This window comes from Desulfonatronovibrio magnus, from assembly GCF_000934755.1.
Taxonomy (GTDB): domain Bacteria; phylum Desulfobacterota; class Desulfovibrionia; order Desulfovibrionales; family Desulfonatronovibrionaceae; genus Desulfonatronovibrio; species Desulfonatronovibrio magnus.
The window spans coordinates 33,524-91,194 of the sequence record NZ_KN882181.1 but is presented as its reverse complement, the minus strand read 5'-3'; the positions used below and the strand labels follow the sequence as shown (position 1 = coordinate 91,194).

Below are 57,671 nucleotides of genomic sequence, written 5' to 3'. Positions count from 1 at the left end.
TCCTCCTTACATCTTGCTGACTCAGATTCCAACTCTACTGATAATTGATTAAAATTTTATGTCAATTACTTTAGTAAGTAACCCAAAATCATGGGGTTTGACTGCAAAACATGATAAGTAATGAATGAGAATTATTGCCGGCAGCCTTAAAGGCAGACAGCTTAAAACCGGATCTGGTCCTGGTTATAGACCGGCTACAGGCAAGGTCAGGGAAGCTCTTTTTTCCATGCTTGAGGCACCTGGCCTGGTCTGGGAAACAACAAGAGTGCTGGACTTGTTCGCGGGTAGCGGTTCTCTGGGTTTTGAAACATTAAGCCGTGGAGGGAGCCAAGCGTTGTTTGTTGAAAACAGTGCTTCTGCCTGCGCATTGATCAGGCAAAATATTGCCTCCTTAAGCCTTGCAGACGGTAAGGCTCAGGTAATTAAAAATAATGTTTTGAGCTTCTTGAAAAAGTCAGATCATGGAGAGTTTGATCTGATTTTTGTTGATCCTCCTTATGGAAAAAATATACTTGAACCAGTAATGCAGTCTTTAATTACAGGATCACATGTCAAGCATAATGGCTTGATTTGTGCGGAAATAGAAAATGATCCAAACATTAATGTACACTTTTCAGACCATCTTTTATTACTTAAAGATAAAAGTTATGGACAGACAAGGATTCTTATATGGAAAAAACAGTAAAGTCTGCGGTTTATCCGGGTACTTTTGACCCCATGACCAATGGTCATGTAAGTTTAATACTGCGCGGACTGGATATATTTGATGAAATTCTGGTAGCTGTGGCGTTGCATTCTCCCAAAAATCCTCTGTTTACTCTGGATGAAAGAGTGGAGATGGCAAGGGAAATATTTGATGGCAAGGACAGGATAAAAGTTGAGCCATTTGAAGGACTGCTGGTGGAATATGTAAAAGAAAGAAAGGCTGTTGCCATTTTGCGCGGCATGCGGGCTGTAGCGGACTTTGAGTACGAGTTTCAGATGGCATTGATGAACAGACGTCTTGATCGGAATATCCACACAGTTTTTCTTATGACTGAATATAAATGGCTTTATATCAGTTCTACCATTATTAAGGATGTTGCCCGTCTTGGGGGGGAAATAAAAGGACTTGTCCCGCCTAATGTTGAAAAGAGGCTTTATGCCCGATACGGTCATCAGCCCAAAGATAAGATATCTTGAATATGAATGATCAGACGAGTTTGAAGGGTGGTGCCCTTGCACAACTTCTGGAAGAAAAATTTGAGATAGTATGTATACTTGGACCAACCGGCAGCGGCAAGAATGATCTGGCCTTGGAAATGGCCGGTAAAATTCCGTTAGAGATTATTAACTTTGATTCCAGACAGGTATATGCCGACCTGCCTGTTGTTACTGCTCAACCCTCACCGGAAGAACAGCTGATTTGTCCTCATCACTTATATGGTTTTCTTAACCTGTTTGACCGGGTCAGTGCCGGAAAATTTGTAGATATGGCCACTCAGACCATTGCCACTGTTCATGAGCGTGGCAATCTTCCAGTTCTTGTTGGGGGAACTGGTCTTTATCTACGTTCATTAATATACGGTCTGGCTGATATTCCTCAAATATCTCCAACTGTGGCTGAAGAGCTTAAGAATCAGCTTGAAAAATATGGAGTTGAACCCTTAAGAGATGAGCTGGAAAGAGTAGACCCTGAATACTCCGCCACAATAAGCTCTAAGGATAAACAGAAAATATCCAGAGCACTGGCTGTTTTTAAAACTACTGGGGTTACTTTTTCCCAATGGCATAGAGATCAGAACAAGACTCCGCGTTTTCAAGCCCTCAAAATCGGCATAACAAAAGGCTTGACTGAACTTGCCCCCTGGCTCAGGTTGCGCATTGATAAAATGATGGATAAAGGTGCTTTGGACGAGGTTGGCAGGGCTTGGAAAAAATCCGGATATAATGAAAATTGTCCTGCTTTTTCAGGTATTGGCTGTCGTGAAATAATCAGTTTTTTGAAGGGAGATGCAAGCCTGGAACAGGCCATGGACAACTGGTATAAAAGTACCAGGGCCTATGCAAAAAGACAGCTTACCTGGTTTAGAAAAGATCACAATGTTCACTGGCTTGACCATGAAGAAATTCAAAATATATACAAGCTGTTCAACAACGAGGCTTAACGGACTGGAAACGTTGCACGTTACCGGCGGTCCGGGTTAAGGGTGTAAGGAAATGGCGATGAAATTCTTTTTTCTGTTTTTTTTCTTTTTTGGCTGTGTAAGCACCTTATCAGCTCAACAGGGGGTTGTGGATGATAGTTTTATACAACGTTATGAAGCTACCAGGGTGGATTGGACACAAAGCAGGATCTTATCAACAGGAGTATCCTCTTTCACAAATTCAGGAGAAGATGTGGCCCAGAAATCTATTCTGGCAGAGCGGCAGGCAAGGATCAGGGCAACCAGAAACCTTTATGATGATTTAAACCGGATATACTTAGATTCTTCCAGTACTGTCGGCGAAATCGCAGACAATGATCAGAGAGTCAAATCTTCCCTGTCCCATTTGACCCGTCAGATTGTTGTTGCTCATCGAACAAGGGTTCCAGGTTCCAGGTTTCTCAAGGAAGTTTATGTAGTTCTTGACTTGCAGGACCGTGAAACAAGACATTTCATACCTGAATTGTTTTTTGTCTCGCCTGAATCAGGGGTCAAGAGTACTTCTGAATCAGTGTTAGCCGGACAATGCAGAGTTTTTATAGACACGGCTGATGTAGATATTTTCCCAGCTATAGTGCCTGCAATAGTTGACGGTCAGGGCAGCATGCTTTTCAGAGCATCCACTCTGGGGCCGGACAGGGCAAACACCAAAGCTTTGATTAACTATATTCGCAACACAGATTCAGCAAGATTTTTCAGGCCGGCACTGCCTGACGGACAGACTTTGTGGCTGAGGGCAATGGGAGCACATGGCGATAATAATACAGATATTATGCTAAGCGATGAAAGCTCTGAAAGGTTTGTTGAGGCCTTGAGCAGGAGTGCGGATGGTTGTAATGTTACTATTTTGATGCCCTGATATGAGGCGGCTGGAAACGTAATTCACTGTTGTTTCTCAAGTTCCTTGTTAACTCTCAAGTTATTTATTTCTTTGATATAAAAATCAGGTGGTTGTTTATGATAATTACTTTGCCCAGGGCAAGTGTTTTAATGATGTCTTTTTTACTAATTCTGTTAACCGCTCCAGCTTATGCATGGCAGGCAGTGACGGTTGAACTGAGAGTTGATGAGGAAGCCTTGCTACAAACCTCAGCATCACAGTTGCGGGATAGAGCCTTATCCATGGGTTTCCAGAAAGCTGTGCGTCAGGAAGTAGTCAGGATTATGCCTGAACCTGTGGGTGAAGACAGGCTCTCATCTCTGATGAAACATATTGATGATGTGGAAGCGCTTGTTCAGGCTTATCGTGGTGTTGTCTGGAATGAACATGATGCTGGAATGGACTTGCAAATGCAGGTTCTGCTGGAAACTGAAACACTGAGAAATATTTTGCAGCGAATCGGGATCTATTATACTGGTTCAACACAATGGCCGTATGACCTGAGCACAAGGGGGGCTTCTCCGGATGACTTTGCCAGGCTGATGGAACTCCAGATGGTAACAGGAGTGGTGGTTGATTCTGAAGCAGGGACAAGCCTGTCCCTGAACCGATCTTTAGAGACAGGCTGGACTGGAACAATAGCATACGGCTCGCATAAGATGAGCGCTTCAGGCTATGACCTTTCTAATGTATGGTTTGACCTCTGGGAATTTATTTTTTCCCTTTCTGACTTTGAAGCCTTTTTTGTGGATACTGTTGTGCTGAATACAAACGGGTGGACAACTATGGACAGCATTCATAGTTTTGATACTTTGCTCAAGGCATGGGAAAGAGAAATCGAGTATGGAAAGATTATTTCTGTTACTGCCGGTATTCCTGACCTGGAAGCAGTCTGGATAGTTCAAACCTTGAGTATTGACTCTCTTCAAGCCAGGCTTGAGGGCTACTTTTCCGGCAGGGATATTAAATTTGAAATTTCTTTACCATAACAGCACTACAGCGACATTTTGTGTAGATTATTGCCTGGCCACCGGGACAGGCACTTTTGCCGACCTCAAATCGTAAAAAACAGTCGGAAAATCCGGCGGCAAATGATCCAGTCCCCTTACAAGTAACTAGAATAGTTTTGATAATAAAATCAAACGGTTAAAATTTTCATTTTTTTCGATTTTTGCTTATGATTGATGCACATTTGCCTGAAAAATTCCGTCAAAGATGGGAACTTTGCGCCTGGCACAGCTTCCTGCCCGGAGGCTTACAGCCCGGAGGGGGACTGTCCCTCGCTGTGTAGTTTTTTTCATCAAAGCAAATTTCTTTCAGGAACCAATGCAGCATCAATCTTTTTTATAGTACCTCGCGGGGACTGTCCCAATTTCCAACCGGGTGTTTGCAGGATGCAGGCTCCACTTTAAAGACAGTTACTCGCAGGTTCGCTCTCGGTCCGCCCGGGTGAGGAGCTTCTAACCTTGAATAAAGTCTCGCTGTAGTAATATAGTGTTTACGCTGAGCTTTGAAAGTTTGCGAGGATATTTAAATTGCGATATAAAATGAATGCCTTTTATGATTCCAACTGGACTATCCCCAATGTGCTTACAGTTTTGAGGATATTTATTACACCGGCATTTGTAGTTGCTTTTTTTGGAGAAAATTATGTTCTGGCGTTGGTCCTGTTTATAACAGCAGGAATTACTGATGGTCTGGATGGATTTCTGGCCAGGGTGCTGAATCAGAGATCGCGTCTCGGTGCAATGATTGACCCTCTGGCAGACAAATTTTTACTGCTTACTGCTTTTGTCTGTCTAGGAGTCCAGGGCTGGGTGCCTTTCTGGCTTATTGTCGTGGTGTTTACCAGAGATCTAATAGTTATTGGCGGGCTTTTTGTCCTTCATCTCTATGGTGTGAATGTTAAGAATAAAATCAGCCCCACCATGGACAGCAAGTTAAACACCTTTTTTCAAATAACCCTGCTCCTTGTAGCAATGGTGGCCCATACATACGCCATATCCGGGCTGCTTACTCTAACCGCTTTTCTGGTCTATATTGTAGGCTTTTTGACAATTTTTTCTGGCATCAGATATGTTTTGATCGGGTTCAGCTTTTTATAGACAAGGCAACAGGCAATTCAGAGTGCAAAAAAATGTGAGTAATAACGGTAAAAACTAAAAAACCGGGGATAACCCCGGTTTTTTAGTTTGCTTGTATCAGCTGTCTTCTTTTTTCTGAGTCTTGTTGCTGGCCTCTTTTTTGTCTTCAGGAGTCACATCAATTTCTTCAGGCTCAGTAGTTGCTTTTTTGAAGTTCTTGATGGCCTTGCCCATGCCAGATCCAATTTCAGGTAGTTTGTTAGCCCCAAATATAACCAGGATTATTACCAGGATGATGATTAACTCGGTCATTCCTATACCAAACATATTATTGCCTCCCTCGTGTTGCAGATTGTTTGGCTATACACTTAGGAAAAAATACGGTCAAGAAACATCTTCAGGGCGGAGTAAATTTCAGGTTGTGTTTTTGGGGTCAACTGATATTGTCAATAGTCGGGGGCATTCTTGTGTCTCAGGAGAACATTGTGACGGGATGCCTTTGCTGGTACTTACATTTAAATCATTTATCGGTGGAGAATAATGAAAAGGATTGTAGTTGTTGGAGAAGGATACCGTGCTTCCAAGGTTGCGGCTCTGGCTGCCAGAAAGTACCCCAAGGCAGATTTACTCTGGGTTTCTGATACGTCAATGGATAAATATCCCTGGGAACTCCTCAGTTTGCTCGTCAGGTCTAAAACATTGCCTGATGAATGGTCAAAGCTGAGGGCTGCCCTGAAGGTTGACTTTGAGAATCACCAGAAAAGTATTGGGCTGATACCCAAAAAAATTAAAAGAGTTCGAATTGACCCTGCAGAAAGGGAGATATCCTTTTTATCTACTATTGGACACATGTCTTATGTTATTGATAAAGCCCTGGTGTTGATCCCCTGGACTGTCAGGTCTAAAATGCCTGTGCCCGATAATGCGCACATCTGGCCTTCAGACTCTTGTATTGATTACCTCGTGCATAACTGGGAGTCTCTAACCGACCCTGTGGTTTTTTCTCAGGATCTAAGCCTTGTTCAGGTGCTGGTGCGGGGTGGAAAAAAATTCTGCTGGATAAGATCTGAAGATGTTTTGAGCCCCCAAATGCAGTTTTTCTTAGATCAGAGATTGAATGGTATCGGGATCAAAACTGTTAAAGCCAAGTCTCCAGATCACTGGCAGGAAGCACTGGAAACAAGCGGTTATAGTTACAGGGACAAACAGATTTTTTTGCCAGGTGAATATGATTGCGATACCACTAAGCTTGCTGCCTACGGACTGAATGCTGAATCTTCAAACCTGCAAAACCCTTCAATCATTCAATGTAATCCTGCATCAGTAGCTCTTAATCCATTATATGGCCAGGATGATATACATTTTGGCGAAGGGCCTGAATCAGCTGTTTCTCAGACTTTAAAAATGGCTGAGGCCGCACTCAGGGATGAAAGTTTCAGTTGTTCATTTGAAAGAACAAAATTCTGGAATATGGGAGACTTGTCGGTTGCAACTTCTAATGCTGGTACTCAGGAGCTTAGAACTGAAAAACAAAAGACTGAATTTGCCCTGGCATGTGACAGGGATAATATCAGTAAAAATGCCAAACATGCTTTAAACCTGGTAATAAATAAAGACAGTAAGTTGATTCTCGGCTTGGAAGCAATAGGTCCTGAGGCGTCGAAACTGGCGGGCCATGCTTCCTGTCTCATCAGTTGCCAGGCATCTTTAGAAAAAATGCAGGAAGTCCAACTGCCCTGGGATGATTTGGGTGTTAATCCTCTTTTCAGGTGCGCCAGGATTCTGGAAAACAAGTTGAGTCCTGGTATTTTCGGCATCACTCCTGACGAGTTAAAAGAGTCAGCAGATAATGGTGTTGAGTTTTTTCTGTTAGATGTAAGGGGCAGTGAACAGTTTTCTCTGAACAGGATTCCTGGAGCTACCAATATTCCAGTGGAGCAGTTGAGCAAAAGGATGATGGAAATCCCCAGATTTACCCCACTGGTGCTTTACTCGCAGACTTCTGCCAAAGCCTACTCAGCTGCAAGGCTTCTAAAATCCAAGGGGGCGAAGCAGCTTTATGTGCTGGATGGTGGTTTGGACATGTATACCCTGGAAATAGATTACTCCTTTGTTTCAGAGGACAGTTGTATCGATGTATGTACTACCTGTTGAGGACAGGAGGCAGAGGTCAGAGGTCAGAAGTCAGAGGTCAGAAGTCAGAGGTCAGGGGGCAGAGATTTATGGCTTACAAGTAACTACAGTTGTTTTGCTAACAAAATCAGACGGTTACAATTTTCATATTTTTACGATTTTTGCTTATGAATGATGCACATTTGCCTGAAAAATTCCGTCAAAGATGGGAACTTTGCGCCTGGCACAGGGACTGTCCCTCGCTGTGTAAATTTTTTCATTTAAGCAAATTTTTTCCAGGAACCAATGCAGTATCAATCTTTTTAAAATACCTCGCGGGGACTGTCCCAATTTTCAGAAAAGTGACAGATTCGTAAAGTTACTCGCAGGTTCGGTCCCGGGCCGCTCGGGTGAAGAGCTTACAAGTAACTACAATCGGATACCCAATAAATTCAGAATATTATGGTTTTACCATACAGATTACTTCGGTCGCTTAGGCTTCCTCGTGGGTGACAGGTTTTGCGCAACAACATCCCTGACAGCTCAGCTGTCATTGCGAGCGAGTCTTTTTACCTCGTTGAATACACGCAGTGTAGGCGCAGCCATTCAACTGGGGCGAGCGCGGCAATCTCAAACACGCTAAGGCTGTTTTTATTGTTCCCAGGCTCCAGCCTGGGAATACCTCTTTTTTTGTGGCTCCAACCACATTTTGAAGAAGCGGCTGGAGCCGCAAGAGTAAGACGTCCCCAGGCTGGAACCTGGGAACGAGTGGTATATATTACTCGCAGGCTCGGTCTCGGGCCGCCCAAGTGGGGCGCTAACAAATAACAAGTAATTGATTAAGTTGAATGGGAAAAGTAACAACACTTCCAGCCCAGAATTGCATTTATTATAGATTCGGGTTTTGTGTTTATGAGGAAACCCTTAATCCGGGGTTTGATGTTGAATCCAGATGTCTGGTTCTCATGGAGCTTGAGGAAAAGTATGATCACCTGTTGTCCCAGGCAGACAATTTTGATCTCAACCAGGATCAGGTGCATAAAATCTGGGTTTCACGATTTGGAGAAAATGTGATGTGGGAGGATTTTTGCAGGGCGTATATGCCAAGAAGCAGAGATGATGACCGCTGTTCTTCATTGTTTGGCAATGCATGCATCAAATTATTTCCAGAGTGCGGCGGGAGGTGTCCGCATTATATGCCTGAAAGATGTTGAAGGCTCACTCTTAATCACATTCAATCATGAACTATTAACTGTCTGATATGTAAGTTAATTATATAAGAGGTTATGATGAATAAAAAGTATCCGGTGATTGTTCATTTTCCCTATATGCTGCAAGCCATGGTGCCGGAACCTGTCAGGCATCTGGCCAAATTTCTAAATCCAGGCATTGATGAGTCCTTGTCAGGTACTTATACTCCTGACAATCTTTTTTTAGATCAGAAGGAAGCAAAGTCTTTTTTGACTCAATGTTCTGAATTTGGTGAACAGTTTAAAAAACCTTCGGACATGGCCTGGCACGGAGTAAAAAAAACAGATGATTTTTATTCAGATACTTCCCTTGCACTTCGTTGGGAAATATCAACCTATGGCCAGGATAACAAGATGTCTCAGGAAGACCATGATCTTTTGAAAGCTCAGCAGTTGATGCTTTTGGAATATGTCTATGAACAAAGAGTGACTGAGTTGCAGGATATCAATTCCAGTCTTGGACAATCCTGGCAGGAGTTTGATCAGGCTCTCGGTATAGAGCGTGATGATGAACTATTTAAAGATCTTGAAAGGGGTGCTGTACTTACCAGTTCCTATCACAATTTCAGGAAATTTATCTGGGCTTTTACCCGACTTGTTCAGGATGATGCCTGTTTTCTTATCTCAGGAGATGAAATTCAGGCAGAACTTGAAGATATGGGGGTTGACTGGATCACAGCCAGTCCTGAGAAATATTTTTCTGTTTTTCCAGAAGGCATGAACCTGGTGTCAGGTACATTGAAGCCCTGGACCAGAAATGCCTTTCCTGACCATTACAAAGAATTTGTTTGTTTTTTGAGTGTATCACAGGCTTCTAAGTAACTATAATCGTATTGGTAATAAAATCAGATGTTTACAGTTTTCATATTTTGACGATTTTTGCTTATGATTCATGCACATTTGCCAGAAAAGTTCCGTCAAAGATGGGAACTTTGCACTTCGCACAGGGACTGTCCCTCGCTGTGTAAATTTTATCATTAAAGCAAATTTCTTACAGGAACCAATGCAGCGTCAATCTTTTTTATAGTACCTCGCGGGGACTGTCCCAATTTCCAGAATAGTGACAGACTCCTAAAGTTATTCACAGGTTCAGTCCCGGGCCGCCCGGGTGAGGCGCTTAAAAGAGGCTAAGCTGTTACAAAGAGTGCAATAAATCCAAGATATTGCACGATAAATTTTGACTATTTGGACAGGTTAAATTTATTGGGAAATTTAAGGGAGGACGAATGATCAAGGAAAAAATTGGGCATAAGATCAAAAAGTTCAGAGAACTGGAAGAGATAACTCTGGACGAACTTGTTGCAAGAAGTGGATTGGATAAAGATTACATAGCAGCTATTGAAGATGATGATATGTATCCCTCTCTCGGGCCGCTGCTGAAAATTGCCAGAGCTCTTGGTACCAGACTGGGAACTTTTCTGGATGATACCATCAGCCAGGATCCCTTGATAGTAAGGCTGTCTGAAAGGCAAGAGGAAGAGTCTTTGCTCAAGGGCAAGGAAAGACCGGCTGCGCTGCGTTTCTTTTCTCTTGGCAAAGGAAAGAGCGATCGGCATATGGAGCCTTTTTACATAGAAATTTTTCCTGTATCTGATGAGGAAAAGAAGCTTTCATCTCACGAAGGTGAAGAGTTCATTGTAGTTATTTCCGGTGAGCTTGAGATAGTCTATGGGCAGGAAACCCATGTACTCAAGACCGGAGACAGTGTTTACTATAATTCCATTGTTCCGCACCATGTATCTGCCAGAAACAATGAAAAAGCGGAAATATATGCTGTTTTGTATTTCCCTGACCAATAATCCAATAATCCGGAGTTTAAAGAATGTGGGATAAACCTTTACGCGAAATCACACTTGGCCAGCTGCTGGACGAAACAGTGGAAAAGCATCCTGATAATGATGCTGTAATATATGTGGACCGCGACTACAGGCTTACATATAGTGAGTTTGCCGATGTGGTAGACAAGCTGGCCAAGGGTCTAATGTCTATTGGGGTGGAGAAAGGCGAAAAAGTGGCTATATGGGCAACCAACGTACCTTACTGGGTTGCTTTGCAATTTGCTACAGCCAAAATCGGTGCTGTGCTGCTTACTGTCAATACTTATTACAAGAAGCATGAAATAGCTTATCTTCTCAGACAGTCTGAATGTGAAAATATTGTTATAATAGACGGATTCAGAGATACAGACTATGTACAAACTGTTTACGATTTATTACCTGAACTGAAAACCCAGCAACGAGGATATCTTAAAAGCAAAGAATTTCCCAATCTGAAGCGTGTCTTTTTTCTTGGACAGGAAAAGCACAGGGGGATGTACTCCATTCCTGAAATCGTAGCTCTTGGAGGAATGATTAATGATTCCCAGTATTTAGTCAGGCAGAAAAGCCTTGATCCTCATGATGTGGTTAATATGCAGTATACTTCAGGAACCACAGGCTTTCCCAAGGGGGTGATGCTTACTCACTACAATATTCTTAATAATGGCTACTGGATTGGTGAGAACCAGCAATTAACTCATAAGGACAGAATTTGCCTGCCTGTTCCTCTTTTTCACTGTTTCGGGTGCGTTCTGGGTGTGCTTGCTGCTGTGAGTCATGGCTCGACTCTGGTCATTCTTGAAGGTTTTAACCCAATTTTGATTATGACCTCAGTGGAAACCGAGAGATGTACGGCTTTGTACGGAGTGCCTACGATGTTTATTGCTGTCCTGGAGCATCGACTTTTTCACAAGTTTGACTTCAGTTCACTTCGTACCGGAATAATGGCCGGCTCACCCTGTCCCATCAAGGTGATGCGTCAGGTAATGGATCAGATGAACATGAAAGATATTACCATATGCTATGGACTGACTGAATCATCTCCAGTAATGACCCAGACCAGAGTGGACGACAATATTCACAAGAGGGTTGAGACAGTGGGCAGGCCCATGCCTGAGGTTGAGGTCAAGGTTGTTGATCCTGAAACTGGCGAAGAAATGGCAGCCAACGAACAGGGTGAGGTTTGCTGTCGTGGGTACAATGTTATGAAAGGTTATTACAATATGCCGGAAGAAACCACTAAAACCATTGATCAAAATGGATGGCTTCACTCAGGAGACCTGGGGGTAATGGATGATGACGGGTATCTAAGCATTACCGGACGCCTCAAGGATATGATCATTAGGGGAGGTGAAAATATTTATCCGAGAGAAGTTGAAGAATTTCTCTACACCATGGAAGGTGTTCAGGATGTTCAGGTGGTGGGTGTGCCCAGTCAGAAATACGGAGAAGAGGTGGGTGCTTTTATTATCCTTAAAGAAGGCTATTCTTTTGCTCCAGAGGATGTTCGTGATTTTTGCAGAGGCAAAATCGCCAGATATAAAACACCCAAGTATGTTGCATTTGTTAAAGAATATCCCATGACCGCCAGTGGAAAAGTTCAGAAATACAGGTTGCGCGAGATGGCGTTAGAGCATTTTCCACAGGCAATGAAGCAGTAGTGGTATGGATAGTAAGTTCTGGTCCCTGCGCCGCCAGGGTTAGACAATTATAAAAACTATTGAATTAATCTGGAGGTGATTTTGTATAAATGCAATCCTTTTCTCAAGGATCATGGGCTGAAAAAAATTAAGGGAATTATTTTTGACTGTGATGGAGTTCTTTTTGACTCTAAAGATGTTAATATAATATTCTACAACGAAGTAAGGGCATATTTTGATCTGGGGCCCATGTCTGATGAGCAGATTGATTTTGTTCATATGCATTCAGTAGGAGAATCCTTTCGACATATTCTGCCTGCCGGATTTGAAAGTGAGCTTCCCAAAATTAGAGATAGACTGAATTATGCCAAGCTTTTACCATACATGCGCATGGAGGACGGGCTTGTGCAGCTGCTTCAGTTTATTGCTCAGCGAAAACTGCCCATGGCCATAAACACCAACCGAACAACCACAATGAACCTGCTTCTTTCCACGTTTGGACTCGAGCAGTTTTTTCATCCTGTGGTCACAGCAGATGACGTTAGTCGCCCCAAGCCGCATCCTGAGAGCCTGTTCAAGATTCTGCATTACTGGTCAGTGCTTCCTGAGCAGGTTGTATTTATCGGTGATTCCGTTGTTGACGAAGAGGCTGCCATGAGGGCGGATATTCCTTTCTGGGCTTATAAAAACCAGGAACTTAGTTCCAGAATGTTCATACCCAGTTTTTGGGCGTTGCGTGAATTTTTGAGTCGAAACCTTTCTTAGTTTCAACGGTTAAAGACTACACATCAAGGGAGGGAAAATGTTTGTCTTCGGTAATTTTTTTACTGCCATAGTGAGTGTTGCAGACACTCTGCTTACGCTATATTTCTGGATAGTGATCATATCTGCACTTCTGTCCTGGGTTCAGCCTGATCCCTACAATCCTATAGTCAGAATACTGCGCAACCTTACAGAACCTGTGTTTAACAGGGTGCGGTACTGGTTGCCTTTTACCAATCTGGGCGGCATAGATCTTTCTCCAGTAATTGTTCTGGTATCTATTCAATTTATCAAATTATTTGTTATCCAGAGTCTTTATCAGATGGCCAGAGGTTTTGGTTAATCACTTTACAACTGTGTCCCGGACCGCCCGGCTGAGACGCTTACGATTCCATCACGACCACAAAGGGAGGTTCTTATGGAGATATCCAAGATTGATATTCTCAACAAAAAATTCTCATCAACTCTTATTGGCTACAGTAAGCATGACGTAGAGATTTTTCTTCAGGATCTCGCGGACTATGTTGGTTTTTTGTCTGAGCATAATATGAATCTGGAAAAAAGCGTAAAAGTGCTTGAAGAAAAACTGGATGAGTATAAAAGTAGAGAGGAAATACTAAAGGACACGCTTCTAAGTACTCAAAAGATGACTGATGATATAAAATCCAATGCTCAGAAGCAGGGCAAGCTTATTATCAGGGAGTCACAGGCAAAGGCAGAAGATATTCTGCGTCACGCTCACAAACGGCTGGCTCAGATACATGAGGATATATCAGAGCTTAAGAAGCAGCGCGCTCACTTTGAGATCAAACTGAGATCTATGATTGAATCGCACCTTAAACTGCTTGATTCTCAGGATGAGGCAAATGACCGTTTGGAGGAAGCAGAATCCAAGCTCAAATTTTTGAGTAAAGCTTGAGAGTAATAGCTGTTAAAGTGGTTATTGCCCACTGGGGACAGAGCCCGAGAGGAACCATAAAAAATTTTTATGGATTTTTTGAAAAAAATAGATAATTTTCAATGGAGGCTTAAGGTCTGGGTTCAGCCAGGATCAAAAAAAGACGCTGTCACGGGCATTCATGATGGTTGTTTAAAGGTTAAACTGCAGGCGCCTCCAGTTGACGGCAAGGCCAACCAGTCGTTATGCAGATATCTTGCAAACCTGATACAGGTTCCGGCCAAAAATGTCAGTATTGTAAATGGCTTGAGCAGCAGACGCAAAACTTTACTTATCAAGGGAGTGGCCGAGAGTTCATGGGATTTGTTTTTTAAAAAATATAATCATTTCAACTAAGGAGGGCGTAATGGAGCAGTACGAGCTGGAATTGATTGCAAAGTATGGGGAGAAGGACGAAGAGTTGCAGAGTCTTTGGGATAATCACATTGCGTATGAAAAAATTCTTGAGAAGTATGAATCCAAACCTTATCTGACACCTTCAGAAGACCAGGAGGTCAAAGAGCTTAAGAAGAAAAAACTCGCAGGAAAAACAAAGATTCATGCCATCTTAGATAAATACAAAAAAATGGAGGGTTAAGATGGAGCTCACCGGGGCTCAGATATTACTGGAAAGCCTTAAAAGAGAAGATGTCAAGCACATCTTCGGTTTTCCTGGCGGAGCGGTTATTGATATTTACGATGAAATACCTAAATATCCTATACAACATTTTCTGGTCAGACATGAACAGGGGGCGGTGCACGCAGCTGACGGCTATGCCCGGTCTACAGGCAAGGTTGGTGTATGCTTAGTGACATCAGGTCCTGGCGCTACCAATACCGTTACAGGTATAGCCACTGCCTATATGGATTCCATACCTCTGGTCATTTTTACCGGGCAGGTTCCAACGCCGCTTATCGGCAATGATGCTTTTCAGGAAGTTGACATTGTCGGCATTACCAGACCATGTACCAAGCATAACTATCTGGTCAAGGACATTAATCAGCTGTCCAAAACCATTAAGGAGGCCTTTTATATCGCCTCCACCGGCAGGCCGGGGCCTGTTCTTATTGACCTGCCTAAAGATGTCATGCAGGCGAAAACTAAATATGAGTATCCAGATGCCATAAGCATCAGAAGCTACAACCCCACATATGCCCCAAATAGAAAGCAGGTCCGCAAGGCTGCCAGGATGATAGCCAAGGCAGAAAGGCCTCTGATCTATGCCGGAGGTGGAGTTATTTCTTCTCATGCCTCAGAGGTTTTGACCAGACTGTCGAGACGCTATCTTATTCCTGTTACAGCCACTCTGATGGGTTTAGGCTCATTTCCTGGAAATGATGATTTGTGGCTGGGAATGCTGGGTATGCATGGAACTTACGCAGCCAATATGGCTGTAAACAATTCTGATGTGTTAATCTCAGTTGGAGCCAGGTTTGATGACCGTGTTACAGGAAAAGTGAACACTTTTGCTCCAAGGGCCAAAATTATTCATGTAGATATTGACCCTACTTCCATTCGTAAAAATGTGTCTGTGCATATTCCTATTGTTTCAGATTGCCAGAACGCTTTGCAGGCCATGGAAGAAGAACTTGAAGAAATTGAAGGCATTGCATGGGAGCAAAAGCATGAGGAATGGCTCAAAACTACTAACGGATGGTCCAAAGAGCATCCTTTAAGATATGATAGTAAGGAAGGATTTATTAAGCCTCAGTTTGTTATGGAGAAAATATACGAACTGACCAGAGGTCAGGCTATAATTTCCACAGAGGTTGGTCAGAATCAGATGTGGGCTGCTCAGTTTTTCAAATATCATAACCCCAGAACCCTGCTTACTTCAGGCGGACTGGGAACCATGGGTTACGGGCTGCCTGCCGCTATTGGGGCTCAGGTTGCCCATCCTGACAAACTGGTTATTGACATTGCAGGTGATGGCTCCATTCAGATGAATATTCAGGAGATGGCCACTGCCATGAGTTATAAATTGCCTGTTAAAGTAGTAATTCTCAATAATGGATATCTTGGCATGGTCAGGCAGTGGCAGGAACTGTTTTATGATAAAAATTATTGTGCGACCTGCCTGCACCTTAATCCTGATTTTGTTAAACTGGCACAGGCTTTTGGGGCTGAAGGCTATTTGATTGAAAAAAATGAAGACGTGGTTCCTGTACTTAAGCAGGCCTTTGCTTCTCCTTTGCCCTGCATAGTTGACGTTCGGGTCGAGCCTGAGGAAAATGTTTATCCAATGGTTCCAGCAGGGGCCTCACTAACTGAAATGCTTTTGGTTTAGGAGGCAGTCAATGAGACATGTATTATCAGTACTTGTAGAAAATGAACCCGGGGTCCTGTCCAGAGTTGCCGGTTTGTTCAGTGGCAGAGGATTTAATATTGACACTCTGAATGTTGGGCCAACCCTTGAAAAAGGGGTGTCCCTCATGACTATAACCACCTTTGGTGATGAACAGATAATTGAACAGATTGTCAAGCAGTTGCGCAAAGTAGTAACTGTTATTAAAGTTGTTGATCTGACCGATCTTAAATCAGTTGAAAGGGAAATGGTCCTTATAAAAGTTAATGCCGAGGACTCCAAAAGAGCGGAGATACTCAGAGTGGCTGATATCTTCAGGTGCAAAGTTGTTGACGTCAGCACTGACGAACTGACCATTGAAGTTACTGGAGATCAGGGCAAAATCAAAGCCATTGTTAATTTGCTGCAGCGTTTCGGAATTAAGGAGTTTGCCAGAACAGGAACTGTGGCCATGCGTAGAAGTATGCAGTTTTAGTTTTAAAGATAAGGAGAAAAGATGAAAGTATACTATGAAAATGATGCTGATCTGTCCATTCTCAAGGACAAGACCATAGCAATAATTGGATATGGGAGCCAGGGGCATGCCCATGCTCAGAATCTAAGGGACTCCGGGCTTAATGTCATTGTTGGACAAAGACCCGGAGGAGATAACTGGAAACAGGCCAGAAATGACGGCTTTCATCCTGAGTCTGCCTCTGATGCGGCCATGAAAGCGGATATGATTCAGATTCTTGTGCAGGATCAATATCAGCCTCAAGTTTATGAACAAGAAGTGTTGCCCAACCTGACTGCTGGTAAAGTTCTTGTTTTCAGTCATGGTTTTAATATTCATTTCAGCCAGATAGTACCTCCGGCAGATGTGGATGTAGTAATGGTTGCTCCCAAGGGACCTGGTCATCTTGTTAGAAGGGAGTATGCTCAGGGTGGTGCAGTACCAGCTCTTGTAGCAGTACATCAGGACCATTCCGGCAAGGCTATGGAGTATGCTCTGGCTTATGCCAAGGGAATCGGATCCACAAGATCAGGAGTGATTGAAACCACTTTTGAGGAAGAGACTGAAACCGATCTTTTTGGTGAACAGGCAGTTTTGTGTGGCGGCGTGAGTGAACTCATCCGTTCCGGTTTTGAAACCCTGGTAGAAGCCGGATATCAGCCTGAGGTGGCATACTTTGAATGCATGCATGAACTTAAACTGATTGTCGATCTTCTATATGAAGGCGGATTATCTAAAATGCACTACTCCATAAGCGACACAGCTGAGTACGGAGACTATACCAGAGGCAAAAGGGTAGTTTCTCCAAAAGTCAAACAGGAAATGAAGAAAATTCTGGATGAGATTCAGGATGGAACGTTTGCCAGGGAATGGATACTTGAAAACAAAGCTGGGGCTCCCGGTTTCAAGGCATTACGCAGGCAGGCTCATAAACACCAGATTGAAGAGGTGGGAGCAAATCTTCGTAGTATGATGGCCTGGCTTAACAAATAGTACTTAACACAAGAATTAAAGCCCCGTTATACTCGGGGCTTTTTTCATATACTGTCAGAAAATATATGACTGCCCTTCCGGTAAAGGAACAAAAAAAGCCTGCCAACAGGTATTCATACCTCATGGAGAAAGGCCTGTTAAGTAAAGTCGATCTTGACAAGGCCTTGACTGCAGCCAAGACAAGAGGGGTAACTGTTGACGAGGCGCTTCTGGATATTTTCAAGATTAATAAAAGCGATCTTGGGAAATCCTTAGAAAAATTTTATGATACTAAGTTTGTACCCTTTGATAATGACTATGAGCCTCCATTTGACCTTTTTGAAAAGAAAAATCTTGATCCGGATTTTTTAAAAAAGTTTGGCTGGGTTCCGCTAAAAAGGGAAGGAAACAATATTGTTGTTCTGGTCAGCAATCCTTTTGATCTGGGTCGTTTAGATGAAATAAGGTTTATCTTCGGAACCAGTCGCATTGTCCCCCATGTATCTCTTTCCAAGGATATTGAATCCTTTATTGATTATTTTTATAATCAGCTGAATTCTGACAGCAGTATGGCTTCTCTTGCTGATGATCTTGATCTGGATGATGATCAGGATGATGATGTCATAGAAGACGGTGAAATAACGGAGCATGACAGTGAGGTTGTACGGCTTGTTAATGCCCTTATGGTTGAGGCCTGGCGGAAAAATGCTTCAGATATTCATATAGAGCCCAATGTAAGGGCAAGATACTGTATGATTCGGCTGCGTATTGACGGAACCTGTCATGAGTTTAGAAAAATGCGCCTTGCCCTGGCACGTCCACTTGTTTCTCGTATAAAAATTATGTCCCATTTGGATATTGCTGAAAGGCGTCTGCCTCAGGACGGGAAAGTCAAAATAAAATTATCTGAGATCAATCGTCTTCTAGAGTTCAGAATAGCCACCATACCCACCATGGAGGGCCAGGAAGATGTTGTCATGCGTCTTCTTGCTTCGGGCAAACCCATGCCTTTGGAAAAACTCGGCCTGACACAGGAAAATCAGACCAATTTTGAACGTCTTATTCATAAACCTTACGGACTGATTCTTGTTGTAGGCCCAACCGGATCAGGAAAAACCACCACACTGCATTCTGCTGTGAGTTATATTAATACTCCTGAACGAAAAATATGGACAGCTGAGGATCCTGTGGAAATAAGTCAGGATGGTTTGCGCCAGGTCCAGGTTAATCCAAAAATCGGCCTGACCTTTGCCTCCATCCTGCGCTCTTTTCTCAGGGCTGACCCTGATATCATCATGATTGGTGAAATGAGAGACAGAGAAACAGCTCACATCGGGGTGGAAGCATCTCTGACAGGGCATGTGGTATTCAGCACCCTGCACACCAATACCGCCCCTGAAACAGTAACCCGCCTTCTGGATATGGAACTGGACCCATTCAATTTTGCTGATTCCTTGTTGGGTGTTCTCGGCCAGAGGCTGGTTAAAACTCTTTGCCCCAAGTGCAAGGAAGCCTACTCACCTTCCAGCAAAGAGATGCAGGAACTTGCCCTTGAGTATGGTCAGGGCTTTGAAGAACAGGTTGGAAAGATTTTTGATAAGGAACCTGTCCTTCATAAAGCCAAGGGCTGCAGGCAATGCATTGGCGGTTATAAGGGACGTATCGGCATTCATGAGCTTATGGTCAATACAGAAGGGATAAAGAAGATGATAAAATACAAAAAGCCCACAGAAGAAATAAGGGATATGGCCCTGTCAGAAGGTATGCTTTCTTTAAAGCAGGATGGTCTGATCAAATTATTGCGGGGGATAACAGATATTACTCAGGTCAGGGCTGCTGCGGGTTCCGGGTAGTTTTGCTGTGTTTTAAGGGGATTGAAAATGAAAAAACCGAGCCTTCTCCCACCTTACTGTCCACCCATATCTTGCCAGAATGCCCGAGAATGATTTTATGCACTATGGCCAGCCCAAGCCCTGTACTTTTTTCGCCTGCAGGAACCTGAACGCTTGTTCGTGAGAAAGGCTTGTATAGCTTGTCTAAATCTTCCCTGGGAATTCCAGGACCTTCATCCTTTACCGAAACAGTAACATGATCATCACTTAAAAAAGCGCTAACATAGACCCTGGTCCCAGGCTGAGAAAATTTTATTGCATTGGATAAAAGATTGTGCATAACCTGTTCAATCTTCATGGCATCAAGCTTTATTTCAGGGAATGCTTCATAGTGATGAAACTGAATCTTTATGCCCTTTTTGTCAGCCAGTACTCTGTTCAGTTCAACGCAGGTCTTTATCAGGTTAAGCAGATCTGTTGGCTGTATGTCCAAATCCAGCTTGCCAGCCTCAATTCTTGCAATATCCAGAAGCTGGTCAAGCAGTGAAAGCATGAAACGGCTGGAAGTGTTAATGACGCTTATAAATTTAAGGTGTTCCGAAGTAAGGTTTGAAGCTGCCTCTTCCAGCAGAAATTCACTTAAATTCTGAATAGCTCCTATGGGATTGCGCAGGTCATGTGCTGCCATGCCCAGAAAGTGATTTTTCAGATCATTCAGCTTGACCAGTTCGGCGTTTTTCTTATGCAATTCCCTGTTGAGATTGCTGAATTCATTATTGAGGCTCATAAGGTTTTTGCGCAGACTTTCCACCTCAACATGATTGAGTTCACCTATGGCGAGTATATTTTCATCGTGTTGGAGAAATTTGAAATAAAAGGTCTGGGGCAGGCCTGACGACGAGGTTACATTCAGCATATGAGCATCATCATTCTGGTCAATCAAGTCACTTAGTGCAATTGAATTGGAGAAATCCACCAGAAAGTCAGTGATATTTTTACCCAGTATATCGTGATTGATAATTTCTCTGGCATATCTGTTGGCTTCAATAATTGTACCCTTTGAATCCATCAGAATCAAAATGACGGAGGCATCCTGGTACAGGTAGCGGCTCAGAGAATGGCTGCAGGTCTTAATGGCTTTGAAGTCAGTCATTTTTCACCAGCATTTTTTCGAGGTCATTAATTGTAGGGACATAACGCACATTTTTGAATTTGCTTCCAATATCCTGCCCACCCCAGCGAAAGGCCTGACCTCCAACTATAACTTTAAGTTCAGGGTAAACCTCTTTGATCTTGCCTATTACATCATGTAAAGACTGCATATTGAAATATATGCTCAGGGATAAGGCCAGCATGTCAGGCTGCTTGTCTTTGACCATTTCCATAAGTTCATTTAACGGAGTATTGGCACCAAGAAAATAGCCATCCCACCCGTTCAGCTCAAATATATCCGCCACCATTTTCCCGCCAATCTGGTGATATTCATTGGCAATGCAGGAGATGACAGCCTTTTTTCCTTTATGATCAGCTGAAAATATTTTGGGGTAGGTCAGAGATAAAAGACCTTCAGTGATGGAGGTAGCCATATGTTCTGTTGCTACAGAAATCTTGTTAGTTTCCCAGAGATGACCCACGTGGTAGAGAGAACTTTGAAAGAGATGAATGTAGAGATCATAAATGGATATATCCTTATCCAGCAGATCCTTGACAAGCTCAAAGCAGTACTGCCTGTCTCCTTTGAGCAGAGCTTGAATATAATCATCGTAAAGTTCTTTATTTATCATGATTTTGTGGTTGTAAGCAGGGTTTACGAGGAAGTGCTGCCTGTCTTAAAACATTGTGAATTAAATCATTACATTATATTTGCAGATAAAAATCAAGCTTTATTAGCAATATTTTTGTATCTGTTTAGCCCTCTGTTCCCTTAAAACAGTACTGTTACATATTTTTTAAATCTTAATTATGCCATCACCTGGCCCGGTTCTGGATAATAAGCCCGGCCATGATCAGCACCAGCCCCACTATGGTGGAAATCCTGATGGTCTCACCCACAAAAAAATAGATAAAGATCAGAGACAGAAAAGGGGAGAGATAGATGAGATTGCTGACCTGGGCCGTGGTTCTGGAAAACCGCAAAGCCATGAGCCAGAAAACAAAAGTAATGCCCATTTCAAAAACACCCACATAAATAGCACCGTACAGGCCTCGGATATCTGTAAAGGCAAAGGTAGTTACAAAGGGCAGAAAAATGGAAATATAAATCAGCCCGGCCAGAAAGTTCAAAAACAGTTTAAGCACAGGGTCAAGGGTGTCTTTGGTGTTGTAAATCCAGTACAGGGCCCAGATAATGGTGCTCCCAAGGGCCAGACCAACTCCGAGAGGGTTGGAAAATTCAAGGCCCAGAATATTGCCTCTGGTGGAAATGATTAGAGTACCTGAATAACTGATAACTATGGCCAGAATCTGGGTTCTGGTAATTTTTTGTTTAAGCAGGGGAATGGACAACAGGGCCAGAGTGATGCCCCATGTATAATTTAAAGGCTGGGCCTCCTGGGCCGGAAGCAGATCGTAAGCCTTGAACAGAACAAGATAATACAGAAAAGGGTTGAGAAAACCCAGCATAAGGGAAGATTTTATATTGTCCCTGGATATCAGCTTCCAGAATCCTGGTCCGAAAAAGTAGATGCACAGCATGCCCAGCACCAGTGTTGAAGTCAGGCAGGAGTAGAACAGGAGCTGAATATGATCCAGATAGCGCAGGGAAATCTTAAAGGCCGAGGCTACTGTGGACCAGATGCCCACAGTGAGCAGGGCGTACATGTATGCTTTTTTCTGGTCGGGCATTTTTGATAAAACTTGAAACTCCCTTGTTTTTTACTTGAAAATATAAGCGTCTGGATTTATCTAAACCGTTTGTCTTTATTATTCAATAATTTTTATCCTGGCACAACAATGAATAATCTCCTTTCCCTCATTGGCAGCACCCCTCTGGTAGAAATCAGAAATATTTCCGTCAATCCCAGGGTCAGCATCATGGCCAAGTTAGAAATGAAGAATCCTGGAGGATCGGTTAAGGACCGGGTTGCTCTGGCCATGATTGAGCGCGCTGAGAAGTCCGGTGAGCTAACTAAGGGTAAAACCGTCATTGAAGCCACTTCCGGCAATACCGGAATTGGACTGGCCATGGTCTGTGCTGTCAAGGGATATCCCATAAAGCTGATCATGTCTGCAGCAGCTTCAGAGGAAAGAAAGAAAATAATGCGGGCTTATGGTGCTGAGATTGTTCTCACTCCCGGTCATTTGAGCACAGACGGGGCCATTGAAGAGGCATACCGTATGGCCAGGGAAGAACCGGATAAGTACGTGCTCATGGATCAGTTCAACAATCCAGCCAGCATTGAAGCCCACTATCAGACAACCGGCCCGGAGATCTGGGAGCAAACTGAAGGTCAGGTGACTCACATTACTGCCTGTCTGGGAACTACCGGAACCATAATGGGCATTACCCGCAGGATGCGCGAGTTAGCCCCTCATGTGCGCTGCATTGGAATTGAGCCTTATCCGGGGCACAAGATTCAGGGCCTGAAAAACATGCAGGAATCTTACCCTCCAGGCATTTATGATAAAAAATTTTTAGATGTAGTGGCTAACGTAAATGATGAAGATGCCTTTGCCATGTGTCGGGAACTGGCCCGCAAGGAAGGGCTTTTTGTGGGCATGAGTTCCGGAGCGGCCATGGCAGGGAGCCTCAAGCTTGCACGGGAAATGGAATCCGGCCTCATAGTGACTATTTTTCCTGACAGCGGGGAAAGATATCTGAGCACTCCTCTTTTCAAAATGCCTGAACAGGACGGAATCAAGTTTTTTGATCTAAAGACCAGAAAAAAGGTGTCCTTTCAGGCAGCATCAGGCAGGCCTGTACTGTTCACCATCGGCCCCAGGACCAGCTTTACAGATGACCCTGACTTCTGGAGAAGGGCGGTCTTTCTGGACACAGCCTGCAGATATCTGATTCATAAGGGGCTCAAACCTGTGCCTTTGGCTGCAGTGGCTGATTTTGACGATACAACCCTGGAAGCGGTCAGGGCAGGGCAGTCAACACTCAAAGACTTCAAGCATACTGTTATTTCTGAGCTTGAGGCTATTTCCAGGGATATTAACCTTTGTTCCGGTTTTCAGTTTGTTCCGGCTTCAGACAAGCTTGAACAGGGCCAGGAACTCTGCTCAAAGCTGCTTTCCAGAGGCCTGGCCTATGAAAAGCTCAGATCTGTGTATTTTGATGTTGGCCGGGACCAGGAATACGGCAAGTTAGCCGGGATTGATCCTGCAACAATTATTTCCGGCAAGACCGTTGATCTTGAGGATTATGTCAAGGACAGTCCCAGGGATTTTACCCTGTACAAGAGAGCCAGTCTTAAGGATCTCAAGGAGGACAATGTTCTGAAAACCAGATGGGGCAATGTCCGGCCTTCGTGGTATCTTCAGATGGCTGCTTCCCTTGATCATGACCGGCTGGACCTTGTACTGGCAGGCGAAACTCATTTTTTCCCCCATTTAGACAACCTGAGAAGTATCTGGAAAGGGGCCAGGGCATTGATTCCGCAATGCTGGGCTGTAGCTCAGAGCGTGCGCGGCGAAGCTGATGGCCTTGACCTGCCTGGAATTAAAACCATGGCTGCTGAAGCTGGTTATTCTGCCTTGCGTGTCTGGCTGCTTTCAGGATCTTATCATAAAACCCTTTCCTATTCAGAAAAAAATCTGGCCATGTGGGTTAAAAACTGGCATAGGATTCAGGATTTATGCGCTACACTTATTGTGGAAAAATTTCCGACCACTGATATTTCTAAGGATAATGTAAACGCATTGTGCAAAGAACTGGAACAGAATCTTTTCAAATCTGTTGAAGACGACCTGTCTGTTTATAAGTTCTGGCCTGATCTTTTTTCTTTTTGCAAAAAAGTACGCAACCTTGTTGAAGAAGGTAAAATTGGTAAGGATCAGGCCAGTGAAAGTCTGACAGTCCTGAAAAAAATGGACTCCATTCTGGGCATTCTGGATTGGAATAATATGCCCTTGGCAGAGGCTGAATACCCTCGAGAGCTTAAAGATTTGCTTGTACAGAGAAACAAGGCCAGAGACGAGAAAGACTACGCTTCAGCTGACAAACTCAGACAAACCATGATCAAAATGGGGTACAGGATAGAAGATACCCATGGCGGGATAAGGGTTTATAAGATTTTAAACTTTTCTCTTCATACTTACAGGAGTTTTTGAAAATGGCGGAGAAATTCTGGATAGCTTTTGGAGATGTGCATGAGAATTTGCGCAATATCCACAAAGTTAAAGATATCAGAGAAGCAGCGGGCGTTCTTGTATCCGGAGATTTGACCAATGTGGGCAACAGGTCCAGAGCCGGTTCCATTATTGATGAAATCAAGGCCTTTAATTCTAATGTGTATGCCCAAATCGGCAACATGGATACTAAGGAAGTGGAAAAGTATCTGAACGAGACAGGAGCCAACATCCATAAAAAGCTGGTTGCTCTGTCAGAAGACGTACATGTGCTGGGGCTTGGATATTCAACTCCCACCCCTTTTTCCACACCTTCTGAAGTCAGTGAGGAACAGGTCAAGTCCTGGTTAGACAGTATTCTTAAGCAGGCCATGGAAGTCAGGCATTTGATTTTCATTACTCACACCCCCCCACAAAACACAAAAGCGGATCGTCTTGGTGCCGGGGCCAATGTGGGCAGTCCGGCAGTCCGGGCGTTTATTGAAAAGGTTCAGCCCGAGGTCTGTGTGACCGGGCATATTCATGAAGCCAGGTCTGTTGATCATGTGGGCAGGACCATTGTTATCAATCCGGGAACTTTTGGATCAGGCGGATATGTGCGCATAACCTTTGACGGCACAAAGCTGGATGCTGAGCTGCGAGCAGTATAAATGATTATTCATTCATGGAATGTAAACGGGTTTCGTGCGGTAGTGGGCAAAGGCTTCTGGGACTGGTTTCAGCAGGCTGACTCTGATGTGGTCTGCCTGCAGGAAATTAAAGCCCTTCCAGAGCAGATTGCTGAAAAAGACAGAACTATATCCGGATATGATGCCTTCTGGAATCCTGCAACAGTAAAAAAAGGATATTCCGGTGTGGCCTCATTCTACAGAGTTGCACCCCTTTCTGTCTCCAAAAGCCTGCCTGATGAGCGTTATCATGGCGAGGGCAGGGTAATTCTAATGGAGTATGAAAAGTTTTATCTCTTCAATATTTACTTTCCCAATGGCCAGATGAGTGATGAGCGCCTGCAGTTCAAGCTTGATTTTTATGACTGCTTTCTGGACTACGCTCAGGAGCTTAGAAAAAACAAGCCCATTGTAGTCTGCGGAGATCTCAACACCGCTCACAAGGAGATTGACCTGAAAAACCCCAAGGCCAATGAAGACAGGTCTGGTTTTCTGCCCATAGAAAGGCAGTGGGTGGATAAGTTTGTGGAGCACGGATTTATTGATACCTTTCGAATGTTTAATCAGGAACCTGATCAGTATACCTGGTGGACATACAGGTTTGGGGCAAGGTCAAGGAATGCGGGCTGGCGTATCGACTATTTTTTTGTGTCTGAGGAGTTAAGGAATAATGTGGTCAGGTCATGGATAGAGCCCCAGGTCATGGGCTCAGACCATTGTCCCATTGGCTTGGAACTTAAAGTATAAAGCCATTGTATCTATTCACCACATTTGCTATAAGACTATTAATATACCCTGGATTCCGGCTTTCGCCGGAATGACGAAAATGGGCAACTAGTTGCTCTAACCGTCACCCCGGTCCCGGATCGAGTCCGGGATGACGGATCCGGGGTCCAGGTCTTCTTATTCGATCTTGCTGAACCGTTACAAGGCATTGATCTTTTTTTTTCAATATAACAGGAGGAAGTATGCGTATTGACAGTACAGTGTATGTGCCCGCCGTATCAAGGCAGGCCGCTTATCTGGACTGGCTGCAGATGCTGACAGGTATATGCCTGATATCATTCATGTATCTGCATGCCCTTTTTGTGGCCAGTATTATCTTTGGAACCGGGGTTTTTAATGCTCTGGCCAATTTCTTTGAGGATTACTATCTGGCCCAGGTGGGCGGTCCATTGATTGCTCTGATCTTTCTGACCCACTTTGCTCTGGCTGCCAGAAAGATTCCTTTCCGGGCCGAGCAGCAGAAAAAAGTCTGGTTTCAAAGCAAAATGCTGGCCCATCGTGATACCTGGCTATGGATGGTGCAGGTGCTTTCAGCCATGATTATTCTTATCATGGGAGCTATCCATATGTGGGTGGTTCTGACTGACCTGCCTATTACTGCTGATAAAAGTGCCGCAAGAATTCAAAGCGGATTCTGGCTGACGTTTTACCTCATTCTGCTGCCCATGGTGGAACTGCATGTGGGTATCGGGTGGTATCGTCTTGGCGTAAAATGGGGCTTTATCAAGAGTGAGGCCAGAAAAAAGGTAAAGAAATTTGAATATTATTTTACCGGCTTTTTCATTCTTCTCGGTCTGGTGACTCTAATTCGTTTTCTGTTTGTAAAAATATAAATCTGGAGCGCATTCATGCAGATAATTTATACTGATTTTCTATCCATAGGCTCTGGACTGGCAGGGGAAAGGGTGGCCATTGAAGCGGCCCAGGCCGGTTTTGAAGCCATTTGTTTAAGTCTTGTTCCTCCAAGGCGTTCTCATTCATCTGCTGCCCAGGGCGGCATGCAGGCATCCCTTGGCAACTGCATCAAGGGCGAAGGGGACTGTCCTGATGTTCACTTTCTGGATACTGTTAAGGGTTCAGACTGGGGATGCGATCAGGAAGTAGCCAGAATGTTTGTGGATACCGCACCCCTGGCCATCCGGCAGATGGCTTACTGGGGCGTGCCCTGGAACAGGGTCGTGGCTGGAAAGTCCTTTTATTTCAAGGGCGGCGAAAAGCTGGAAAAGGAAGAGAAAAAAGAATGTGAAGGTCTGATTACAGCCAGGGATTTCGGCGGAACCGCCAAGTGGAGGGCCTGCTATTGTTCTGACGGTGCTGGCCATGCCATGCTCTATACACTGGACAATGTGGCCATTCAGAGCGGAGTCAAGGCCCATGACCGGGTTGAGGCCTTGAGTCTTATCCATGACGGTGAGAGATGTATGGGTGCTGTTGTTCGCTGCCTGAAAACAGGGGAACTCAGGGCCTATCTGGCCAAGGCCACCCTGATTGCAACCGGCGGATTTGGCCGTATCTACAGGGCTTCCACCAATGCCATTATCAATGAAGGCGGGGGGCTGATTATTGCCTTAGATACCGGCGTTGTACCCCTTGGCAATATGGAAGCTGTGCAGTTTCACCCAACCGGCATAGTGCCTACAGATATTCTGGTTACTGAGGGCTGCCGGGGAGACGGCGGAACTCTGCTTGATGTCAATCAGGAAAGATTCATGCACGTTTACGAACCGGAAAAGGCCGAGCTTGCCTCCAGAGATGTTGTTTCCAGACGCATGACTGAGCATATCCGCAAGGGGCTCGGTGTAAAAAGCCCTTATGGCGAGCATTTATGGTTAGATATCAGGCATCTCGGTGAAAAACACATTACCACCAAGCTGCGTGAAGTATATGAAATATGCAAAAATTTTCTGGGAATTGATCCCATCACTCAGCTTATACCTGTTCGTCCCACCCAGCACTACAGTATGGGCGGTGTAAGAACTAATAAAGACGGCGCTGCATATGGACTGCAAGGGCTTTTTTCTGCTGGTGAAGCCTGCTGCTGGGATATGCACGGGTTCAACCGTCTGGGCGGCAATTCCCTGGCTGAGACTGTTGTGGCCGGAATGATAGTAGGAGGTAAGGTGGTTGAGTTTCTTAAAGGTTATGAAACCAGTTTTGACACCTCAGCAATCAGCTCTGCAGTGAAGAAACAGCAGGAAAAAATAGACAATCTTATCTCCGGGGACGGCACTGAACAGGTCTATGCTGTCCGGGATGCCATGCAGGATGTGCTTATGGACTATGTGGGCATCTTCCGCAATGAAAAAGATTTGACCCTGGCTGTGGACAAGCTCAAAGAGATCCACGAACGGGCCAATAATATCAAGCTGCAGTCCAATGGCCTGGGTGCCAATCCTGAAATGGCCCTGGCTCTGCGTTTGCCCGGAATGGTCAGGCTGGCCCTTTGTGTTGCATACGGCGCTTTAGAGCGTAAAGAAAGCAGGGGATCACATGCCAGAGAAGATTATCCTGAAAGAAATGACCGGGACTGGCTGGTAAGAACCCTGGCCTACTGGAAAGAAGGCAGTGAACTGCCCGAGCTTAAGTATGAGCCGGCAACACAGGTTGTGGAGCTCCCTCCGGGAGACCGCGGATATGGCGGAGGAAAGATCATCAGCGCTGAAACCAGAGAGGCATAATCATGGCAAGAAAACTGACATTCAGTATATTCAGATATAACCCGGCTGACCCTGACTCCAAGCCGGAAATGAAGAAGTATTATCTTACGGAAACCGAAAATCTCAACCTGTTTGTGGCATTGAACAAAATCCGCGAAGAACAGGATCCATCCATTCAGTTTGATTTCTGCTGCAGGGCAGGTATTTGCGGGGCCTGCGCCATGGTCATTAATGGCAGACCAGGACTGGCCTGCCATACCAAGGTCAAAGATCTGCCTGACCAGATTAGCCTGATGCCTCTGCCTGGCTTTAAGCTGGTGGGTGATCTGTCAGTGGATACAGGCACCTGGTTCAGGTCCATGAATCAAAAGATTGAATCCTGGGTGCATACTGATAAGAAGTTTGATCCTGAAGCTGAAGAAGAGCGCATGGACAATGACCTGGCTGAAAAAATATATGAACTGGACAGGTGCATAGAGTGCGGGTGCTGCATTGGAGCCTGCGCCACAGCCCAGATGCGTGAGGATTTCCTGGGAGCTGTGGCATTGAACCGCATATCCAGATTCATCATTGACCCCAGGGACAAACGTCAGGAAAAGGATTATTTTGAAGTGGTGGGCACTGATCAGGGCATATTTGGCTGCATGGGCCTTCTTGGATGTGAAGATGTATGTCCCAAGGATATTCCTCTGCAGGATCAGCTGGCATTTGTCCGCAGAAAAATGGGATTTTACGCTCTGAAAAAAATTATTCCCTGGAAAAATTAGACAGGAAAAAATAGTTTAGCTTTGAATGTGGCATGAGGACTGGCTCTTCAGGGACCCACTTGCCTCAAAAATGAGACGTTTAAAATATAGTTTGATGCTCAAGTGGGGCTCGGAGTGCCTGTCCCCTGCTTTCCTAACACTACAGCGATACTTTGCGTTAATTATTACTTAGGCCACCGGGGACAGGCACTTTTGCCGACCTAAAACCGTTAAAAGGCCATACTATCCGGCGGCAAAAGAGCCAGTCCCCTTACATCTTTAAATAAAGTGTCGCTGTTGTGTTAAAAAGGTCTAAACTATTACGACAGGAAAAAATATGCGAATCATTGAAACAAAAGAGATAATAGAAGTTGTAGCCGCAACCGTTGTTGAGGCCAATATCAAGGCTCCGGACGATGTGCTTGAGACTTTCAACAAGGCTTACGCTGAAGAATCCAGTCCAGCAGGCAAAGAAATCCTTGGCCAGCTTCTGGAAAACGTAAAGCTGGCCGGTGAAACCGGACTGCCTTTATGTCAGGATACAGGTCTGGCTGTATTTTTTGTTGAACTGGGCACGGAATGCAAAGTGCAGGGCGATCTTTATGCAGCCATAAATGAGGGGGTGCGGCAGGGTTATGAAAAGGGATTCCTGCGTAAATCCTGCTGTCATCCACTGACCAGAAAAAACACTGGAGACAATACTCCGGCAATAATTCACTTAGACCTGGTGCCTGGAGATAAACTCAAGTTCAAGTTCATGGCCAAAGGCGGAGGCAGTGAAAACATGTCTCGGGCCACTATGCTTACTCCGGCTCAGGGCTGGGAAGGGATAAAGAAGTTTGTGGTCAACAGGGTGGCTGAAGCCGGTCCCAATCCATGCCCGCCTACAATAGTGGGAGTAGGCATTGGAGGCACTTTTGACCATGCCCCCATTCTGGCCAAAAAAGCCCTTTTCCGGCCTTTGAATCAAAAAAACTCTGATCCGGAAATTGCTGCCATGGAAGATGAACTGTTTGCCGCCATAAATAAGCTGGGCATCGGTCCCATGGGTATGGGCGGAAATACTACAACACTGGGAGTAAAGATAGAAATGGCTCCATGTCATATTGCAAGTCTGCCCCTGGCCGTAAATATCCAGTGTCACAGCGCAAGGGTTAAGGAGGTAATAATCTGATGTCTCAGACTGTAAAACTGACCACACCCCTTAAGGACGAGGATATCCTGAAGCTCAAGACCGGGGACAAGGTTCTGCTTTCAGGAAAGATCTATACAGCAAGAGATGCAGCCCATAAAAGGCTGCTTGCTGATCTTGAGGCTGGAAAAGATTCTCCTTTTGAGCTCAAGGGCTCAGTAATATATTATGTTGGCCCTTCTCCTGCTCCTCCGGGAAGGCCCATTGGCTCAGCCGGTCCAACCACCAGTTACCGCATGGATACCTACGCCCCGACTCTGCATTCCATGGGGGTCAAAGCCAGTATCGGCAAGGGTAAAAGGGGTGATGCGGTCAAAGATGCCCTGAAGGAACATAAAGGGGTCTATTTTGGAGCAACAGGCGGGGCAGGGGCATTGCTTTCCCAGAGAATTGTCTCTGCCAGGGTTCTGGCGTATGAGGACCTGGGGCCGGAAGCCATCCGCGAACTGGAAGTAAAGGATTTTCCCTTGCTGGTGGTCAACGACTCGTTTGGGGGCGAGCTGTACGCCAAACTAAATGTTTAATGGTTATTGACTGAAACAAGAAACCAGAATTATGATATAAAAAAGCCCGCTGGCATGATGCCAGCGGGCTTTTTTGTCTTTTTCGTAACTGTTCTGCACCGCTACATGACTATTAAAATAACCTGGATTCCGGCTTTCGCCGGAGTGACGAAAAAGGGCAACTGTCTGATTTAACCGTCACCCCGGACTTGATCCGTGGTCAATATCTTCATGTTCGTACAGACTGTTAAAAATAATCACTCTGGACAGATTGTCCTGACTGCAGGAAAATATGTTCCATACCTGCCTCTGTCTCTGGTTATTAAGTCCAGGTCGAGTACAGCAGCCTGAGCGCCAATATAAAAATCGGGAAGAGGAGATTTTCTGGAGCCCTTTCTTTTTTTGTATTGCAGGTAAGCTTTGCCAGCCAGGAACAGGGCTTCTCTGGGAATTTCCAGCATTCGGAATCCGCCTTTATTAAGGGCTGATTCCAGCTCCTCAATTTTTTTAAATCCTATTGACACTTCTGAATAAATGACAGAGTTAATATAAAGATTTGTTTGCCCGCCATATCTGGTTAGAGTAGATTCAGACCAGTCAGCCCAGTTAGGGTCATCAAGAAAAATGTCCAGAATGATATTTGAGTCAACAAGAATCCCCTTCATCCATCTGACCTTGTAAGGGACATTATTTCATCAGTTGTCATTTTGACAGTGGCAATACCTCTCAGCTTTGAAAATTTTGGGGTGGGAGTTTTTATTGTCTGCTGCTTGACTAAGAAAACTCGGTCGCCTTCTTCAACAAAATTAACCTCTGATGCAGAGGTTATGCCCAGTTTTTCGCGAATTTGATGGGGAATAGTGACTTGGTCTTCGGTGGTAACCCGCATTGTGCTCCTCCAGCATGGAATTTTTATAATTGTTCAGCATAATTGTCAGCCTCTGTCCAATCTGGTTTTCTTTTATTGCAAACTTCCGGCGTGAGCCCGTAAGCCAAAATCATTAATTTTTCCTGTAGCCGTTACGTGGTGTTTCAGCCATGATTTTGGCTAACCGGCTCAAGGCCGGTCAAACAAGCAACAATGCAAAAAGCCAAACAGTAAAGAGACTTTATCCAGTGAAAAAACTATGCTGAAAAGTTACGATTTTTTTAAGTATAGGTAATGCCAGCAAGATATTCTGTCAATTTCAAGGCTTTGTTATAGAAGCATCAAAGCACTTTTTGTCATTCCAGCGAAACTTATCCTGGGCTGAATCCAGGAATCGAATCAAGGATTCTATAACAAGAATTGCCACGCTCGCCCCAGTTGAATGGCTGCGCCTCAACTGCGTGTATTCAACGAGTTAAAAATACTCGCTCGCAATGACACCTGATCTGTCAGGAAAGTAGTTGCTCAAAACCTGTCACCCACGAGGGAGATTATGCGATCGAAGCAATTTGAATGACAAAACCACAATACTTTAACATTATTATAAACACGCTTCAATTATTTTTAAAGCTAAACTATTAGTAAAATGCAATACTCAATCACAAAGCCTGCAGGATTTTCAGGGCCTTTGAAAAATCCAGGTTGTTCAAGGCGTTGCCGATTTCCTGAACTTCCTGCATATTTTCAGGAGTAGTGAATTCTTTCCTGTTTACTTCAAAGTACTTTCTGGCTCTAAAATTGCTGGACTGCACAAGGGTCTTAAGTTCTTGCAGATATTTTTGAGCCTGTTCATGATCTATTGGCTGGTCTTGATTGACAATTGTCTTTTCCAATTCAACCTTATTACTCTGGACAACAGATCTTGCTGCGTTCACTGCAGGTAAGAGTTCTTTTGTTAAAGTATCAAGCAGACTTTCCAAATTTTCCATCTTATTATCTGCAAGGGCGTTTTCCAGATTTTGGGCAGCTGAAGTAAGTTCTTCAGCTTCCAGAGTAGCAGCCATGCCTTTGAGTGTGTGCACCACGATGCCTGCTTCTTTGTATTTTTCTGCCTGGAAAAGTTCTTTCATCTGTTCAGAAGTATTTTCATAATCACGGACAAAATTCGCCAGCATCCTGATGAGCAGGTCAGTTTTGTCATTTGTGCGTTTAAGCGCTGATTGAATGTTAAGAGGGGGAACCATGGATGGCAATGAAATCTGGTCTTGACTGCCTGATTTTTGAGTTTGCCATTGACCAGAACACTCCATACTTAGTTGATTATAATCATCCACGCCAAGGTGCTTGAACAGCATACGGTAAAACTTTTGCGGATCAATAGGCTTGGTCAGATGATCATCCATACCCGCTGCCAGGCTTCTTTCCCTGTCTTCAGCCATGGCATGGGAGGTCATGGCAATGATGGGCGTTCTGGATTTGCCTTTTTCATTTTCAAAGCTTCTAATTTTTCTGGTTGCTTCAATGCCATTCATTTCAGGCATCTGAATGTCCATAAGAATAAGGTCAAAATCTTCAGCCAGTGCCAGCTTGACACCTTGTGCTCCGTCAATTGCTTCAGTGACTTGAGCGCCCACATCCTTGATAAATTCTCTGGCCAGTTCACGGTTTGAGGCATTATCTTCAACCAGAAGAACTTTGTTCCTTTTAAGACAATCATTAAACTTAGGCACAGAAACAGAATTTTCCAGTTGGGCATTGTCAGGAGCCGTTTCAAGTTGAACTTGAAAAGTGAAAATGCTCCCTTTGCCTGGAGTTGAATGAACCTCAATGCGGCCTTTCATCATTTCAACCAGCTGCTTAGAGATGGCCAGACCCAGTCCAGTACCTCCGTATTTACGAGTAAAAGATGCATCAGCCTGTGTAAAAGCTTCGAAAAGATGCTCTGTTTTCTCCTGTTCCATGCCTATGCCGGTGTCTGCAACAGAAAACTCAAGAAATACTTGATTTCCAGGCTCTGAATTTTCTTGCTCATTGTTGAGAGCTTTAACAAGAACTCTGACCTCTCCCTGAGCAGTAAATTTTATGGCATTATTGGTCAGATTGAGCAAAATTTGAAGAAGGCGGGTTCGGTCTCCGTAATACTTTTCCGGTATTCCAGCTTCAATATTACGATATAGAGCCAGCCCCTTGTCACGAGCTTTGTGACCTACAATATCAATCAGGCTGTCCATTAACTGATGGATGCTGAACACAGAGTGTTCCAATTCCAGTTTTCCTGCTTCGATTTTGGAAAAATCAAGGATGTCGTTCAGTATTCCCAGCAACGAGCTTGCTGAAGTATCAATTTTATCCAGATAGTTAAGAATGTTTTCATCAGGGTTGGCTCTCCTGGCCAGATGTATCATGCCGGTGATGGCATTCATAGGTGTTCTAATTTCATGGCTCATATTGGCCAGAAACTCACTTTTAGCCATGCTGGCGGCTTCTGCCTGCTGCCTGGCCCAGAGCATCTCTTCTTCAATCTCCACCTTGACAAGGGCATCAGAAAGTATGTTGCCAAGGATGTTGAGCATTTCATGTTCTTCATGAGTGATGTTGCAGGCAGACTTTACCCAGTCAAAGCCAAGGTAACCAATGAGAGCCTCATTCTCGATTAAAGGTGCGCACAGGACTGTCCTGACATCCTGCTCCAGCAAAACCTTTTTATCTGGAATATCAGGGAGCAGCTCTACATCAGGAATAAACATGGTTTCCCGATTATGCACCTTTTCTCCAAGCATGGGTGTGTTGGTCAAGGGAAAATCCTGAAGTACTTCCATAGCAGGTGCTATTCCTGGAGCGCACCATTCATGGGTGTTGGTGAGAAACTTTTCGTCTTTTGAAAACTTGAACAGATAAGCCCGGTCAACACCGAGAAATTCTCCGCAGACAGCCAGCATGAAATCGATTTTTTCATCTATGTTATCACGATTAGAATTTATGAAACTGCTGGAGACTCTGGCTATGACTTTTTGTCGGGCACTTTGATATTTTAAGGATTTTTCCATTTCCTTAAGTTGGGTAATGTCAAAGACTGCCCCAATGAGCCCCATGACTTTGCCTGCATTGTCAAAAAGGGCTGCTTTCTGAAAGATGACGCTCATTTCCTGGCCCTGTGCATTTTTGACCTTTGATTCATACCTTTGGACTGAATCAGGGTTATCAAAAACTTCCAGATCTTTTTGGTGATATTGTCTGGCAAGCTCTGCAGGGCTTATGTCAAAAACGTTTTTGCCGATCAAATCTTCAGAAGATTTTCCGAAGAACTCTTCAAATGCCTTGTTAAAACCAAGGTATCGTCCTGATATATCTTTGTAGAAAACAGGAATAGGTATTGAGTTCAGAAGAGAATTGAGGAAGGCTCTGTTTTCCCGAATGTTCTGTTCAGCTTTTTTACGCTCTGTTATGTTGGTAAATACTGTGGCAAATTGATTTTCAGCAATTTTAAAAGCGTTGATAAAATAGTGCTTTCCCTGGTCAGCATAGTAATATTCAAGGCTGCTGGGTGTACCTGTTAACACTACATTTCCGTAAATATCCATCAATTCTGATTTATCAATGCCTGGCAAGACCTGGGAAGCATGTTTCCCTATGACAGACTCGGACTTTATACCGGTATGCGTTTCAAAAGCTGGATTTGTGTTGAGAAAAATAAAGTCAACAGGCTTGCCATCATTGTTCAGCACAATTTCATGAATGGCTACTCCAGACACAGCATGCTCAAACAGCTTTCTGAACCTGGCTTGACTTTCAGTCAGATCTCTGGCTTTGCGGGCAAACTTACCTTCCAGAATAATGCTTTTTCTGCGCATTATCAGCGCATAAAAAAGGAGCAGAAGAATTAAGCTTGTGCCGACATAAAGAGGAATAACCCATCCAGGCATGACCTCAACTATCTCAGACCTCATCCAGCGCTGGGTCATTCTGCGCATTTCTTCTTCACTTATTTTTGACAGAGCCTGATTAACCTGTTTTAAAAGTTTTTCATCGCCTTTTAAAACACCGGCTTGCAATTGGCGCGTATAAAGAGGAGTCAGAGGACGAAAATAAGCTGGAGAGGCGTGGCGATCAATAAGATAAAGGGCTACTGGATAATCCGCAGCAAAAGCTTCGATTTCGCCCTTTACTGCTGCCATGATCATAAGTTCATTATTCAGATATTTCTCAAACTGAAGAAAAGGATAGTTTTCAGCAAGGTAGCTATGTTCAAAGCTGCCCCGGGTAACGCCTATCCTGGTGTTGTCAAGATCCTGTATTTCCAGAGCAAGGGAGCTTGACTTAACAAAAAGGACAGCATTTAAAGGCAGGATGTCTTTAGAAAAATCAAAAAAAAGGCTTCTTTCTTCTGAATAAAAAAGACCGCCATGAACTTCAGCACGGCCGTCCCTGACCTGTATTATGGTTTCGGGCCAGTCCGTGAGTAAAAAGCGTACAGGCCGATTCATTTTTCTGCCGATTTCTTCCCAAAGATCAATGAGCAGGCCTGCTGGTTCACCCTGGTTGTTAATAAAAGAAAATGGGGGCCAGGCATGGTCATGCGAAACTATAAGGGGTGGCTTGTGGTCCTGAAGTTCCTGGGCAAAGGCCAGGCTTTGCTTGCACTGCCATGAAGAGTTGTTTTCTTTTAATGAAAAAAGAAGAACAAAGGGTGTGAGCAGAAAAAAAATAGTCAGTCTTATAGTCAGATTATGCCCCTGTAATGATGAAGTGTTTACAGCGGGGTAAAGTAAGTCCCCGCTGTAGAATTGCTGGAAAGGTAAGGTTTAAAACTTAATTTTCTCAGGTGGTCTTCTTTCTGGAACATATTCATGGGGAATTTTGTCCTGATTCCAGTCATCTGAAACATAAAGCCCGCAATAACAGCTCCCAAATTCCCGGACATCTTCTTCCCGATACTCACAGGGGCAGATAATATCCTTGTCATCCTTCTGGCTGCCTGAAGCAAGCCGGCATGGGCAGGCCATGTAACCGAGACGTTCTTTATTCTCCAGAAGACTGTGCATCAGTTCCATGACAAATTCCTGGTCCCGGTTAAAAAAATAACCTTTAGGTTCCTGAATTTTTTTAAGGGTTTCGTATAATTTTTCTGGAGTCATTTCTGGCATGCCTCAAGGATTTCATCTTCTTTAAGGCCTACAATGACCTTTTCACCATCACCTATAACAATAGTAGGAAATGAAATTTTGGGGTTATGCTTTTTCACTTCGCTCACAGCTTTTTCTTTTTCATCTCCGCTTAGTTTGTCTACATAAACAAAGTCATAGTCAATTTCTTTTTCATCCAGAAATTTCCGGGTTCTTTTGCAGTGTATGCAGGTGCTTAAGGCATAAAGAAAGATATTTTTAGCCATTATCATCTCCTTAGTTAAAATTATTGAGGATTGTCTCTCAGCCAGAAAAGAGTGTCAAATTTTAGCTCAATCTGACTTTTGAGAGCATTTTCTTCAGACCTGTCCATATCATGGATTCTCATGTAAACATGACGGAATCCCTGGTCTGCCTGATCGTGTGAGGTTAGTATGCTGATAACTCTGGCATTGTGAGATCTTAAAACATCAAGTAGCGGTTTAAGAGTTCCAGGTTGACTGGACAGCTTGATTCCAATTTTCAGGCCACCCTGATAAGCGCCTGTTATGTTGACCAATGCCTTGAATATGTCGGTTTCGGTTATAATGCCTACTACCTCACCTTTTTCATCAACTACAGGCAGCCCCTCAACCTTTTTTTCCAGCATTCTTATAGCTGCTTTTTCCAGGCTGTCTCCGACGTTGATGGTGAAAGGACTGGGAGTCATTATATCTTTGATCTTTATTTCTGAAAGCAGGTAATACAGTTCATGGACATCAAGGGTTGTGGCTTTGGAGGGTGAAGCATCCTTGATGTCTCTATCGGTGACAATGCCCACGAGCTTGCCGCTGTCATCAACAACGGGCAGTCGCCTGAAATTATTATCCTTGAATATTTTGGAGGCTTTGAGCATTGATGTATCTTTGGTCACAGTGGTTACTTCCGAACTCATCCAGTCTTTTATCAACATGATTGTTATCCTCCGTTCAATAAAGATTTTTACCCGGATATCACCAGGCTGTTATTTTGTCTAATTGCCATATGTACCCATCCTCATATTACGCTCAGCACACTACTAAACCAGGAAAAAAAAAGCAAATCAATTATATCAAAGCATCTGATCACTGGAGAATTACAAGTTATGACTTAATTGTTACTATTTGAACAAAAAAGCCTCATGGTTTCAAACAATTATTTGTGTATCTTGAGAGTTAAAAGTTATCAGTTAAGAGTTATTAGTTGAAGAAAAAAACATTATGATTTCAAATGGTTAGGCTATAAAAACGTCTGGATATCTAAAGCTTGTTAAATTGCAATAAATACAAGGGGTTGCACAAGAACTTTTGACTGTCCAGTTGTGTATAAAAAAATAAACCTAAGGTGTTACGCGAGAACTTTGACTGTTAGGTTATTCAGGTCTGATAGTTATAACAGGTACTTGTGCTGACTTGACCACTCTCTCAGCAACCGAACCCAGAAGCATTCTGCTGAAGCCTGTCCGTCCATGGGTTCCCATTACTATTAAGTCAATATTTTCTATGCGGGCAAAATCTAAAATTATTTCTGATGAGTAGCCTGCCAGAACATTACCAGTGACATCCAAAAAATCAAAGTTGTCCTTAATAAATGATTCCATACGAATTTCAGCATCTACAAAAGCTTCATTGACATAAGTTTGAAAGTCAGTTGGCGGGATGCGAAAATAAGAATACTGATCAATGGTGGGAGCAACATAGAGAACATGGACCTTAGCATTGAGTGCAACGGCAATTTCCTGGGCATAAGAAGCGATTTTAGAGCTTATTTCTGAGAAATCAATAGCGCATAGGATTGTTTTAATTTCTGTCATAGTTATTATCTCCGTTAATAATTGGTAAAAGGCTGTTTTCTAAATTTTTGTAACAGTTTTGTCTTTTTCTGTGGAATGTAGAATACAGGTGCCCCAGCCCTTGTTTTTATGTTGTAGTATAGAGATGACTTAATAACACTACAGCAACATATTTTAAGCTTAAAAGAGACTGGAATCGTATATGTAATAAATTCAGAGCATTACGGTTTTATCATATAGATTACTTCGGTCGCTTAGGCTCCCTCGTGGGTGACTGGTTTTCAGCAACTACATCCCTGACAACTCAGGTGTCATTGCGAGCGAGTCTTTTGACCCCGTTGAATACACGCAGTGTAGGCGCAGCCATTCAACTGGGGCGAGCGCGGCAATCCTTGTTGCGAGCGAAGCGAAGCAATCTCGTGTTGAGGCTATTACCTCTTTTTTTGTGGCTTAAGCCACATTTCAAAGAAGCGGCTGGAGCCGCAAGAACAAGACGTTCCCAGGCTGGAGCCTGGGAACGAGGGGTATAAGTTACTCACAGGTTCGATCCTGGTCCGCCCGGGTGAGGAGCTTAAAAAAGACAGGCTCTTTTGCTGCAGAATAGTCCCGCTGTATTGCGGTTTAAAATCGGAAAAAGAGTCTGTCCCCGTGCCGGATGCAAGTGGATAAAATGTTACAAATTTTTTAAAAATCATTATAGGTCAAGGCATTCCAACAGGCAAGAGAAAATAGTTTCGTCAGCTTCTCTTAAAAATTTTCCTCATGCTTCTGTACAACGGATTGAAAAGCTGATATCAGGACATTCAGGTTAACTGTTCACAATGGCAGAATCATTCAACCCTGCTTGAAGAAAAAGATTGTTATAAACTCCCCATCCGGTGTTTTTTACTTCTTATTTTTGAGGCAAGTGGGGCCGGGAATAACCAGGGTCCATGATAGCATATGATCTTATAACAAAAGGAGGAAATCAGATGGCAATGGTGTGTTGTTTTAATAAAACTGTTTTTCTGTTGGTCCTGTTTTTTTGTCTGACCGGGTTTAACTCAGCCAGTGCAGAGAAAAATCTGGATTTAGCGAAATATTATGCTATGATTAATGAAGACGGTTCTGCCATTAATGATGAATGGTGGATCATTAGTAATATTTTTGGGCGAGATAATGAACAGACCAATGGTCAGCAAAATATAGAATTGTGGCATGATGTTCGTCAGGTAGTCATTATTCGCGAAATTGATTCTGAGAACAACACTGTGGCTATCATAGAGGGAAGTTTTGAGGCTGATGGAGAGCTTACCCTGATTGGTGCTCACCTGTGGGAGATTCAAGATAGCCATATTGTATTGCATGCAAAGTATTTGACTCAAAATGAGATGCTTTTAAGAATAAAACCAGCTCCACGTTTCCCTCGTTTTTTCAATCCGGGAGAGGGCTTTTCATGGAATTCGGATCTGTATTTTCCAGATTACAACCTGCAATTGAAGGAAAATCAAAGCTTTTCTTACCATGGAAAGACAATGACCTTACCTTCCAACGCTGTGCCGGGAGACAACAGCCTTGAGGGTGTTGCCCTTGTAACATTGAATGAAACTACAAAAATATATGTAAATAATGAAAACACCCAGTATAGTAATATAACAGGTCAGGCTGGCTTTGCGCCAGGAAAGGGTATGGTCTGGTCTATTGGTTATATGAACGGGAGGCAGCAATTGGAGTCAGAGCTGATAGATCTTGTCAGGACCTTTAGCATTGACGAAGTCGTGGACTGGGGCAGGGGAGATTATCCTGATATCTTGCAAAATCAGGATATTGAAATGATTGTGGATGCTCTCTCAGCAATACCGCTGGCTACCAGTTTTGATGATGTCTCTAAGACAGGAACTGGCACAGGACTGAACCTGCACCAGAAAGCTGACATTATATTCAACTGGATTGAATCGCAGCTCCCTGATCTTTTTTCTCCTGTTCCGCAGCCAACTGTTGTTGATGAAGGGCTGATCTGGCGGTCGTACAATTATACTGACACTGCTCTTGGCATTATCCAAAACAGCCTTTATTATCTGGATGGCAGTGGTGAACTGCACGATCTCGGAGATGTGGATGCCTGGCTTAATCAGGCTATGCCCCAGGAATAGACAATTTGTTACAGTTTACTATATGGTAATTATACTACCTGTTTGTCTCTGTTGGCACGCCGGAAATGTTGACGAAAAAATTACCATGGTTTTAATAACTCTAATTATATGGAGGTTGCAATGAAAGCGTTTGTTGTTCACAGTATCGGTAAAGTTGGAATAATGGAGAAACCAGTTCCTGAACCAGGGCCAAATGATGTAATTGTAAAGACAACCAACGCCTTGATTTGTACATCTGATGTACATACCGTTGCCGGTGCTATTGGCGAGAAAAGCGACCTGACTCTTGGGCACGAAGGTGCAGGTACTGTTTATAAGATTGGCAGTGCGGTTAAAGGGTTCAAGGAGGGCGAGAGAGTTCTGGTTAATGCCATAACTCCCTGTTTCAAGTGTCACAACTGCCAGCGCGGCTATACTTCACAATGCGGACAGGCCCTGGGTGGATGGAAGTTTGCCAATATTAAGGATGGCTGTTTTGCTGAGTACTTTCATGTTAATGATGCTGAATCCAACTTAGTAAAGATTCCAGACTCAGTTTCTGATGAAGCTGCTCTATATACAACAGATATGATGTCCACCGGATTCATGGGGGCTGAGAATGGAAATATTCCTCTTGGAGGGATTGTAGCTGTTTTTGGTCAGGGACCGGTTGGTCTTATGTCAACAGCAGGAGCACGCCTGTTGGGTGCTGGTTTGGTCATAGCAGTGGAAAACATTCCTGCCAGACAGGAACTCGCTAAATTCTACGGTGCTGACGTTATTGTTGATTTTACCAAGGTTGATGCAGTGGAAGAAATTATGAAGCTGACTGATGGGCAGGGGGTAGATGCTGCCATTGAGGCACTGGGAGCTCAGATCACATTTGAGAACTGCATTAAAGTCACCAAGCCTGGAGGTACCATATCCAATATTGGCTACCATGGAGAGGGAGATTACATAAAAATACCGAGAGCTGAATGGGGTGTGGGCATGTCGGATAAGACTATTCGGACTGGACTTTGCCCTGGAGGCAGCGAAAGAATGTCCAGACTTCTGCGGCTTATTGAAAACGGACGTATTGATCCCACCAAGCTGACCACTCATCGTTTCAGCTTTGATGAGATTGAAAAAGGATTTCACATGATGGCCAATAAAGAGGACGGAGTTATCAAACCCCTGGTAACATTCAGCTGAGGCCAACAAGCATTAATGACGTAAAAATGAAAAAAATGGCAATAAGTAATTGTTGTCAACATTTTTCATGCTAAATACTAATGTGGGCTGTGCCCACAACCCAATTTAAACAAGGATCGTTAAGTTGGGGCGATAACCGTATTTTTCAGGCTGAAGGCTGAGGGCTGAAGGCTGAAGAATAAGGTTCCTGGGCATTATTGCTCTTTCAAGGTTAAAAAACTTTCTTGTTTTTTTCTACAGGATTGAAACGGTAAGTTACTAAAAAGGATGTCGGCACCTGCTGAAAGTCAAAAAGTACTATAGCAGGTGCTGTATCCTTCCTTATCTGATCCGAATCCGGCATCTACCCGCATTCCCAAAAAAGCAATCTTAACAGCCCGTTCTTCGCTGTTGAATTATTTAAAACTTTGCTTCTTTCGTATCTTCTTGCAGTTTAGTAGTGGATGCTACTTCAGATTCTTTTTGTTCTGTTCAGGGTCGTCTTCGCACTGCTGCCCACGGCAGCTGCTGTTGGTGTTAACTCCTCAACCTTGAATTTTGAGTTTGCGCAAAACAAACCTGCCAATTAAAATCCATAAAACAGCAAATAAAATAAGCCACACTATTGTGTTCATAAAAATCCTTGCTTTGCCCTTTGCGGGCTTTTGGAGGGTTATTGATCTGAAGGTTCACAGGTTCTGGCTCTTCGTTGCTGGTTCAGGAAACAAAGACCCTAAAGATCTACCTAAATCCCCATTATATTATATCCCGAGTCAACATAGAGCACCTCACCAGTTGTTCCTGATGACAGATCAGAGGCAAGATAAAGTGCAGCCTTGCCTACATCTTCCTGATCTATGTTACGTTTTAATGGAGCCTTTTGCTCAATGGTGCTTAGAATGGTTTTAAAACCTGTTATGCCCGAAGAAGCCAGTGTTTTTAAAGGACCGGCACTCAAAGCATTTACACGTATTCCCTTAGGTCCAAGATCAACAGCAAGATAACGTACTGATGCTTCAAGGGCTGCTTTGGCAACACCCATAACATTATAGTTGGTTATGGCCTTTTGAGCACCATAATAACTCATGGTCATCACAGATGCGTCTTTAGAAAAAAGTGGTTCAAAAGCCTGACAAAGGGCGGTAAGAGAATAAGCGGAAACATCTAAGGCCAGCTTGAATCCTTCTCTTGATGTTTCGATAAAACGCCCCTGCAAGTCATCTCGATTGGCAAACGCTACTGAGTGAACAAGAATATCTACCTGGCCCCATTTTTCATTTACAAGCTCTGCAGCTGCCTTGATTTGATCATCAATGGTAACATCACAATCAAAGATAAAATCTCCACCCAGTTCCTGGCTAATAGGTTCAACCCTTTTTTTCAGGGCATCACCAACATAACTGAAAGCCAGAGACGCACCGTTTTTTTTGAAAATATCTGCTACAGCATAAGCAATGCTTTTATTGTTTGCCACTCCAAATATCAAAGCTTTCTTATCTTTAAGAAGCATCAGGTCCTCCATTAGGGGTTGAAAGTAAGCCTTCACAATGATTGGTCACACTTCCCGGCAGGGGGAGGTATGATATCAGCTTGTCTGTGAGTATTATTCCGGGTTATCAGAAAGTTTGGATTAACGAAAATCTTCCTCAAATCTTTAAACTATCTCTTTTCCAGTCAGCAGTTTGTAAGCCAGCAAATATTTGCGGGATGTTTCCTGAACAATTTCCTCAGGAAGTTCTGGTGGTGGGGCTTTTTTATTCCAGCCGGTCTTCTCCAGCCAGTCCCTGAGATATTGTTTGTCAAAACTGGGCTGCCCCTTGCCAGGTTCATACTGGTCAGCGGGCCAGAAACGGGAAGAATCCGGTGTCAACACTTCATCAATGAGTACAATTCTATCATCAATTTGACCGAACTCAAACTTGGTATCAGCTACCAGAATTCCTTTTTCAGCAGCAAAATCCCTGCCTTTCTTATAGATTGCCAGAGAAAGCTCCTCAACCTTGCTTACGAGATCCTTTCCTTCACGCTCCCTGGCCTGGTCAACACTGATGTTTTCGTCATGTTCACCAGTGTCAGCCTTTGTGGAAGGTGTAAACAGAGGGTGTTCCAGTTTTTGAGACTCCACAAGATTGTCAGGTAACTGATATCCGCATACCTGTCCTGTTTTTTTGTAATCCTTCCAGCCTGAACCGGTAATATATCCCCGAACGATACATTCAATGGCAAGTGGTCTGGCCTTTTTAACAAGAACAGAGCGGTCCTGCAGATCTTCTTTATAATGTCCAAGATTTGAGGGAAAATCATCAACCTCAGCAGAGATTAAGTGGTTTTCAGCAATGTCTTGAAACATGTCCATCCAGAAAAGAGTGATCTGGTTCAGGACAACTCCCTTGCAGGGTATGGGCTGATTCATAACTACATCAAAAGCGCTCATACGGTCTGTTGTGATTATGAGCAGGGTATTGCTGTCAATTTCATAAATATCCCGCACTTTTCCCCGGGAAAGCAGATTGTATTCTTTAATATCAGTTTTTGATACTGTTTTCATATTATTGATTTCTGTAAAAGGAAGATACTAACGCGGGCTGAACCCGCAACCCCAAAAAAGAGATCTTAACCCCAAAATAGCTGTGACAAACTGCTCATATTTTAAACTTTCAAAACGCGTCATGCTACCATCTTACAAGTAACTATAATCGTTTTGATAATAAAATCAGACGGTTACAATTATCATATTTTTACGATTTTTACGATTTTTACTTTGATTGATGCACATTTGCCAGAAAAGTTCCGTCAAAGATGAGAGCTTTACGCCTGGCACAGCTTCCTGCCCGGAGGCTTATAGCCCGGAGGGGGACTGTCCCTCGCTGTGTAAATTTTCCATTGAAGCAAATTACTTCCAGGAACCAAAGGAGTATCCTTCTTTTTTATAGCACCTCGCGGGGACTGTCCCAATTTCCAAATATGGGACTGTTCTTCAATGTGGAGGCGGCTTCCAGCCGCCTGGAATTAAATAGCCTGCAGGATGCAGGCTCCACTTTAAAGACAGTTACTCACAAGTTCGGTCCCGGGCCGCCCGGGTGAGGAGCTTCTAACTTTAGCCTTCAGCCTGAAAACTCCAGCCTGAAAGCTCCAGTTCATCCAACTTAACGACCTTTGTTTCAGCCTCATTGCTGGCAAAACGGGCATTAGTAACTGTCTAAGCGCTGTTCAACGCTTCTGGCATGAGCCTCTAGGCCTTCTAATCTGGCCAGGCGTGCGATTTTGGCCCCGTGTTTTTCAATGTATTTTTGATTTGAAGAAAGTATACTGATATTCTTCTGAAAATCCTGGACAGACAAAGCCTGGGAGAATCTTGCAGTGGTCAAGGTAGGAAGAACATGATTGGGGCCAGCAAAGTAATCGCCCACCGGTTCAGGAGTGTTATTGCCCATAAAAACTGCTCCTGCACTGCGAATCATGTGCAGACATGACCATGGATCTTCAACGCAAATCTCGAGATGCTCAGGGGCTATGGAATTGCAAAGCTCAAATCCTTTTTTCAGGTCTGGAACCAGAAAAGAAGCCCCCCAGTCATGTAAAGCCTTTTTGGCCACATCACTTCTCGGAAGCATGTCAGTCTGTTTCTTGAGTTCCTGTCTGGTCTGGTCAATCAGTTCCTGATCTGTGCAGATCAAATAAGTTCCTGCCAGAGGATCATGTTCAGCCTGCGATAAAATATCTGCAGCAATATATTCAGGCCGCCCTGTATGGTCTGCCAGGACAGCAACTTCACTGGGTCCGGCAATCATATCTATCCCCACCTGGCCGACCAGCATTTTTTTGGCCATTGTTACGAAGATATTCCCTGGACCGGCAATCATATCCACGTGGGCAATGGTTTCAGTACCATAGGCCAGTGCAGCAATAGCCCAGGCTGAACCACATTGATAAACCTCGTCAATACCGAGGATATCCGCAGTAGCCAGAATATATGGGCTTATAGTCTTATCACTTCTTGGAGGAGAAACAACGCAGATAGAATCCACACCGGCCACAATGGCTGGAATGGCATTCATGAGCAAGCTTGAAATAAGCGGTGTTTCGCCTCCCTGGCCGCCGGGAACGTAAAGACCAGCTCTGTAAACCGGAGATACCATTTGTCCCATGATAGCGCCTTCCTGGTCAGGAACAAACCAGGAGTTGAGTTTTTGACGCTCATGAAAAGATCTGATCCGGTCAGCAGCTTCATGGATGATATCCAAATCATTTTTGTCTACTTCTGAGTGAGCTTTTTTAATGTCATCTGCAGGTACCCTGATATCTGAATCTTGAAAATCAGGGCAGTCAAACTTTTGCGTATACTCGACTACTGCCCGGTCTCCATCTTTCATGACCTTGTCCAGAATGTCGGCAACCGGTCCTTCAACGGATGAATCAGGCTGCATCCTGGTGATAAGCCAGGATTTAATTTGGGGCCAGTCGTTTCTTGATTCGTATGAAAATCTTTTTCCAAGCATATTAAATAGTCCTTTTATGGTGTAAATCGGATTGTGCCAACAGCCCAACTGGAAGAAGGTTAGTTAAGTTTGGGTGATAGCTGAAAGTTACTTGTAAGCACTTCACCCTGGGCCCGGGATCAAGCCTGTGAGTAACTTAACGAGTCTGTCACTTTTCTGAAAATTGGGACAGTCCCCGCGAGGTACAATAAAACAGATTGATACTCCATTGGTTCCTGGAAGAAATTTGCTTCAATGAAAAAATTTACACAGCGAGGGACAGTCCCCCTCCGGGCTATAAGCCTCCGGGCAGGAAGCTGTGCCAGGCGCAAAGCTCCCATCTTTGACGGAACTTTTCTGGCAAATGTGCATCAATCATAAGCAAAAATCGTGAAAATGTGAAAAATATAACCGTCTGATTTTATTAGCAAAACTATTCCAGTTACTTAGAAGCTCCTCACCCGGGCGGACCGGGACCAAACCTGTGAGTAACTTACTCCTCTCGTTCCCAGGCTTCATCTTGGGGACGCTATACTCTTGCGGCTCCGGCTGCTTCTTCAAAATGTAGCTGGAGCCACAAAAAAAGAGGTATTTCCAGGCTGGATCTCTGGAACAAGAGTAAAGTTAAAAACAAACAAAGAGTATAATAGATTGAATATGAAAAATCATCAAGAAAAAGGTATTTCAAAAATCAATCAATTTTTGCTGATACAATATTATGGCCAAGAATGTCGGGCATAAACGAACTTAGTCTTGTGGGCTCAAGCCCCAGTCTTGACTGATAAATGGCCTTATATGTAAATACTTTTTCAATATAATCTCTGGTTTCAAAAAAGGGGATGTTTTCCACCCAGATATCAGCAGCAATGGTTCCATTATCCGGCAGCCAGGATCTGACCCTGTGAGCGCCTGCGTTGTAGGCAGCTGTTGCCAGGACCGGATTGTTCTGCAGTTCCTCAAGACGCATGCTCAGGTAGTAGGTTCCGAACCTGATATTTCTTTCCGGACAAAGCAGGGCGTACTGATTGCTTAGACTCTCTCCGAGCATGGATGCTATGCGTCTGCCTGTAGCAGGCATAATCTGCATTACTCCGAGAGCTCCTGCCGGAGAACCTACATCAGCCATAAACATGCTTTCCTGACGTGCCAGGGCAAAGACCCAGGTAGGATCAAGTTTCCTTGTAGCAGAATATCTGTTAATTAAATCTGAAAATGACAGGGGAAACCTTATAATGAGATCATCAAACTCCGCAGCTCTCGCTGCCGCTATAATAGCCCGGTCATGCCAGCCGTAATCGTGAGCAACAATGGCAGCGGCTCTCCATTGGTCTGAGTTTACCTCGGAAACAGCAAAGTTCCATTCCCTTCTGGCGTCAGGCAATCTGTTTAAATAATAAAACTCCATTGCACGGCGAATTGCTGGATTATGCCGCATCTCTACAATATTTGAACCATACGCTGTAATGGGGTTATGTTCTATACGGTAGGGCTGATGGATGCGGTCAGCTGACAACAGAGAAAAATAATTTTGCCTGCCGAGAAGATCAAGATAGATCACTGATGCTTCTTGACGCAACCCCATCTCTTCAAGGATTCTGGCTCTCCAGTATTGCCATCGCGGTTCCTGCTGATGATTCTGATCCAGTTTTTCCCAGGCCGCAAGGGCATCTTCCCATTCACCAGCAAGTAAAGCACTGCGAACATGCCATTGTCTACTCTGCGAGGTAACAGTTTCGTCTGGCAGAGAGTTAAAATAAGAAACTGCCTGGGGATATTTTCTAAGGGCCAGAAAACGGGCAATTTCCTGTTCTATGGGGGCAGTGTTAAAAGCACTAAGGTCATGTCTTGATTTTAAGTTGTTCCAGTCCTCAAGAGCTTTGGGAGTATCCTGCCTTATCAGCCTGTTCATGCCTTGAGCCAGAATTTTTTCAGCAACAGAATGTTTTTGAGATGTCCAGTCAATTCTAAGGGTTCTAGCAGGATCATTGGCTACATTGATCCAAAGGTCTGCCAGACTGTGATCTTCTCTCGGGAGATACCTTTTCAGGTATCTGACCAGGCCATGCTGTCCCTGATTCATGGCCAGTTCAATCCTTGTCCACACCAGATCGGTTGAAAGCCCTCCAGCATTTCTCCAGTCGTCAAAAACAGGATCGCACTCTCTGGGTCTTGACCTGCCATGCTGCCATAAACGCTCGGCTTCCTGTCTTGCCTTGGCCTGATGTCCTGTTTCCAGCAGGGCTCGAGCATAAGAGCACTGCAGAGAAGCGCTTGTAACAGGTTGGTAGTCCCTGACCAGGGTGGTCCATTGTTGCTGTCGAACCAGATAATTTATCCAGCTTTGTCTGAGCATGGACGATAATGGAGAGTCAGAGTAGTCATCAAGAAATTCAAGTATTTGCTTTTCATTTCCCAAGGATATGTTTCTTCTTAGATTTTCATAAACAAGATATGGATAAAGGGGGTATTCTTCAAGTTCAGCCAAAAGTTTCTGATATTGCTGTATTCGATTATTCTGCAGGGCTTTTTCAGCTTTTATAAATTTTTCTCTCTGCTGCTCCAGTGATGCCCACGCATTACTTGCTGCAACTGAGAGCAACAATACAAACATCAGTAAAAAAAACATTCTTCCACGCATAAAAAGCTCCTGGATCAAATTTTTGTGTATCTGTTACCGTGGTTTAAGATGTAGTCTGTGCCAATCCCAGGCTGTCTTGATTATGGTTTCCAGATCATTGAACTCAGGCTTCCAGTCCAGTTTCTGCCTGGCCTTGTGAGAGATGGCAATCAGTGCTGGAGGGTCTCCTGCGCGTCTTGGAGTTTTTTGCACTGGGACACTGGTGCTGCTTATTTTTTCAACCATGTCCACGACCTCTTGAACACTGTGTCCCTGACCGGTTCCCAGGTTGAAAAAGTCACTCCTGTTATTGGCCTTCATATATTCCAAAGCCAGTACATGAGCCCTGGCCAGGTCAGTAACGTGAATATAGTCACGAAGAGCTGTACCGTCGGCAGTTGGATAATCATGCCCAAAGATGCTCAGTCTTTCACGCATGTTCATGGCTGCCATTATTGTCAATGGGATCAGGTGTGTTTCCGGATCATGATCTTCTCCCACCAGCCCCTCGGGATCAGCACCTGCTGCGTTGAAATAACGCAGAGAAATATTTTTTATGTCATAAGCCTGATCATAATCTTTGAGAATCTGTTCAATCATGAGCTTGCTTCGACCATAAGGATTTATGGGGTTCTGGAGATGACTTTCCGGTATGGGTATTTCCAGGGGGTTGCCGTATGTTGCGCAAGTACTTGAAAAGACTATATACCTGCACCCGAATTTACGCATGGATTCCAGTAAATTCAAGGTGCCGGCAACATTGTTCAGGTAATATTTTGCCGGATCGCTGACTGATTCCCCGACATAGGCATAGGCTGCAAAGTGTATCACTGCCTGTGGCTGATATTTTTTAAACACAGCATCCGTAACTTCAGGATTGCTGATGTCGCCTTTCACCAATGGCCCCCATTTTACTGCCCATTCATGACCGTAAACCATGTTGTCCAGTGTAACAGGGGTGTAGCTTGAGTTGGATAGTTCTTTGCAGGCATGGCTGCCTATATATCCGGCTCCGCCGGTAACAAGAATATTATTGTTCATAAAATCCAGATAGCTTCATTAGCAATATTATCAGTTAAAATTGTCGCAGCAAAGTGTTATTTAATTATAATTTCAACCTGACCGGGTGAGTAACCTTTAAGTTCTGATATCATACCTGTTATGGCTTTGCTGATGATTTTCTCTACAAAAGGGTTCATAGCAAGAGGCTGGTTATTGATTCTAACAGTCATGGCTGTATCTTTGGCCAGACACTCAGAAGGTGTTGCCTGACCACGCACAATTTGCCTGGCCAGTTCCAGGCATGTTTCATGGTCACAGGAACCACAGTCCAGCCCGGGCAGTATAAAGCCTTTCTCAAGAAGAAGATCTGCCAGGTCCTGGATATTGTTTATACTGGGAATGCCAGGGTGGGTGACCTTGCCCCAGGTAGCCAGGGCCAGACCGTTACCAAGTTTGACCGCATCTTCAGGATCCTTGAGGATAAGTATCCGGGGAAGCCATGTCAAACTTTTACCACCCTCAATTAGAAGGACATCTCCTTTCATCAGGGGCAATAGATCTGGAAGGTACTTTTTGCCAGGCCACATGAAAAGGGTTTCGTTTTCGTTCAGGGCTGCAGTATCTGCGGACATTTTAGTGAACTTGAAAGTGTCTGAATTTTCTTTATCAAATGTATGATGAGAAAACTTTGCTGTTGATGCCCGGATATCTCTTTTTGAAAGTTCTTCTAATAACTGCAACATAAGAGTAGTTTTGCCGCTTTTTTTATAACCTACAATGGACAGGGCCTGCTGCATGTAAACTCCTGTATTTGGTGTTGATAACTTAATGCGTGCTGTGCCGCAATCCAGTTTAAACAAGAATAGTTAAGTTTGGGCGATAACCTACTTCTCAGGCTGAAGGCTGAAGGCTGAAGAATAAGGATCTTGGGCATCATTGCTCTTTCAAGGTTAAAAAAATCGTAACAGTTTAGCCATTTGCATGTGGCACGGGGACTGGCTCTCCCAGCCCTTGTTTTATTAAGTCTGTGTTTTACATCAACAAAAAACAAGGGTTGGGGTGCCTGTCCCCTGCTTTCCTTAGAAAAGGGCTAAACTATTACAAAAAATCTTGTTTTTTTCTACAGGATTGAAACGGTAAGTTACTAAAAACCTGTAACACAACAGCGACACTTTATCTAAGCTGGATGGGGACTTGCTCTTTTGCCGTCAGATACTCCGGCTTTTTTACGGTTTAAGGTCGACAGAAGTCCCGGGACCAGGTGGCGGAAGTAATAATCAACGCAATTTTCGCTGCAGAGGTAAAAAAAGGCAAGAAAAATTAAGGCACAGGTTAGGGTAGCATTGGCCAATGATTTAAATCTTCTCCCTTCAGCCTTCAGCCTTCAGCCTTCTCTTCACTCCCTTCAGCCTTCAGCCTTCAGCCTTCAGCCTTCAGCCTTCAGTCTTCTCTTCACTCCCTTCAGCCTGAAATTTGTGGTTTTGACATTCGTTGGCGCATGGACTAACATGTGTCCGTTAAAAGACAGTCTAAGAGCATACAGCAATCTGCTACTATTGCCAGCCTTATCTGTCCAGCATAATTCATCCCCATATGTCAAGTTGTAACCCTGGGAGCATTACGCGTTTCTGAAAAGTCAATTGGGGACAGTCCCGAAGCCAGGGACAGTCCCCGTGCTAGGCCGTCACAAACGGGTTCTATCTCCAAAATAGTTATGACATACAGCTCGGATTTATAGTTTTCAGAAACGCGAAATGCTCCCGTAACCCTTGATGCCTGAAAAACCTATTGACTGATAATTGGATAACGATAATGAGCAAGATTAACAGAATTAAAGGTTTTGCAGACCTTTTTCCACCTGAAAGTACTGCTTATGTATTTATGGAGGAAACTGCGAGAGAAGTGTTTTCCCGATATGGATATCAGGAGGTCAGGATTCCTGTCCTGGAACATACTGAGCTGTTTGCCAGATCTATAGGCCAGGAAACCGATGTTGTTCAAAAAGAAATGTATACTTTTCCGGATCGCAAGGGCAGAAGCCTTACTTTGCGTCCTGAGGCTACAGCAGGTGTAGTCAGATCATATATTGACAGCTCTTTTTCAGGGGCGGGAATGATGGCCAAGCTTTTCACTTTTGGCCCCATGTTCCGCTATGAACGCCCTCAAAAAGGCAGAATGCGCCAATTTCATCAGATTAACGCTGAAATCATTGGAGAGGATTCGCCATGGTCAGATGCTGAAGTAATCATCATGCTCTGGTCATATTTAAAGAAGCTCGGATTGCAGAGCTTAGATATTGAAATCAACTCCCTGGGTTGCGCTGGGTGCCGACCTGGTTTTCATAATAGCCTCAAAGCTTACCTTAAAATGCTGGACCAGAAAGCTCTATGTTCTGACTGTCGAAAAAGATCTGAAAGCAACCCGTTGCGTGTTCTTGACTGCAAGGTTCCAGGATGCAGGGATATGATGGAGGATGCTCCGCGCATAAACTCCAACATATGCGCTGGTTGTGAGAGCCATTTTGAAACAGTCATCAGCATGCTTGAAAGCTTTGGTCTGAAATATTATTTGAATCCCAATCTTGTGCGCGGCCTGGACTATTACCAGAGGACCACCTTTGAAGTTATTTCACATGATATTGGTGCTCAGAGTTCAGTAGCCGGTGGCGGAAGATATGACGGTCTTGTGGGATCTCTTGGAGGGCCGGATGTTCCAGGCATTGGCTTTGCCTGTGGAATGGAAAGGCTGGCACTGCTTTTACAGGACCTTAACGATCGACCAAAGGATTTTTACCTTGCGGTTCTTCATGAGCAGGCACTGAGCAAGGGACTTTTACTGGCCCAGAGACTACGTGATAAGGGTTTTTCAGGAGATATGGGGTTTCAGGTCAGAAGTGTCAAGGCTCAACTCAGGCAGGCAAATAAAATGGGTGTAAAAACCTGTCTTCTTCTTGGAATAGATGAGTTAGAAAAGCGAGAAATACAGGTAAAAGATATGGAAACCGGTGTTCAGAAGACAGTTGGACAGGACGATGTTGAACAGGCCCTTGGTTTGAATATAAAGGGTAAGAATAACAATTTTGTAAGGAAAGGATAAATGCAGGAATCAAGATACGAAATGGAAGTCCAGCCCCTGGGCTGGTGGGTCAGAAGTCATCATTGCAATGAACTGAACTTGGAAAATGTTGATCAGCATGTCTGCCTCATGGGTTGGGTACAATACCGCAGAGACCATGGGGGGTTGATATTTATCGATCTCAGAGACAGACACGGGTTGACGCAGGTGGTTTTTACACCTGATGCCAATGCCCTGGCATTGGAAGAAGCCCACGGACTTCGCTCTGAATATGTTATGGCCATCAAGGGTGTGGTCAGGGCAAGACCCAAGGATATGGTCAATCCCAATCTGCAGACAGGTGAGATTGAAGTAGAGGTGGTGGAGTTCAGACTGCTTAACAAAGCCAAAACTCCACCTTTTATAATAGAAGATCGTATGGATGCTGCAGAAAGCCTGCGTCTTAAGTATCGCTACTTAGACTTGAGAAGGCCGCAGATGACCTCCAACCTGGTGTTCAGAAGCAGGGCTGTGCAGGCCATGCGTAGTTTTCTGCATGACAATAATTTTATTGAAGTGGAAACTCCTGTACTCACCAAAAGCACTCCTGAGGGAGCCAGAGACTTTCTCGTTCCCAGCCGTCTGAATCAGGGAGAGTTTTATGCCTTGCCTCAATCGCCTCAATTATTTAAGCAGCTTCTAATGTGCTCCGGCATGGATCGATATTACCAGGTGGTAAAATGTTTCCGAGATGAAGACTTAAGGGCTGACCGCCAGCCTGAGTTCACTCAGGTTGACTTAGAAATGTCATTTGCTGATGAAGAAGGAGTCATGTCCATTTCTGAGAAGCTACTGGCTCATTTGTTTAAAGAAACCATGGATATAGAATTGGAGATACCATTTACCAGGATAAGTTATGCCCAGGCCATTGCTGATTATGGTCTGGACAAGCCTGATATACGTTTTGATCTCAAACTCAAGGATATAACCAGTCTGGTAAAAGGTTCCGAGTTCAGGCTGTTTGCTGAGGCTGAACTGGTTAAGGCTATGGCGGTTCCCGGGGGAAGCGAGCTTTCCAGAAAAGAAATTGATGACTTTACTGAATATGTAAAAATATATGGAGCCAAGGGGCTGGCCTGGATTAAAATCAAGGAAGATGAATGGCAGTCACCCATTGCAAAGTTTCTGAGTCAGGAGGAGCGTTCGGCCATTGGTGCGGAGTTTGATCTGCAACCCGGAGACATTATTTTTTTCCAGGCAGGGCCTGCCGATATGGTCAACACAGCTCTGGGCTATCTTAGAGTAAGACTTGCTGAACGTTTTGATTTAATACCCGAGAATGAATTTGCTCCATTATGGGTAACTGATTTTCCACTTTTAGAATGGGATGATGAGGATAAAAGATGGGTGGCCAGGCACCATCCGTTTACTTCCCCCAAAGACAGTCACTTTGAAATGTTGCAGTCTGATCCAGGCCAGGCCCTGGCCAGGGCATACGATTTGGTTCTTAATGGCAATGAAGTCGGTGGTGGTTCTATTCGTATCCACAACAGCAGCGATCAGCAGAAGATGTTTGCAGCGCTGGGCATTGATGAAGAGGAGGCTCAGGCCAAGTTCGGTTTTCTGCTGCAGGCCTTGGAATACGGCGCTCCTCCCCATGGCGGCCTTGCATTCGGCCTTGACCGTTTGATAATGCTTATGAATAAATGTTCGTCCATCAGGGATGTCATTGCCTTCCCCAAAACACAGAAAGCAGCCTGTGTAATGACTGATGCTCCTTCCCATGTATCTGCCGCGCAACTGCGGGAACTAGGATTAAAACTAAGAGAAAAACCAAAAGTGTAAGAATATGGTTAGAAAGTTAGTTACTTATCCTCACGAAGTTCTTTGCTCTAAGGCGAGACCTGTTGAGGAGATAGATGATTTTATAAAAGAGCTCTCAAAAGATATGGCGCAGGTGATGTACGAGAACCGGGGTATAGGTCTGGCCGCTCCCCAGGTTGGAGAATGTCTGCGCCTTATAACCGTGGATATCAGTGGACCTGACAAACGCGATGAATTGATGGTGCTTGTGAATCCCGAGATCATTGAAGAAGATGGAGAGGCGGAAAGTGAGGAAGGGTGCCTGAGTGTCGTTGGTTACAAGACATCTGTTAAAAGAGCCGAAAAAGTCAAGGTAAAGGCCAGTGATCTTGACGGAAAGGAAGTGTGTATCGAGGCTGATGACCTTTTGGCTACCTGCCTGCAGCATGAAATTGATCACCTTGATGGTGTTCTGTTTATTGATCGCATCAGCAGGTTGAAACGTAAAATGTATGACAAGAAGTTGAACAGATGGCTCAAAAGCAAAAACGATTAGTTTTTATGGGAACTCCTGATTTTGCCAGGATAATTCTGGAATATGTCCTCAACTGGAGTGGGGGAGATGTTGTAGCTGTTTACACTCAGCCGGACAGGCCTTGTGGACGTGGCAGAAACATCCGGTGCTCGCCAGTCAAGGAGTTGTCTGAGGAAAAAGGCATTGAACTGCAGCAGCCTGAAAACTTCAAGCAGGACTCAGAGGTAAAAAAGCTTTCATCATATCAGCCCGACTTTCTTCTTGTGGCTGCTTATGGACTTATTCTACCTCAGAAAGTCCTTGATATTCCCCGGGAAATGCCCCTGAATGTTCATGCTTCATTATTGCCGAAATACAGAGGAGCAGCACCCATACAAAGGGCAATCATGAACGGGGAAGTTGTGACTGGTATCAGTATCATGCGCATGACTCGTGGACTGGATTCAGGGCCTGTATTGCTGCAAAGGGCCATGGGAATTGACATCAATGATACAGCCGGCAAGCTGCATGATGACCTGGCCCATATGGGAGGCCGGATGCTGGTGGAGTCTCTTGAAAGCCTGCAAAAGGGTACTGTAGCTTTGATGGAGCAAAATGAAAATCTTGTTTCCTATGCTCCCAAATTAAGTAAGGAAGAGGGGAGAATTAACTGGCATTTGCCGTCTAAAGATATTCACAACCTTGTCAGAGGCCTGAATCCCTGGCCTGGATCTTTTTTTGACTGGACCAAACCTGACGGACAGGTCGTAAAACTGCAGATTTATCCGGGAAAAGTCGGCCCTGACAAACCAGAAGATATAGTTCCGGGTACTGTAATGGGAGTAAGGGATGGGTTTCTTGAAATAGCAGCTCTGGATAAGGTTTACCTGACCCCCAGGGTCAAACCAGGAAGCAGCAGAGAAATGGATGCCAAAAGTTTCGAGTGTGGTTTTTTAAGCAAGTGCTGATGCAGTATTAACAGGATTTTCAGCGACTTATTTCGGGTCACAAGCAGATGTCTGAACAAAAAGAAATATTTCTCGAAAAGGAGATCGAGTCTTCTTTTGTGGCGAGAAAGAGATTATTTATCGGGCTCATCACCACTACTTCCATACTGGTTTGCCTGATTCTGGTATTTCTCTGGTTAATTCCATTTGTTGGGCTGCAAAATATCCATCCTGCCGCATCCTGGATTTTGGGACTGGCAGTGACTCTAAGCATTCTATTTACTGCATGGGCAGCCCTGGCACTGGTCCTGAACATTCTTTTAAAACGTCAGGTCTTGTTTTCCGGTAAAATCAGAGGGCTCAGTATTCGCATTTTTCTCCCCCTTATGACCATTTTTGGTCGCTTGCTGGGCATACCAAAGCAGAAAATTCGCTCCTCTTTCATCAAGGTCAATAATGAACTGGTTCTTTCAGAAAATAAAAAATATCCTCCTGGTAAAGTACTGATGCTTATGCCTCATTGTCTGCAGAAAAGTACCTGCAGCAGGCGACTGACCTATAACGTAAACAACTGCAAAAGATGTCATGAATGCGCCATTGCCGGTCTGCTTGAACTCAGCGAAGAGTTTGGTGTGCACCTGGCCATTGCCACCGGGGGCACAATAGCCCGAAGAATTGTGGTCAATCTGCGGCCCAAAATTATTCTTGCCGTAGCCTGCGAAAGAGACTTGTCCAGCGGAATTCAGGATACATATCCTATTCCTGTTTACGGAGTGCTGAATGATCGGCCCATGGGACCCTGTTTAGATACCCAGGTTGCCTTGGACCATGTCCGTCGGGCCCTGGAGTTGTTTGTTCAAAACCAGACTGTTGACAAAAAAGTGTCTGCTGCTGAGACAGCAACCAGTAATTAATCTTTAAGTTTGCTGCTGCAGATAATCCCTCATTGTGTTTTTTTTGGGAAGCTCTTCACCAGGGCGGTCCGGGACCGAACCTGTGAGTAACTTTACGAGTCTGTCACTTTTCTGGAAATTGGGACAGTCCCCGCGAGGTACT

Annotated in this window: 53 protein-coding genes (1 of these 53 cut by a window edge); 36 read left to right on the top strand and 17 right to left on the bottom strand. The window is 44.2% G+C overall.

The annotated features are described in order from the left end of the window. The 7 genes from LZ23_RS19185 to LZ23_RS19155 form a co-directional block, all read left to right on the top strand. On the top strand, nucleotides 1–48 hold the end of the coding sequence (locus LZ23_RS19185) for an MBL fold metallo-hydrolase RNA specificity domain-containing protein (RefSeq protein WP_045216836.1). The gene continues 1,599 nt to the left of window position 1, outside the view; only the last 48 of its 1,647 coding nucleotides appear in the window; the start codon falls outside the window, past its left edge; it ends in the stop codon at nucleotides 46–48. A gap of 76 nt (nucleotides 49–124) precedes the next feature. Continuing rightward, complete coding sequence (gene rsmD / locus LZ23_RS19180) at nucleotides 125–685, top strand: 16S rRNA (guanine(966)-N(2))-methyltransferase RsmD (protein ID WP_045216834.1); 561 nt, start codon at nucleotides 125–127, stop codon at nucleotides 683–685. Beyond that, nucleotides 670–1,182 (top strand): pantetheine-phosphate adenylyltransferase, encoded by a 513-nt coding sequence (gene coaD, locus LZ23_RS19175; RefSeq protein ID WP_045216833.1) that lies wholly within the window; start codon nucleotides 670–672, stop codon nucleotides 1,180–1,182. The genes rsmD and coaD overlap by 16 nt, the downstream gene beginning before the upstream one ends. 2 nt (nucleotides 1,183–1,184) lie before the next feature. Further along, nucleotides 1,185–2,147 carry a tRNA (adenosine(37)-N6)-dimethylallyltransferase MiaA gene (gene miaA / locus LZ23_RS19170; RefSeq protein WP_052507530.1) on the top strand — a complete coding sequence of 321 codons (963 nt, stop codon included), beginning with the start codon at nucleotides 1,185–1,187 and terminating at the stop codon, nucleotides 2,145–2,147. A gap of 58 nt (nucleotides 2,148–2,205) precedes the next feature. Beyond that, nucleotides 2,206–3,045 (top strand): TP0624 family protein, encoded by an 840-nt coding sequence (locus LZ23_RS19165; RefSeq protein WP_045216831.1) that lies wholly within the window; start codon nucleotides 2,206–2,208, stop codon nucleotides 3,043–3,045. A gap of 98 nt (nucleotides 3,046–3,143) precedes the next feature. Beyond that, the gene (locus LZ23_RS19160) at nucleotides 3,144–4,055 is read left to right on the top strand and encodes a hypothetical protein (RefSeq protein ID WP_045216830.1); all 912 of its coding nucleotides are present in this window, start codon (nucleotides 3,144–3,146) and stop codon (nucleotides 4,053–4,055) included. 546 nt (nucleotides 4,056–4,601) lie between these two features. After that, nucleotides 4,602–5,171 carry a CDP-alcohol phosphatidyltransferase family protein gene (locus tag LZ23_RS19155; protein WP_232300545.1) on the top strand — a complete coding sequence of 190 codons (570 nt, stop codon included), beginning with the start codon at nucleotides 4,602–4,604 and terminating at the stop codon, nucleotides 5,169–5,171. Between the two features lie 96 nt (nucleotides 5,172–5,267). Here the strand turns inward: LZ23_RS19155 and LZ23_RS19150 are convergent, their stop codons facing one another. Continuing rightward, the gene (locus LZ23_RS19150; RefSeq protein WP_045216827.1) at nucleotides 5,268–5,477 is read right to left on the bottom strand and encodes a twin-arginine translocase TatA/TatE family subunit; all 210 of its coding nucleotides are present in this window, start codon (nucleotides 5,475–5,477) and stop codon (nucleotides 5,268–5,270) included. Between the two features lie 213 nt (nucleotides 5,478–5,690). Here LZ23_RS19150 and LZ23_RS19145 point away from each other — a divergent pair, with 213 nt between their 5' ends. The 14 genes from LZ23_RS19145 to LZ23_RS19080 all read left to right on the top strand — a co-directional run bounded on the left by LZ23_RS19145 (nucleotide 5,691) and on the right by LZ23_RS19080 (nucleotide 19,292). Beyond that, nucleotides 5,691–7,304, top strand: a complete 1,614-nt coding sequence (locus LZ23_RS19145) for a rhodanese-like domain-containing protein (RefSeq protein WP_045216826.1) — start codon at nucleotides 5,691–5,693, stop codon at nucleotides 7,302–7,304. A gap of 806 nt (nucleotides 7,305–8,110) precedes the next feature. Further along, nucleotides 8,111–8,476 carry a hypothetical protein gene (locus LZ23_RS19140; protein ID WP_045216823.1) on the top strand — a complete coding sequence of 122 codons (366 nt, stop codon included), beginning with the start codon at nucleotides 8,111–8,113 and terminating at the stop codon, nucleotides 8,474–8,476. A gap of 72 nt (nucleotides 8,477–8,548) precedes the next feature. Continuing rightward, on the top strand, nucleotides 8,549–9,334 hold the full coding sequence (locus tag LZ23_RS19135; protein WP_157493331.1) for a hypothetical protein: 786 nt from the start codon (nucleotides 8,549–8,551) through the stop codon (nucleotides 9,332–9,334). A gap of 404 nt (nucleotides 9,335–9,738) precedes the next feature. Continuing rightward, entirely contained in the window at nucleotides 9,739–10,311 is a 573-nt protein-coding gene (locus tag LZ23_RS19130; RefSeq protein WP_045216820.1) for a helix-turn-helix domain-containing protein, read from the top strand. Between the two features lie 23 nt (nucleotides 10,312–10,334). Next, complete coding sequence (locus LZ23_RS19125; RefSeq protein ID WP_045216819.1) at nucleotides 10,335–11,990, top strand: AMP-binding protein; 1,656 nt, start codon at nucleotides 10,335–10,337, stop codon at nucleotides 11,988–11,990. Between the two features lie 81 nt (nucleotides 11,991–12,071). Beyond that, a complete protein-coding gene (locus LZ23_RS19120; protein WP_045216817.1) occupies nucleotides 12,072–12,734 on the top strand; it encodes an HAD family hydrolase in 663 nt (220 codons plus the stop codon). Nucleotides 12,735–12,771: 37 nt separating this feature from the next. After that, nucleotides 12,772–13,074, top strand: coding sequence for a YggT family protein (locus LZ23_RS19115; RefSeq protein ID WP_045216816.1), 303 nt, complete (start codon nucleotides 12,772–12,774; stop codon nucleotides 13,072–13,074). Between the two features lie 75 nt (nucleotides 13,075–13,149). Beyond that, a complete protein-coding gene (locus LZ23_RS19110; RefSeq protein WP_045216814.1) occupies nucleotides 13,150–13,650 on the top strand; it encodes a DivIVA domain-containing protein in 501 nt (166 codons plus the stop codon). A 69-nt stretch (nucleotides 13,651–13,719) separates the two neighbouring features. After that, on the top strand, nucleotides 13,720–14,025 hold the full coding sequence (locus LZ23_RS19105; protein WP_045216813.1) for a DUF167 domain-containing protein: 306 nt from the start codon (nucleotides 13,720–13,722) through the stop codon (nucleotides 14,023–14,025). Between the two features lie 10 nt (nucleotides 14,026–14,035). Then, the gene (locus LZ23_RS19100) at nucleotides 14,036–14,266 is read left to right on the top strand and encodes a DUF465 domain-containing protein (RefSeq protein WP_045216811.1); all 231 of its coding nucleotides are present in this window, start codon (nucleotides 14,036–14,038) and stop codon (nucleotides 14,264–14,266) included. A 1-nt stretch (nucleotide 14,267) separates the two neighbouring features. Next, the gene (gene ilvB / locus LZ23_RS19095; protein ID WP_045216810.1) at nucleotides 14,268–15,956 is read left to right on the top strand and encodes a biosynthetic-type acetolactate synthase large subunit; all 1,689 of its coding nucleotides are present in this window, start codon (nucleotides 14,268–14,270) and stop codon (nucleotides 15,954–15,956) included. Between the two features lie 10 nt (nucleotides 15,957–15,966). Continuing rightward, nucleotides 15,967–16,449, top strand: coding sequence for an acetolactate synthase small subunit (gene ilvN / locus LZ23_RS19090; RefSeq protein WP_045216808.1), 483 nt, complete (start codon nucleotides 15,967–15,969; stop codon nucleotides 16,447–16,449). A 21-nt stretch (nucleotides 16,450–16,470) separates the two neighbouring features. Then, nucleotides 16,471–17,460 carry a ketol-acid reductoisomerase gene (gene ilvC / locus LZ23_RS19085; protein WP_045216807.1) on the top strand — a complete coding sequence of 330 codons (990 nt, stop codon included), beginning with the start codon at nucleotides 16,471–16,473 and terminating at the stop codon, nucleotides 17,458–17,460. Between the two features lie 65 nt (nucleotides 17,461–17,525). Continuing rightward, nucleotides 17,526–19,292 carry a GspE/PulE family protein gene (locus LZ23_RS19080; protein ID WP_045216805.1) on the top strand — a complete coding sequence of 589 codons (1,767 nt, stop codon included), beginning with the start codon at nucleotides 17,526–17,528 and terminating at the stop codon, nucleotides 19,290–19,292. On the opposite strand, the gene LZ23_RS19075 is transcribed toward LZ23_RS19080, so the two are convergent. From LZ23_RS19075 to LZ23_RS19065, 3 genes are all read right to left on the bottom strand, one after another. Then, nucleotides 19,267–20,424: a PAS domain-containing sensor histidine kinase gene (locus tag LZ23_RS19075; RefSeq protein ID WP_052507529.1), complete on the bottom strand. Its 1,158-nt coding sequence runs from the start codon at nucleotides 20,422–20,424 to the stop codon at nucleotides 19,267–19,269. The genes LZ23_RS19080 and LZ23_RS19075 overlap by 26 nt on opposite strands. Next, a complete protein-coding gene (locus LZ23_RS19070; RefSeq protein WP_045216804.1) occupies nucleotides 20,417–21,055 on the bottom strand; it encodes a cobalamin B12-binding domain-containing protein in 639 nt (212 codons plus the stop codon). The genes LZ23_RS19075 and LZ23_RS19070 overlap by 8 nt, the downstream gene beginning before the upstream one ends. 184 nt (nucleotides 21,056–21,239) lie before the next feature. Then, nucleotides 21,240–22,115 (bottom strand): DMT family transporter, encoded by an 876-nt coding sequence (locus LZ23_RS19065; RefSeq protein ID WP_045216802.1) that lies wholly within the window; start codon nucleotides 22,113–22,115, stop codon nucleotides 21,240–21,242. A 108-nt stretch (nucleotides 22,116–22,223) separates the two neighbouring features. On the opposite strand from LZ23_RS19065, the gene LZ23_RS19060 reads away from it, so the two are divergent. The 8 genes from LZ23_RS19060 (at nucleotide 22,224) to LZ23_RS19025 (ending at nucleotide 31,136) form a co-directional block, all read left to right on the top strand. Beyond that, the gene (locus LZ23_RS19060; protein ID WP_045216801.1) at nucleotides 22,224–24,545 is read left to right on the top strand and encodes a cysteine synthase; all 2,322 of its coding nucleotides are present in this window, start codon (nucleotides 22,224–22,226) and stop codon (nucleotides 24,543–24,545) included. 2 nt (nucleotides 24,546–24,547) lie between these two features. Then, nucleotides 24,548–25,213 (top strand): metallophosphoesterase, encoded by a 666-nt coding sequence (locus LZ23_RS19055; RefSeq protein ID WP_045216799.1) that lies wholly within the window; start codon nucleotides 24,548–24,550, stop codon nucleotides 25,211–25,213. After that, nucleotides 25,214–25,978 carry an exodeoxyribonuclease III gene (locus tag LZ23_RS19050; RefSeq protein ID WP_045216797.1) on the top strand — a complete coding sequence of 255 codons (765 nt, stop codon included), beginning with the start codon at nucleotides 25,214–25,216 and terminating at the stop codon, nucleotides 25,976–25,978. 221 nt (nucleotides 25,979–26,199) lie between these two features. After that, nucleotides 26,200–26,850: a succinate dehydrogenase/fumarate reductase transmembrane subunit gene (locus tag LZ23_RS19045; protein WP_045216796.1), complete on the top strand. Its 651-nt coding sequence runs from the start codon at nucleotides 26,200–26,202 to the stop codon at nucleotides 26,848–26,850. A gap of 15 nt (nucleotides 26,851–26,865) precedes the next feature. Then, nucleotides 26,866–28,695 carry a fumarate reductase flavoprotein subunit gene (locus LZ23_RS19040; RefSeq protein WP_045216794.1) on the top strand — a complete coding sequence of 610 codons (1,830 nt, stop codon included), beginning with the start codon at nucleotides 26,866–26,868 and terminating at the stop codon, nucleotides 28,693–28,695. Between the two features lie 2 nt (nucleotides 28,696–28,697). Further along, on the top strand, nucleotides 28,698–29,441 hold the full coding sequence (locus tag LZ23_RS19035) for a fumarate reductase iron-sulfur subunit (protein ID WP_045216793.1): 744 nt from the start codon (nucleotides 28,698–28,700) through the stop codon (nucleotides 29,439–29,441). Between the two features lie 316 nt (nucleotides 29,442–29,757). Continuing rightward, nucleotides 29,758–30,594, top strand: coding sequence for a fumarate hydratase (locus tag LZ23_RS19030; RefSeq protein ID WP_045216791.1), 837 nt, complete (start codon nucleotides 29,758–29,760; stop codon nucleotides 30,592–30,594). After that, nucleotides 30,594–31,136 carry a Fe-S-containing hydro-lyase gene (locus tag LZ23_RS19025; protein ID WP_045216789.1) on the top strand — a complete coding sequence of 181 codons (543 nt, stop codon included), beginning with the start codon at nucleotides 30,594–30,596 and terminating at the stop codon, nucleotides 31,134–31,136. The genes LZ23_RS19030 and LZ23_RS19025 overlap by 1 nt, the downstream gene beginning before the upstream one ends. 236 nt (nucleotides 31,137–31,372) lie before the next feature. Here LZ23_RS19025 and LZ23_RS19020 read toward each other — a convergent pair whose 3' ends face one another. The 7 genes from LZ23_RS19020 to LZ23_RS18990 all read right to left on the bottom strand — a co-directional run bounded on the left by LZ23_RS19020 (nucleotide 31,373) and on the right by LZ23_RS18990 (nucleotide 38,937). Beyond that, nucleotides 31,373–31,780 carry a type II toxin-antitoxin system VapC family toxin gene (locus LZ23_RS19020; RefSeq protein ID WP_045216787.1) on the bottom strand — a complete coding sequence of 136 codons (408 nt, stop codon included), beginning with the start codon at nucleotides 31,778–31,780 and terminating at the stop codon, nucleotides 31,373–31,375. Beyond that, nucleotides 31,777–32,004 (bottom strand): AbrB/MazE/SpoVT family DNA-binding domain-containing protein, encoded by a 228-nt coding sequence (locus LZ23_RS19015; RefSeq protein WP_045216786.1) that lies wholly within the window; start codon nucleotides 32,002–32,004, stop codon nucleotides 31,777–31,779. The genes LZ23_RS19020 and LZ23_RS19015 overlap by 4 nt, the downstream gene beginning before the upstream one ends. A gap of 638 nt (nucleotides 32,005–32,642) precedes the next feature. Then, the gene (locus tag LZ23_RS22965; protein WP_269745199.1) at nucleotides 32,643–36,569 is read right to left on the bottom strand and encodes a PAS domain S-box protein; all 3,927 of its coding nucleotides are present in this window, start codon (nucleotides 36,567–36,569) and stop codon (nucleotides 32,643–32,645) included. A gap of 216 nt (nucleotides 36,570–36,785) precedes the next feature. Then, nucleotides 36,786–37,118, bottom strand: a complete 333-nt coding sequence (locus LZ23_RS19005; protein ID WP_045216784.1) for a ferredoxin-thioredoxin reductase catalytic domain-containing protein — start codon at nucleotides 37,116–37,118, stop codon at nucleotides 36,786–36,788. Then, a complete protein-coding gene (locus LZ23_RS19000; protein ID WP_045216782.1) occupies nucleotides 37,115–37,372 on the bottom strand; it encodes a glutaredoxin family protein in 258 nt (85 codons plus the stop codon). Before LZ23_RS19000 ends, LZ23_RS19005 begins: the two co-directional genes overlap by 4 nt. Before the next feature lie 20 nt (nucleotides 37,373–37,392). Further along, nucleotides 37,393–38,058, bottom strand: coding sequence for a CBS and ACT domain-containing protein (locus LZ23_RS18995; RefSeq protein WP_045216781.1), 666 nt, complete (start codon nucleotides 38,056–38,058; stop codon nucleotides 37,393–37,395). Between the two features lie 438 nt (nucleotides 38,059–38,496). Further along, on the bottom strand, nucleotides 38,497–38,937 hold the full coding sequence (locus LZ23_RS18990; protein WP_045216780.1) for a universal stress protein: 441 nt from the start codon (nucleotides 38,935–38,937) through the stop codon (nucleotides 38,497–38,499). Nucleotides 38,938–39,887: 950 nt separating this feature from the next. Between LZ23_RS18990 and LZ23_RS18980 the strand changes: the two genes are divergently transcribed. Then, nucleotides 39,888–41,048, top strand: coding sequence for a hypothetical protein (locus tag LZ23_RS18980; protein WP_045216777.1), 1,161 nt, complete (start codon nucleotides 39,888–39,890; stop codon nucleotides 41,046–41,048). Nucleotides 41,049–41,168: 120 nt separating this feature from the next. Then, on the top strand, nucleotides 41,169–42,221 hold the full coding sequence (locus LZ23_RS18975) for an NAD(P)-dependent alcohol dehydrogenase (protein WP_045216775.1): 1,053 nt from the start codon (nucleotides 41,169–41,171) through the stop codon (nucleotides 42,219–42,221). 724 nt (nucleotides 42,222–42,945) lie between these two features. On the opposite strand, the gene LZ23_RS18970 is transcribed toward LZ23_RS18975, so the two are convergent. The 6 genes from LZ23_RS18970 to LZ23_RS18940 form a co-directional block, all read right to left on the bottom strand. Next, nucleotides 42,946–43,710 (bottom strand): enoyl-ACP reductase FabI, encoded by a 765-nt coding sequence (locus tag LZ23_RS18970; RefSeq protein ID WP_045216774.1) that lies wholly within the window; start codon nucleotides 43,708–43,710, stop codon nucleotides 42,946–42,948. Between the two features lie 144 nt (nucleotides 43,711–43,854). Further along, the gene (locus tag LZ23_RS18965; RefSeq protein ID WP_045216772.1) at nucleotides 43,855–44,748 is read right to left on the bottom strand and encodes a phosphoribosylaminoimidazolesuccinocarboxamide synthase; all 894 of its coding nucleotides are present in this window, start codon (nucleotides 44,746–44,748) and stop codon (nucleotides 43,855–43,857) included. Nucleotides 44,749–45,388: 640 nt separating this feature from the next. Beyond that, nucleotides 45,389–46,699, bottom strand: coding sequence for a histidinol dehydrogenase (gene hisD, locus LZ23_RS18955; protein WP_045216769.1), 1,311 nt, complete (start codon nucleotides 46,697–46,699; stop codon nucleotides 45,389–45,391). A 670-nt stretch (nucleotides 46,700–47,369) separates the two neighbouring features. Beyond that, nucleotides 47,370–49,316 (bottom strand): transglycosylase SLT domain-containing protein, encoded by a 1,947-nt coding sequence (locus tag LZ23_RS18950; RefSeq protein ID WP_052507527.1) that lies wholly within the window; start codon nucleotides 49,314–49,316, stop codon nucleotides 47,370–47,372. A gap of 33 nt (nucleotides 49,317–49,349) precedes the next feature. Continuing rightward, nucleotides 49,350–50,336, bottom strand: a complete 987-nt coding sequence (gene galE / locus LZ23_RS18945; protein WP_045216767.1) for a UDP-glucose 4-epimerase GalE — start codon at nucleotides 50,334–50,336, stop codon at nucleotides 49,350–49,352. 56 nt (nucleotides 50,337–50,392) lie between these two features. Next, on the bottom strand, nucleotides 50,393–51,094 hold the full coding sequence (locus LZ23_RS18940; RefSeq protein WP_045216765.1) for a molybdopterin-guanine dinucleotide biosynthesis protein MobB: 702 nt from the start codon (nucleotides 51,092–51,094) through the stop codon (nucleotides 50,393–50,395). A gap of 1,015 nt (nucleotides 51,095–52,109) precedes the next feature. On the opposite strand from LZ23_RS18940, the gene hisS reads away from it, so the two are divergent. From hisS to LZ23_RS18910, 5 genes are read left to right on the top strand one after another with little or no spacing between them, the layout of a single operon-like run. Next, the gene (gene hisS, locus LZ23_RS18930; RefSeq protein WP_052507526.1) at nucleotides 52,110–53,393 is read left to right on the top strand and encodes a histidine--tRNA ligase; all 1,284 of its coding nucleotides are present in this window, start codon (nucleotides 52,110–52,112) and stop codon (nucleotides 53,391–53,393) included. Continuing rightward, a complete protein-coding gene (gene aspS, locus LZ23_RS18925; RefSeq protein WP_045216760.1) occupies nucleotides 53,394–55,196 on the top strand; it encodes an aspartate--tRNA ligase in 1,803 nt (600 codons plus the stop codon). A 4-nt stretch (nucleotides 55,197–55,200) separates the two neighbouring features. Continuing rightward, complete coding sequence (gene def / locus LZ23_RS18920; RefSeq protein ID WP_045216759.1) at nucleotides 55,201–55,710, top strand: peptide deformylase; 510 nt, start codon at nucleotides 55,201–55,203, stop codon at nucleotides 55,708–55,710. After that, the gene (fmt, locus tag LZ23_RS18915) at nucleotides 55,686–56,636 is read left to right on the top strand and encodes a methionyl-tRNA formyltransferase (protein ID WP_045216757.1); all 951 of its coding nucleotides are present in this window, start codon (nucleotides 55,686–55,688) and stop codon (nucleotides 56,634–56,636) included. The genes def and fmt overlap by 25 nt, the downstream gene beginning before the upstream one ends. A gap of 47 nt (nucleotides 56,637–56,683) precedes the next feature. After that, on the top strand, nucleotides 56,684–57,529 hold the full coding sequence (locus LZ23_RS18910) for a DUF116 domain-containing protein (protein ID WP_052507525.1): 846 nt from the start codon (nucleotides 56,684–56,686) through the stop codon (nucleotides 57,527–57,529). The last annotated feature ends 142 nt before the right edge of the window (nucleotides 57,530–57,671 follow it).

Bases quoted from the DNA above. Each gene is read 5' to 3' on its own strand.
- LZ23_RS18980 (WP_045216777.1), top strand. From the start codon at position 39,888: ATGGCAATGGTGTGTTGTTTTAATAAAACTGTTTTTCTGTTGGTCCTG.
- ilvC (WP_045216807.1), top strand. From the start codon at position 16,471: ATGAAAGTATACTATGAAAATGATGCTGATCTGTCCATTCTCAAGGAC.
- LZ23_RS19160 (WP_045216830.1), top strand. From the start codon at position 3,144: ATGATAATTACTTTGCCCAGGGCAAGTGTTTTAATGATGTCTTTTTTA.
- hisS (WP_052507526.1), top strand. From the start codon at position 52,110: ATGAGCAAGATTAACAGAATTAAAGGTTTTGCAGACCTTTTTCCACCT.
- LZ23_RS19130 (WP_045216820.1), top strand. From the start codon at position 9,739: ATGATCAAGGAAAAAATTGGGCATAAGATCAAAAAGTTCAGAGAACTG.
- galE (WP_045216767.1), bottom strand. From the start codon at position 50,336: ATGAACAATAATATTCTTGTTACCGGCGGAGCCGGATATATAGGCAGC.
- LZ23_RS19140 (WP_045216823.1), top strand. From the start codon at position 8,111: ATGGGAAAAGTAACAACACTTCCAGCCCAGAATTGCATTTATTATAGA.
- LZ23_RS19025 (WP_045216789.1), top strand. From the start codon at position 30,594: ATGTCTCAGACTGTAAAACTGACCACACCCCTTAAGGACGAGGATATC.
- fmt (WP_045216757.1), top strand. From the start codon at position 55,686: ATGGCTCAAAAGCAAAAACGATTAGTTTTTATGGGAACTCCTGATTTT.
- def (WP_045216759.1), top strand. From the start codon at position 55,201: ATGGTTAGAAAGTTAGTTACTTATCCTCACGAAGTTCTTTGCTCTAAG.
- LZ23_RS18910 (WP_052507525.1), top strand. From the start codon at position 56,684: ATGTCTGAACAAAAAGAAATATTTCTCGAAAAGGAGATCGAGTCTTCT.
- LZ23_RS19080 (WP_045216805.1), top strand. From the start codon at position 17,526: ATGACTGCCCTTCCGGTAAAGGAACAAAAAAAGCCTGCCAACAGGTAT.
- hisD (WP_045216769.1), bottom strand. From the start codon at position 46,699: ATGCTTGGAAAAAGATTTTCATACGAATCAAGAAACGACTGGCCCCAA.
- LZ23_RS18990 (WP_045216780.1), bottom strand. From the start codon at position 38,937: ATGACAGAAATTAAAACAATCCTATGCGCTATTGATTTCTCAGAAATA.
- LZ23_RS19005 (WP_045216784.1), bottom strand. From the start codon at position 37,118: ATGACTCCAGAAAAATTATACGAAACCCTTAAAAAAATTCAGGAACCT.
- LZ23_RS19035 (WP_045216793.1), top strand. From the start codon at position 28,698: ATGGCAAGAAAACTGACATTCAGTATATTCAGATATAACCCGGCTGAC.
- LZ23_RS18995 (WP_045216781.1), bottom strand. From the start codon at position 38,058: ATGTTGATAAAAGACTGGATGAGTTCGGAAGTAACCACTGTGACCAAA.
- LZ23_RS18970 (WP_045216774.1), bottom strand. From the start codon at position 43,710: ATGCTTCTTAAAGATAAGAAAGCTTTGATATTTGGAGTGGCAAACAAT.
- LZ23_RS19055 (WP_045216799.1), top strand. From the start codon at position 24,548: ATGGCGGAGAAATTCTGGATAGCTTTTGGAGATGTGCATGAGAATTTG.
- LZ23_RS19150 (WP_045216827.1), bottom strand. From the start codon at position 5,477: ATGTTTGGTATAGGAATGACCGAGTTAATCATCATCCTGGTAATAATC.
- LZ23_RS19100 (WP_045216811.1), top strand. From the start codon at position 14,036: ATGGAGCAGTACGAGCTGGAATTGATTGCAAAGTATGGGGAGAAGGAC.
- LZ23_RS18965 (WP_045216772.1), bottom strand. From the start codon at position 44,748: ATGAAAACAGTATCAAAAACTGATATTAAAGAATACAATCTGCTTTCC.
- ilvB (WP_045216810.1), top strand. From the start codon at position 14,268: ATGGAGCTCACCGGGGCTCAGATATTACTGGAAAGCCTTAAAAGAGAA.
- LZ23_RS18975 (WP_045216775.1), top strand. From the start codon at position 41,169: ATGAAAGCGTTTGTTGTTCACAGTATCGGTAAAGTTGGAATAATGGAG.
- ilvN (WP_045216808.1), top strand. From the start codon at position 15,967: ATGAGACATGTATTATCAGTACTTGTAGAAAATGAACCCGGGGTCCTG.
- LZ23_RS19115 (WP_045216816.1), top strand. From the start codon at position 12,772: ATGTTTGTCTTCGGTAATTTTTTTACTGCCATAGTGAGTGTTGCAGAC.
- rsmD (WP_045216834.1), top strand. From the start codon at position 125: ATGAGAATTATTGCCGGCAGCCTTAAAGGCAGACAGCTTAAAACCGGA.
- LZ23_RS19030 (WP_045216791.1), top strand. From the start codon at position 29,758: ATGCGAATCATTGAAACAAAAGAGATAATAGAAGTTGTAGCCGCAACC.
- LZ23_RS19065 (WP_045216802.1), bottom strand. From the start codon at position 22,115: ATGCCCGACCAGAAAAAAGCATACATGTACGCCCTGCTCACTGTGGGC.
- aspS (WP_045216760.1), top strand. From the start codon at position 53,394: ATGCAGGAATCAAGATACGAAATGGAAGTCCAGCCCCTGGGCTGGTGG.
- LZ23_RS19165 (WP_045216831.1), top strand. From the start codon at position 2,206: ATGAAATTCTTTTTTCTGTTTTTTTTCTTTTTTGGCTGTGTAAGCACC.
- LZ23_RS19015 (WP_045216786.1), bottom strand. From the start codon at position 32,004: ATGCGGGTTACCACCGAAGACCAAGTCACTATTCCCCATCAAATTCGC.
- LZ23_RS19045 (WP_045216796.1), top strand. From the start codon at position 26,200: ATGCGTATTGACAGTACAGTGTATGTGCCCGCCGTATCAAGGCAGGCC.
- LZ23_RS19050 (WP_045216797.1), top strand. From the start codon at position 25,214: ATGATTATTCATTCATGGAATGTAAACGGGTTTCGTGCGGTAGTGGGC.
- LZ23_RS19125 (WP_045216819.1), top strand. From the start codon at position 10,335: ATGTGGGATAAACCTTTACGCGAAATCACACTTGGCCAGCTGCTGGAC.
- LZ23_RS19060 (WP_045216801.1), top strand. From the start codon at position 22,224: ATGAATAATCTCCTTTCCCTCATTGGCAGCACCCCTCTGGTAGAAATC.
- LZ23_RS19040 (WP_045216794.1), top strand. From the start codon at position 26,866: ATGCAGATAATTTATACTGATTTTCTATCCATAGGCTCTGGACTGGCA.
- LZ23_RS19110 (WP_045216814.1), top strand. From the start codon at position 13,150: ATGGAGATATCCAAGATTGATATTCTCAACAAAAAATTCTCATCAACT.
- LZ23_RS19000 (WP_045216782.1), bottom strand. From the start codon at position 37,372: ATGGCTAAAAATATCTTTCTTTATGCCTTAAGCACCTGCATACACTGC.
- LZ23_RS19020 (WP_045216787.1), bottom strand. From the start codon at position 31,780: ATGAAGGGGATTCTTGTTGACTCAAATATCATTCTGGACATTTTTCTT.
- LZ23_RS18950 (WP_052507527.1), bottom strand. From the start codon at position 49,316: ATGCGTGGAAGAATGTTTTTTTTACTGATGTTTGTATTGTTGCTCTCA.
- coaD (WP_045216833.1), top strand. From the start codon at position 670: ATGGAAAAAACAGTAAAGTCTGCGGTTTATCCGGGTACTTTTGACCCC.
- LZ23_RS19105 (WP_045216813.1), top strand. From the start codon at position 13,720: ATGGATTTTTTGAAAAAAATAGATAATTTTCAATGGAGGCTTAAGGTC.
- LZ23_RS19075 (WP_052507529.1), bottom strand. From the start codon at position 20,424: ATGACTGACTTCAAAGCCATTAAGACCTGCAGCCATTCTCTGAGCCGC.
- miaA (WP_052507530.1), top strand. From the start codon at position 1,185: ATGAATGATCAGACGAGTTTGAAGGGTGGTGCCCTTGCACAACTTCTG.
- LZ23_RS19070 (WP_045216804.1), bottom strand. From the start codon at position 21,055: ATGATAAATAAAGAACTTTACGATGATTATATTCAAGCTCTGCTCAAA.
- LZ23_RS18940 (WP_045216765.1), bottom strand. From the start codon at position 51,094: ATGCAGCAGGCCCTGTCCATTGTAGGTTATAAAAAAAGCGGCAAAACT.
- LZ23_RS19135 (WP_157493331.1), top strand. From the start codon at position 8,549: ATGATGAATAAAAAGTATCCGGTGATTGTTCATTTTCCCTATATGCTG.
- LZ23_RS19145 (WP_045216826.1), top strand. From the start codon at position 5,691: ATGAAAAGGATTGTAGTTGTTGGAGAAGGATACCGTGCTTCCAAGGTT.